Genomic DNA, 55,951 nt, shown 5'->3' with positions numbered 1-55,951 from the left:
AGGGTTGCGCAGCCAGCCGAGCAGCAAAGCGTGCTGGTCGATCTGCTGCTGATGCCTCTCGGTACTGGCGATCAGCAGCGCCTGCTGTAACCAGTTGACCAGAGTGACAGAAAGTCCTGGGCTGCGATTGCTGCCAGAAGGCTCTGTTGCCAGCTGACAGGCTGACACCATCTGGGCGATTGGCCGGTCAGTTGCTGCAAGCAGCTTAGGCAACAATCCGTCTGCTTGCTCCAGCAGCGCGCAGATCATGTCTTCTGGTTGTACGCTGGCGCCGCCGCGCTGCAGGCAGCGCTCTGCAGCGTGCTCCAGAGCCGCGTGCAACGTGGGGTCGAGCAGACGAATTAACTGGTGCAGGTCAATCGGGATCATGCAGACCGTCCTTGGTCGAAAGAGGGGAGAGTAACGCTCGGATCACCCGCCGGGTGGCCGAGCCAGGTTGTCCAGCCGAGTAGGCATGGGTTACGGCCGCCAAGGGTCAGCGCCCGTATTTCGTCGTGCTGCAGCTGCAGACAGATGTCGTATTGCAAAGGGCTGCGTAGTAAGAACGCCAGCAGGTCATTCAACGGGCGATAGTCCCTACCGGGCGGCAGAAAGCGGTGAAAGTCGTTCCAGTCCAGGTACCGCAGATGCACTCGAAAGCGGCCGCCGATATCCACAACCTGGCTGCCGAGCAGCAGTTCACCGTTAAGCGAGCTGTTCCCCTGGCCTAGCGTCGAGCGCTGCTCCACCGGAATGGCTAGTTGCCGGGGCAGGCATTGTTCTAGCTCGATTCGGACATGACGAAAATACTGGCGCAGGACCGCGGCGATGCTCTCTGCGGACTGGGTGCGACGACTGATCAGGCCGAGGCTCGGTAGCAACCGACGGGGTTTCAGATGCTGTCTGTCGGTCGCCCCATGCAGGCCTGCCAGCGCGAGCAGGCGTGTGGATAGTGGATCGCTGGCGCCGCTGCGAAAGCGACTGTAGTAACGGTACTTTTGCCATATCGGCAGCAGCAATCGTTGCAGGCGGTCGTTGAATAGGTCGAGCAGGGCGCGGACGTTGGCGCTGGCCTGATCATCTCCTAGCGCCAGTTCTACCTGATGGGTTGGTAGCGGCGAGCTGGCGCCGCTGCGAAAGCGACTGTAGTAACGGTACTTTTGCCATATCGGCAGCAGCAATCGTTGCAGGCGGTCGTTGAATAGGTCGAGCAGGGCGCGGACGTTGGCGCTGGCCTGATCATCTCCTAGCGCCAGTTCTACCTGATGGGTTGGTAGCGGCGAGCTGGCGCCGCTAAGGGCGATCAGGTTCAGCTGCAGGGTACATTGCAGTCCGTCGTCATTCTCGTCGATGTGCAGCTGCTCAATATCCCGGGTGGCAAATCCCAACCCCGGGTTGGCGCAGAATCGGATCCGGCGGTAGAGCGCCTCCGGCGTTTCGCTTGGGTAGGTGTTTTGCAATTGATCCAGCAGACACAGAAGCGCCTGATACAGGCTGTAATGCTGAATATCTCGTTGCAGGCGAATCAGAACAGGGGCTGCTGCCCCATGCGTGGCACCCATTGGAGGCGCTCCCCCTGCAGGCTGGTGATGGCTAGTTGGTGAAACGTATTGATGCCAGCGTGCTGGGCCATGAACTCGTTTAGCACCGAGCCGAATAGAAACAGCTCTCCGGTGCCGTTGCAGGCCTCTGCATCGGCCTCCAGTTCGGAGCGCACGCCGCGTACAGGCAGCCCGCGAAACAGACGGTCGGTCTGGTAGTGGTGCACCGAACGCAATGCGCCCAGCCGGCGCTGACTTATCTTGGCTGCACTTTGGTCATAGTGCCTTGGCAGGTCGTGGCAGCTCAGTGCTTCGCGTAGGGCGTTGATGTCCTCGAGTGTTTGGTAGTTGAGCGCCATGCTGCTGATCAGCTGCCAAAGTCCTTGTTTGTGCAGGGCCGGCGGATAACTTGGGGTAATGCGACCGATGTTGCGAAATTGGACAAACTCGGGTGTGCCGTCGCACGGGTGGCAGATATCGCCCTGAGCGAGTTTTCCGGGCCATTGCTGGTTGGTGCACGTAAGCTCAATAGAAAGAGTTTCCTGCTGATCCTGCTGCTGCAAACTGAAGCACAGGTAGGTCTCCAGGTGATCGCCGTGCAGTGCTGGCAGCTGCCGCAAACTGAAGTGCGGCGGTGCGTCGGGGTTGCCGAGCTGGTGGTCGTGCTCAAATGACTCAAACGGAACATAGTTTCGATACCCCAGGCCTCCAGGCTTCCACCCAGTCACCTTGTTTACTGAGAACACCCCGCATTGAGTTGCGGGCAGACCTGCTGGGCGCAGGAGATAGCGGTCTTGCCGGCCATCCAAACGGATGGGGCTGGCGTCATGGCTGAAGAGATTTACCACCGGCGTGCAGTACAACTGAATCATGTTGGCGTCGGGAGTCAGCTGGCGGCACTCCGTATGACGTAGGTCGAACTCGACTTGCAGGCCGCGTGCCTGTTTTAGTGCTGGCTCGCCCAGCTGCGCGAGCTGCTCAAGACCGGATAGCTCGACGAACAGAAACTTCTCTGCAAAGGCGAAATAGTCCTGCAGGTGCCGATAGCCGCTGAAGCCTTGATCGGTATCCGGCAGCAGCGTCTCGTCGTCGGAAAACCCGCAGGCCTGAAGTTGACTCGCGGGCAGGCTGCAGGCGGCCTTATCTGAAAGCGGCTGACCGACAGCGTCGAGTGGGGTCAAGGTAACCCCGTGCAGGTGGCGGCATAGATGGAGATAGAGCTGGCGACTCGAATGGGTATTACCCGCCAGATGCAGGCGTAGTTTCTGCAAGGCCAGGTCTGTCAGGCTGCCCTCGGTGGTCATCTGCAGGGTCAGTGTCAGTCGGCCTCCCGTCGAATTGCTTTGGTACTGGGAGGTCGTCAGCTCAAGGGGGAGCAGGGTTACCTCGCTGGTGGTTTGAAAACGGCACCGAATGCCGTCGATGGGGCGGGATTCGACAGCCGTCCCTCGACTGATCGGCAGTTTGCTCAGCGGCCGCCTCAGCGGCGCGAACTGCAGCATGGCGACCGCAGGCATGGGCCGCAGGCAATTCGGCCACAGCAGCTGCATCAACGAGTGGGTTAGCTCTGGCAGCTCGTCGTCGAGCTTTTGCCTCAGCCGTCCGGTGAGAAAGGCGACCCCCTCGAGCAAACGCTCCACATCCGGATCGGAGCTGGTGCCTGCGAGATAGGGAGCGAGGGCCGGGTTGTGTTCGGCGAAGCGTCGACCCTCATCGCGCAGGGCGCTCAGCTCGCTCTGAAAGTAATGATTGAAACTCATGTCAGCGCCTGGCTCCGGGACTATCGTGCTGCACGGTCACCTCGGCTTGGCCTTGACCATCAAGCTGCAGGTTGAAGGTGACCGGGTTTTGCAGTGCAGGCAGGTTGAGTTTGGCGCTGATGGTGAACGTCAGGCGCAGCGGATCGCTGGCGTCATGCTGGCAGGAGACGCGGACGCAGCGCAGGCGTGGCTCGTAGCGACTGATACTGCGCTCGATAGCTGCGCGCGCCTGCTGGCGCGTCTCATGTAGCGTTAAGCGCATATCGTTTAACTCAGGCAGGCCGTAGTCGGGCAGCATCTGCACGCTACCTGCACGAGTGCTAAGCATGCGCGCCAGCTGAGCCATCACCGATGCGCTCACCGCATCGGCTGCTGCCAAGCCGTTGCGCGACTGCGCGACACCGGTAACGCGTTCAAGCAGGGAGCCATATCTGCCATGAGTCATCAGTCTTTATCCAGCTTGCCAACCAGTGACAGGGTGAAGTCCGCGCCCATGTACTTGAAGTGCGGACGCACGCTCAGGCTGACTCGGTACCAGCCTGGCTGGCCGGCGACATCCTCGACGCCGATGGAAGCCGCGCGCAGTGGCCGACGACCGCGTACTTCAGCACTCGGATTGTCTTGATCGGCGACGTACTGACGAATCCAGCGGTTGAGCTCCAGTTCCAGATCGGTGCGTTCTTTCCAAGAGCCGATCTGCTCTCGCTGCAGAACCTTCAGGTAGTGCGCTAGGCGATTGATGATGAACAGGTAGGGCAGTTGTGTTCCCAGCCGAAAATTCAGCTCGGCCGCCTTGCCTTCTGTGCTGTTGCCGAATAAACGCGGTTTCTGGGCCGAGTTGGCAGAGAAGAACGCCGCGTTGTCGCTGCCCTTGCGCATGGTCAGGGCGATGAACCCTGCTTCGGCCAACTCATACTCGCGACGATCGGAAACCAGGACTTCTGTGGGGATCTTGGTTTCGATCTCGCCCATGCTGGAAAAGTGGTGCAGCGGCAGATCGTCGACTGCGCCGCCGCTCTGCGGGCCGACGATGTTCGGGCACCAGCGGTAACGGGCAAAGCTGTCGGTCAGGCGGCTGCCGAACGCGAAGGCAGTGTTGCCCCAGAGATAGTCTTCGTGGTTGTCGCTGACGGTTTCGCGATAGGCGAAGCTGCGAACCGGATTGTCTTCCGGATCGTAAGGTGTACGGAGCAGGAAGCGCGGCAGGGTCAGGCCGACATAGCGGGCGTCCTCACTCTCCCTGAAGCCCTGCCACTTGCTGAAACGGGGGCTATCGAAGTGATCCTGAAGGTCCTTCAGGTCGGGTAAGCCGTTGAAACTGTCGAGTCCAAAGAACGCCGGCCCTGCAGCGGCGATAAAGGGCGCATGGGCCATGCTGGCGACTCCGGCGACCTGTTGCAGCAGGCGAATATCCTGCGTGCCGGGGCCGAACTGGTAGTTGGCAATCATGGCTCCCACCGGCTGGCCACCAAACTGACCGTATTCCGCGGTGTACACATGCTTGTAGAGTCCTGACTGCACCAGCTCCGGGCTGTCTTCAAAGTCGTCCAGCAGGTCCTGCTTGGATGCGCTGATCAGCTCGATGCGGATGTTCTCGCGGAAGTCCGTGCGGTCTACCAGCAGTTTGAGGCCTCGCCAAGCCGACTCCAGTTGCTGGAAGTTGGGGTGGTGCAGGATGCTGTCGACCTGGCGACTCAGCTTGCTGTCGATTTCCGCAATCATTCGGTCGACAAGCGCTTTCTTGACCGGCTCCTGTTGGTTGTGTGGTTTCAACAGTTCGCTGATGAAAGCACTCACACCGCGCCGAGCGATAGCATAGGATTCATCCTCCGGCGTCAGGTGTGTTTCGGCAATAACGCGATCAAGCAAGCTACCGGTTGCGATTGGGGTGCTTGTACGAGCGGCGGTTTGGCTATGCATGAAAGGGGCTCCAGTTGGCTGTTCAGGGATTCAATGCGAGGCCGAGCTCGGTCAACACCTGGCCTCGTGCGTGGTCGTCGCGCAGTAGTGCCTCAATGGCCTGACGAAAAGCGGGGGTGTTGCCAAGGGGGCCTTTTAGCGCAACCAGCGCTTCACGCAGCTCCATCAGCTGACGCAGCTCTGGGACTTGCTCAACAACGCTCGCAGGGTTGAAGTCGCGCATCGAGTCGATGCTCAGCTCGACGGGGAGGTCGTTGTCGGCATCGTCTTCCTGTAGTTGATTCGGAACACTGAAAGTCAGGTTCAGGTTTTGTTTGGCCAGCACATCCTCGAAGTTGTTCTTGTCGATTGCGATGGGCTTGCGTTGTTCGATGCTGCGCTCGTCCTCGCGCTGGGTGAAGTCGCCGAGTACCACCAGCTTGAGCGGCAACTCAACCTCCTGCTGCTGATCACCGGTGTTCGGGGTAAAGGTAACGTTGATGCGCTCGCGGGGTGCCACCGTGCTTTCGTTGGCCATCAGTTTTCTCCGTGCTGGGCAGGCCGAGCGGCCTGGTCAAGGGTGTATTCCACGTTCAACCAGCGCAGCTGCTGCTGAAGGGTGTTGCGACGTTGACGTGCGCTATCGTCGCGCTGGTCGGCAAGGCTCTGTTGCAATAGGTCAAGGGTGTCGCTGAGCAGTTGCTGGTCCCACAGGGCGAGGGGCATGCTGTGCTGAAGCTGCTCTAGCGCTGGCTCCAGCAGCTCTCGCGCCTGGGTGTTTTTGCCATCCGCGAGTAGCAAGCGAGCAAGCTGCATTCGGCCAACGGCGCGTGCACGTTCCCCCTTGGCTGTTTGCAGTTGTTGCGCCAGCGCGCTGGCCGCCGCGCGAAAGCCGTCGTTACGCTGTAATGCCAGAAGGTCGCCCGTTTCGGGCTCTGAAGGGCGTTGGGAGGCAGGAGGCTCGACCGGTACTAGCCAGTGTTGGGTGGCCTGTGCCGCGAAAGGGGAGCCGTCATCAAAAGACAGCTTTTCCACACCAGGCAGGCGTTGTATCAGCGACTGGGTATGCCTGTGGATGGTGTCGGCTGCTGGCTGATCTTGCAGTGCTTCACAGCAGCGTGCGGCCAGATAATGGCCATCGAGCCAAAAGGGTGCTTTACGCAGACTGGCTTCGAGCTCTGTCAGTAGCACGGCGTATTCGGTGCGCTGCCAGAGTGTTTCACAGTGCTTGCGTCGCTCAGCAGGAGGGGGTTTTAGACATGTGTGCTGGTTTATGTCGTGCCGCGGCAATTGGTAGATACCTGCCCAAGTTAAGGCGCGGCTGAGTAGCACAGAGCAACTCCGGCGCTCGGGCTGGCTAAGCCACCAGTCAAGCAGTGGCGCAGCGGCTTCTTGCAGGTGACGCAACTGCTTCTGCGCCTCGCGGGCATTGCAGATTTGGCCAGTTTTGACCGGTTCTATCGTATTGGGCGCGACATTGATGGACGTTGGCTCAGGTGCGGCCGGCTGCTCGCTGACGATTGGCTGCAGCAGCGCCGCCAGTTGCTGCCAGTTACCGCCCACGTCGGCCGCGTAGGGTTTAAGTGCCGCTCCGAGCTGGTGGGCGGCTGTTTGTAACGGTGCCAGCGCGCCGGGGGAATCGGGCGAGGCGCTCAGTTCACGACTGAATGCGCTGTGTAGCCAGCGCAGCGCCGCCAGCTTGCCCCGATCGCGTTCAGGCAGGCAATGGTCCCAGGAGTGGGCAATGGTTTCGCTTAACTGCTCCAGGGCAACTGCAGACTGCGATACCTGCTGCAGCTGCCGCAGCGCGAATATTCGCCAGCAGGCAATGCGCAGGTCGGTATATTGGGTCAGCAGGTTTTCAGCATTGTCGGTTACATCCTGCCAGTCAGGTGCAGGGTGCTGCTGCGGTGACTCCAACTCGGAGAAGACCCGTTCGAGCCGGATGTAGGCGTCGCTGTCGCGAAGGTCGACCGGTTCTGCATTGCCCTGCGGGCAGACAGCGGCTGGTGACATGTGAGCATCCTCTGCATGGTGCGGGCGGACGTCCTGTCCGCCACCCGGGCCGATGTTGGCCTTGGCTGGCGCATGCTAAAGAGCGGGCCCTCAGGGAACAAATGCCGGAGTTGTGATTCAGATCGCGCATGCGCTGGCGATTGGAATGTTCTGCTGTTCTCTAAGGAAAATTAAATTTTATTTAAATCAGTTGCTTATATTTTCTTTCTAAGTTGATTTGTTGGGTGTGTTGTCGGTTTCGGGTAGGCAACGGAATCTGTGATCCAGATAGCATGAGCAGGCCAAGTGCAATGTAGTACCCCGCTGTTACCCGCGGCCTAGATCATCGGCGCATCATGAGTCCTCAAACACCCGCAAGGAGGAACAGTGATGTCCACCAAGAAGATTCTGCTGCTGGCTGGCGACTTTGCCGAAGACTACGAAACCATGGTGCCGTTTCAGGCGCTGAGCATGCTGGGCTATGAGGTGCACGCGGTGTGCCCGGACAAGGCTGCTGGCGATACCGTGAAGACGGCGATTCATGACTTTGAGGGTGACCAGACCTACACCGAGAAGCCGGGTCACCTGTTTGCCCTGACCCATGACTTTGCGGGTGTGAAGGTCGAGGATTATGTGGGGCTGGTGGTTCCGGGCGGTCGCGCGCCGGAGTATCTGCGTCTCAATGCCGATGTGATTGCGCTGGTGCAGGCGTTCAACGCCGCAGACAAGCCGATTGCGGCAGTGTGCCACGGTGCTCAGCTGCTGGCGGCGGCTGGTGTGCTGGAAGGGCGTGAGTGCAGTGCGTATCCTGCGTGTGGGCCGGATGTGCGTATGGCGGGCGGCACCTATATCGACATCGCTGCCGATCAGGCCCATGTTCAGGGTAATCTGGTGACCGCACCGGCCTGGCCGTCGCACCCGCGCTGGCTGGCGGCGTTTGTGAAGCTGCTGGGCGCCCGAATCGAACTCTGATTCATGCGGGGCTGACTGCGGTCAGCCCCTGCAGAGGAGAGCTGCATGTGTGAACTCTACGTCAAGGCGGACCCGATTCTGTACGAGTCGCGCTCGCGCTCGCTGCGTATCCGTGGTGTTGTGACTACCCTGCGTCTGGAGAACCAGTTCTGGGACATCCTGCAGGAGATTGCCGAGGTGGACGACATGACCACCAACCAGCTGATCACCAAGCTGTATGACGAGGTGATGGAGCTGCGCGGCGAAGTGGTGAATTTTGCTTCCTTCCTGCGCGTGAGCTGCACGCGCTATCTGGCCCAGCGTGAGGCGCGGGTTGTGCCGTTGGCGGTGGTGGGGCGCAGTACAGCTCAGGGCTGATTTCACCCGCAGCTGTACCGTTCGATGGAGGCAGGGCTTTGCTAGCATGGCTGCTTCCCTGATTCCCTTTGGAGCCGTTCGATGTCTATCGAAACCTGGCTGGCGTTCTTCGTTGCCTGCTGGATCATCAGCCTGTCGCCGGGTGCCGGTGCGATTGCGTCGATGTCCAGCGGTCTCAATTACGGTTTTGTCCGCGGTTACTGGACTGCGCTGGGCCTGCAGCTGGGGCTGGTGATTCAGATTGCTGTGGTGGCGGCCGGTGTCGGCGCGCTGCTGGCAACCTCTGCGCTGGCGTTCAGTGTGATCAAGTGGTTTGGCGTGCTCTATCTGCTGTATCTGGCGTTGCGCCAATGGCGGGCGCCGACCATGCAGGTGGACGAGACCCATGCTCCGCGGGCGCTCGGTCAGCCGCTGGCACTGGTGTTTCGTGGGCTGTTGATCAACGCCAGCAACCCTAAGGCTGTGGTGTTTATGCTGGCGGTGCTGCCGCAGTTTCTGGATGTCTCTCAACCGTTGCTGACCCAGTACCTGATCATGGGACTGACCATGATTACGGTCGATCTGATTGTCATGGCGGGCTATACCGGCCTGGCGGCGCGGGTGCTGCGCCTGCTGCGTTCGCCGCGCCAGCAGCGGTTGCTCAATCGCACTTTTGCCGGGCTGTTCGCTGCGGCGGCGGGGATGCTGACGCTGGTGCGTCGCACCGCCTGAGAGTGGCGCCGCTCAGTGGCCTTGTTGCCACTGGCTGCGGTAGTGCGACGGGCTCACGCCGGTGTGCTGACGGAAGCGGTTGCTGAAGTGTGCCGCAGAGCTGAAGCCGCAGGCGAGGGCGATCTGTAACAGGTTGGCGGTGCTGTTGCGCAGCAGGTGTTGGGCTTTTGCCAGACGCTGCTGCTGCACATAGCGGTGCGGCGGTAGGCCAAGACTTTGTTTGAACATCCGTGCGAAGTGGTATTCGCTCAGTTGGCACTGGGCGGCCAGATCGGCCAACTGCAGCGGTTGATCCAGATGGCTGTCGATGTACTCACGGATATGCCGCACCTGCGCTGGTGCGAGTCCGCCCTTGATCGTCGGGTCCTGCCAGCTGACCTGGGTGTAGTGTTTGAGGACGTGATTGAGCAACAGGTTGCTGGCGCTGCTGAGGGTCAGACTGTCGCTGCGGTCGTGCCAGTTGCTGGTCAGCAGAAAGTGGCGATAGAGCAGGGCGATCTGCGGGTCGTCAGCAAACAACTGTTCGTTGACGCTCAGCTCCAGCGGGCTGCGATCCCAGGTTTGTTCCGCCAGCTGGCGCAAGTGATCGTCGGTGAAGTACAGGTGGACGAACGACAGTGGCCCGCGGATGTTCCAGGTAGAGGCGTACTGGCGGGGCATCAGGCACAGCCGATCGGGGCCGCCACCGTTGTGCCAGCCGTCGGAGCCCTTGAAGTAAGACTGGTAGCCATCGGCGATGTACAGGCTGAGGGTGTGATGATCGGCGTTTTCGAGGTCGATCAGGTCCTGTTCGTTGTACCAGGATGCCAGCCCGATACCGTTGCCCAGCCGCGTGCTGTCCTGCAGTCGGGTGTTGTGCCGACGCAGGCTGTCGAATACCTGAAAGTGTTCGTCTGACATTGTTTCCCCGCATGCTGTGGCTCGCTCCACATGGTATGCGGGCGGCGGCGCTGCGCCAAGCGGGTAACGCGCCGCCGGGCAGAAATGCGCAGGATCGCGCAAGCGGGCAGCAAGGCTGTGCAAGCCGCTGCGCAGTACTCGGCCGATACTCGGTTGTCATTATTAGAGACTGCATCATGAACGCATTGCTTTACGCTGCCACTGTCCTGATCTGGGGGACCACCTGGATCGCCATCTCCATGCAGACCGGCACTGTCGCGCCGCTGGTGTCGGTGTTTTATCGCTTTGCTCTGGCCGCCGGCTTGCTGCTGCTGGCGCTCTCTTTGCTGGGCCGCTTGCGGCGGATTGGTGGGCGCGACCACCTGTTCTGCATGCTCCAGGGCGTTTGTGTGTTCGGGCTGAACTTTTACTGCTTCTACTCTGCTAATGCTTACATCAACAGCGGTCTGGAGTCGGTGCTGTTTTCGCTGGCAACCCTGTTTAACGCGGCCAACAGCGCGCTGTTCTTTGGTCTGCGTCCGGGGCGTCGGCTGCTTTGGGCCAACCTGCTCGGGCTGGTCGGGATCGTCTGCCTGTTCTGGCATGACTTGCGTTCGGCGCATCTCAGTGGGCTGGTGTTGACGGGAATCGGTCTCAGCTTGCTGGGCACCTATGGCTTCTCGCTCGGCAACATGATCAGTGTGCGCCATCAACGCCGGGGGCTGGATGTGCTCTCGACCAATGCCTACGCGATGGGCTACGGCGCCTTGGCGATGCTGCTGCTGGCGCTGGTGCGCGGTGATGCATTCACTGTCGACTGGAGCGTCGCCTATATCGGCTCCCTGCTGTACCTGGCGGTCATCGGTTCGATCATCGGCTTTGCTGCCTATTTTGCCCTGGTAGGGCGGATAGGGGCGGGGGCGGCGGCCTATGCCACCGTGCTGTTTCCGCTGATTGCGCTTGGCATGTCGACGCTGTTCGAGGGCTATGAGTGGAGCGGCATGGCGGTGGTCGGGCTGGTTCTCATCCTGTTCGGCAATCTGGTGATGTTCTATCGCCCGCGACCCAGCGCCGCAGCGGCGCCCGTTGGCGAGTGACTGTGCCATGCTTGCGCAAGGTAACAGACAAGAGCAGGCCCCATGGATTATCTGATTATTGCGATCGCGACGCTCAGCGGTCTGTATTTTCACTGGTGGTTGTTTGTGCGTATTCGCCGCTGGACGGATCGCGATCTTGCGTTGTCGATGGCGGGGGAGGATCAGGCTTGGCGCGCGTACATGCTGGCCAGTCTGGCAGAGGCCAAACAACAGAAGGTCCGGCGTAAGGACCTGGAAGGCTGGCTGCGCGCCGCGGCTGAGCGCTATGAGAGCAAGAATCCTGAGGAACTTGGCTAAACCGGACTACTCTGTTTAGAAGGTCAGAATTCATTCGCGCCAAGGAGTACAAAGATGGAGTTGCACCAGAAAGATCTCGGCACACTGTTTGAACAACTGGGTTTGCCCGCTGACGCGGCCGGCATCGACGCCTTCTTCGCCACCCATTCTCTGGAGCATGATGCTCGTCTGGTTGACGCGCCGTTCTGGACACCCGCGCAAGCGGCGTTTCTCAGTCAGCAGATGAATGAGGACGCGGAATGGGCGCCGCTGGTTGATGAGCTGAACGCACGGCTGCACGAGGCCTAGGTAACGCGTTATTCACGGCCTCGATACGGGCCCAATCGGCGGATTGGGCGAGGCAGCTGGAGACAGATTCTGGCATGATGGCGGTCTGCTGAATCACGCTTACTTCTGCCTGCCAGCGGTCGTGGAGCTGCTCCGCGGCCGCCGTTATTACGGACACCCGTCGCATGCCTTTTTACATCCTGCTCATTCTGGGCGGCCTCAGTGCCTTTGGTCCGCTCGCCATCGACATGTATCTGCCTGCCTTCCCGGCGATTGGGGCGGCGCTGGCGGCGGATACCGAGCAGGTACAGCTGAGTCTGTCGGTGTACTTTTTGGGCTTGGCCAGCGGTCAGTTGGTTTATGGCCCGTTGGCTGATCTCTACGGGCGCCGTGGGCCCTTGCTGTTCGGCATCGGCTTGTTCTGTCTCGCCTCGCTGGCATGTGCGTTCGCTCCCTCGCTGGAGTGGCTGCTGGCTGCGCGTTTTGCTCAGGCCTTGGGCGGCTGCGCTGGTATGGTGGTGAACCGCGCGGTGGTGCGTGATCTGTGTGCGCCGATTGATGCGGCCAAGGCGTTTTCCCAGCTGATGCTGATCATGGGGGTGGCGCCGATTCTGGCACCGATGCTGGGTAGCACGCTGCTGATCTTTGCCGGCTGGTCGAGTATTTTCCTGTTTCTTGCGGCGTTTTCCGCCATCTTTGCGCTGGCGGTGTATTTCTTCCTGCCCGAAACCCTGCCGCAGCACCTGACGCCACCGCCGCTGTCGACGTCGGTCGGGCGCTATCTGGAGTTGCTGCGTGAGCCGTTGTTCATGTTTCATGCGCTGACTGGCGGGGTAGCGATGGCGGGCATGTTTGCCTACATCGCGGGTTCGCCCTATGTGTTCATGGAACTGTTTCAGGTGCCGGCAGATGACTACGCATGGCTGTTTGGCAGTGTCGCCACCTGTTTCATTCTGACGGCGCAGCTGAACAGTCGAATGCTGCGGCGCTGGACTCAACTGCAGCTGATCCGCCGTATGACCGCGGTCTACATGCTGGCAACCTGCACGCTGCTGCTGGTTGCGTGGTTGCACGTAGATAGCCTGTGGCTGTTCATGCCGCCGCTGTTTGTCAGTGTAGGTGTCATCGCTCTGGTGCTGCCGAATGCGTCTGCCTGTGCGCTGGCGGGGCACGGTCATCAGGCCGGTGTGGCATCGGCACTGATGGGTACCATGCAGTTCATCATTGCCGGCATCACCTCGGCTCTGGTCGGGATCTTGCACAACGACAGCGCCGTGCCAATGGCTGGAGTGATGGCGGTTTGCGGTGTATTGACGGTGCTGATGGCGCTCATGGCGCACCGTGTGAGCGTCAGGCAAAGCGCAGCGTCCATCTAAGCGTTTCGCAGGAATCACTGGCGGAGACCTAGCACCTCCGGTAGCGCCATGTGCTCTGTTTACGCGTGCTGATTTCCCCTGTCGATCGCGCCTGTCATCCCTCGCTTGAACAGGGCGGCTGAATCATGTCCTTGCGATGTGGTCCCGCTGTGGGTGCACACCAGTCGAAACATAATGAAACATCTATCTAATTAACAATATTTATCATTTGCGTTTAGATTGCGCCCGCAGTTTGCCGTGCCTGCGTGAGTGGGCGCCGCAACTGAGCGCTCTCCGGGGAGGGGAGAATCTATTTCAGTAACAGGAACAGCCATGAAAACAACACCGTTCTTTGCGCGCCACCTGGTGGCTATCGCCGTAGCCGCTGCCACCCTGCCGGGCAGTGCGCTCGCTGACTCTGAAGCCATGTTGACCCTGCCGGCGATTGATGTGGTCGGTTACGGTGAGGATGACCTGTCGCGCCAGACCGGTGCCGTTGTGGTGATCAAGCGCGAGGAAATTGAGCGCCTGCAGCCTAGCTCGACCGAAGACGTCCTGCGCCGCATCCCGGGTATCAACGTCAAGACCGAGGAAGAGTCGGCGGTGGTCAGCAATATTGGTATTCGCGGTCTGTCTGCCAGCGAAGCCAAGTCACTGGTGCTGGAAGACGGTGTTCCGGTTGCTCCGGGGTTGTTCATCGGCAACGATCGCTACTACAACCCCCGTATTCAGCGTATGGAAGGTATCGAGGTGCTCAAGGGGTCATCGTCCCTGCGCTACGGTCCTTCGACTATCGGTGGTGTGATCAACTACAAGACCAAGACGCCTGAGGGCGTTGCAGTGTCCACCCGAATCGGCTCCTTCAACACCCGTGAGGCGACCCTCGAAGCCGGTGGCCGCAGCCCGTCCGGCGATGCCTATGCCGGCCTGGTCGCAACAAAGGCGCGGAGCGACGGCTTCCTAGATCGCGATTACGACATGACCGACCTGATGCTGAAGGCTGGCAGCGCCATCGGTGATAACCAGAACCTCGGCGTGAAATTCTCCTGGTACGAGAATGACGCGAATATCTCTTACCGCGGCATGTTCCTGCAGGACTATCGTGATGGTCGCACCTACAACCCGGCGCCAGACGATTACTTCCTGACTGACCGCCGCGCGTTTGATATTAACCATGAGTGGTTCATCTCTGACCGGGCGACTCTTCAGACCCTGGCCTACTGGAGCGAGATGACGCGTGACTACTGGCGTTACTCGGTAGACACGGCGGCCTCCAATGCGGCTGGTCGCTGGGTCTACACCGATTCGCTGACCGGCAACAACCGCAGCTTTGAGCGTTTTGGGCTGGAAACGCGGCTGATGCTGGATCACAACCTGTTCGGTTTGATCAACGAAGCCGAGTTTGGTGTGCGCTTGATGGAGGAGGAGTCGGACGACAAGCGTATTCGGGCCACGCGCGATCAGGATCGTACCGGCGTCAATGACCGTCACCGCGAGGATAGTGCAGAGAGCGTTGCGGCTTATGTGCAAAACCGTTTTGTTATCAGCGAGCGCCTGGCGATCACGCCCGGTCTGCGTGTTGAGTCCTATGAGCAGAAGCGCAAGGTGCTCACCGATAACGGCGCATCTGAAACCACCTCTAACACCGAGTGGCTGCCCGGCATCGGCTTTACTTATCAGTTGATGCCGGCTGCACAGCTGTACGGTGGTGCCTACCGCGCGTTCTCTCCTGCATCCAACGGCGTTGCGCTGGACGGTCTGGTAGACCAGAAGCTCGACGGTGAGCGTTCGGACAACTATGAGTTTGGTCTGCGTGGCAGCAACGGTGCTTACACCTACGACGTCACTGCCTTCTACATGAACTTTGATAATCAGGTGGTAACGGGCAACAGTGATCCGAACCTGTCACAGTCCAACGCGGGCAAGACGCTGCACTACGGTCTTGAAGCCGCGTTGAGCGTTGAGCTGGGTGCTGGCTTCAGCATCGATACCAACGTGACCTGGGTGCCTGAGTCCGAATTCCGCTCTGGTGATAACAAAGGTAACCGTCTGCCCTATGCGCCTGAGTACCTGGCCAACGCAGGCCTGACTTATACCGACGGCCGTTTCAGCAGTGCGCTGAATGTGCACTATCGGGGCGAGCAGTTTGGTGATGCCAGCAATCGCAAGGACATTCCGAGCGGTGCCGAGGGCGGTATCTGGGGAGGTCAGATTCGCTCCTATACCCTGTATGACCTGCTGGCTCAGTATCAGGTGAACGATCATCTGCGTGTGCAGGGTGCGGTGAAGAACCTGACCGACAAGCGCTACATTACCGGTTTGCGTCAGGGTATCTATGTCGGCCCAGAGCGTTCGTTTGAAGTGGGTATGAACTACCGCTTCTGAGTGCGGCCGGGCAGCCTAATATGGGCTGCCCGGCTACGCATGACTGATTTCTACGCCCAGGCCGGATGCGTTCTGGGCGCGCTTACACTGCCATGCGACTGCTGCGTATGTCCTTCCTGGAGCAGGGCAGAAAGTCGGATGTCGGCCCCCAGAACGTATCGCAGCTGTCCGCGTTCATCCAGAACCGGCGCCGACAGGGTGAAGCAGAATCCGTCGGTTGCCGCGGAGCGGTAGACGTCGCTGATAAACGGCGCAAGCGTATCGCGTACGTTCGAGAACCACGGGCGATTTGACCAGTTCTTGCCACGCGCACTGCTGCGGCTGCTGTCTTGCAGATCGGCACTCAGAATGTTCTCGCTAACCTGCACACCATCTGCACCAACCAGATACATCAGCTCAAACCGACCGTCCTGATCAATCCAGCGTTGCATGGCCTGCTCAGCGCCGACACCGCCGCGCGCCAGCTCGGCGCTGGCGGCCATCTCGGTTACCCGTTGGCGGATCACCTGATGCACACCCAATTGGAAGCCGCCAAGGCCTTCCAGCAGGCGGTCGCCTTCACTGCGTACCGCTTCACTGTGTTCGAGTACCGACGAGGCTTTCTGCATCATCGCGCTGGCCACCCCGGCCACACTTTGCACGTCCTGGCTGACTGATCGCACTGCGGCGCCGATCTGCTCTGCGCCGCTGGCAATGCTGGCGATACGCTGATCCAGTTGGCCCATGGCGGAAGTCGCTTCGCTGAGACTGCGATCCATGCTGATGATGCGCTCGCGACCGGTTGCAACGGCGGACTGCATTTGTGCGCTGGCGTTGTTCAGGCTCTGCATACCAGTGCGGAAGTTATCGATGATCTCGGCAACCTTGTCGGTTGCAGCGGTGGTCTTGCCGGCGAGCGTGCGTACCTCATCGGCAACCACGGCGAAGCCGCGCCCCTGTTCACCGGCCCGTGCGGCTTCAATAGCGGCATTGAGCGCGAGCAGGTTGGTCTGCTGGGAAATGTTGGCAATCATGCCAATGACTTGGGTGATCTCCTCGAGCTGTTTGCCAATCTCGCCGATCTGGGCGGTCAGCTCGCTCTCGCAGCCATTGATGGTGTCGACCTGACTGAGCACATTGCTGCTGTCCTGCTCGCATTGGCGCAGCTGCGTACTCACGTCACTGGAGAGCTGGGAAACTGCGGTTGCTCCCGGCACCAGTTCGGCGTCGAGCGTGGTGCTGACCTGTTCGGTGGCGCTGGCGATTTCCTCAGAGGACTGAGCCAGTTGCTCGCCGTGCGCGCGGCTGTCGGCGGCTATGCGTGCCAGTTCAGGCGCGTGTGCGGCGATGCCGACGGCGGCATGCAGACTCAGGGTGATGCGCTGTTGCAGGTCGCGGGCGAAGGCGTTCAGGTGGGCCAGCTGGCCGTGCTGCTGCGGTAGCTCCGCAGCGAGATTCAGGTCCTTGAAGAGTGCGTCTGTGCTGCTGCCCGACTCGCGGTTATAGCGGGCGATATTGAAGATCCCCATATGTGCTCCTTGCCGGCGGTTTGTGTCACTCTGCCATCATGCAGGTAGCTAGCAATAATTACGCCAGCGCCGCGAACAGGCGCTGAGGCAGGCGTGGCGCTGGAGCCAAGGGGTGGGGTGTGCGTTGTTGTAGTGCAGGACAGGGGGCAAGGTGCCTGTTCGGTGGGCAAAAAAAAACCGCAGCGAAAGCTGCGGTTTTTCTCAGCGGATCAGGATCACGCGTCGGTCCAGCGCTTGAGGATCAGCGTGGCGTTGGTGCCACCGAAACCAAAGCTGTTGGACATGATCAGATCAACTGCCTGATCCAGACGCTCACGCAGGATCGGCAGATCACCAGCGTTTTCGTCCAGCTCCTCAATGTTGGCCGAGGCGGTCAGGAAGTTGTCACGCAGCATCAGCATGCAGTAGATCGCTTCCTGTACGCCAGCAGCACCCAGCGAGTGACCCGACAGGCTCTTGGTGGAGCTGATCTTCGGTGCCTTGTCGCCAAACACTTCACGGATCGCCTTCAGCTCGGCAACGTCACCAACCGGAGTAGAGGTGCCGTGGGTGTTCAGGTAGTCAATGGCGCCATCAACGGTTGCCAGCGCTTGCTGCATGCAGCGTACCGCGCCTTCACCGCTCGGAGCGACCATGTCGTAACCATCGGAGGTGGCGCCGTAGCCAACCACTTCAGCGTAGATCTTGGCGCCGCGAGCCAGAGCGTGTTCCAGCTCTTCGACTACGACCATCCCGCCGCCGCCAGCGATGACGAATCCGTCACGGTTGGCATCGTAAGCACGCGAGGCCTTTTCTGGCGTCTCGTTGTACTGGGTGGAGAGGGCGCCCATGGCGTCGAACAGCATGGTCTGGGACCAGTGTTCCTCTTCACCACCGCCCGCGAAGACGATGTCCTGCTTGCCCAGCTGGATCAGCTCGGCAGCGTGGCCGATACAGTGTGCGCTGGTGGCACAGGCCGAGGAGATGGAGTAGTTGACGCCCTTGATCTTGAACGGGGTCGCCAGACAGGCGGAAACGGTGCTGCCCATGGTGCGTGGCACGCGATATGGCCCGATCTTCTTGACGCCTTTCTCGCGCAGAATGTCGATCGCTTCCATCTGGTTCAGAGTGGAGGCACCGCCACTGCCGGCAACCAGGCCGGTGCGCACGTTGCTGACCTGATCTTCGCCCAGACCTGCATCGGCAATCGCCTGCTGCATGGACAGGTAGGCGTAGGCGGCGGCATCACCCATGAAGCGCTTGACCTTGCGGTCGATAGCGGCATCAAGGTCGATGTCCACGGAGCCGGAAACGTGGCTGCGCAGACCCATTTCGGCGTACGAGGGATTGAAGCGGATGCCGGATTTGCCTTCTTTCAGGCTGGCAGAAACGGAGTCCAGGTCCTGGCCAAGGCAGGAAACAATGCCCATGCCGGTAATCACGACGCGACGCATAGTGATGATCCTCAGAAACTATCGGTAGAAGTGAACAGACCCACGCGCAGACCTTCCGCGCTGTAGATCTCGCGACCATCGACAGCCACGCTGCCATCGGCGATGCCGAGGGTCAGGGCGCGGTTCATGGTGCGCTTGATATGGATGGTGTAGGTTACCTTCTTGGCGGTAGGCAGGACCTGGCCGAAGAACTTCACCTCACCGGAGCCCAGTGCGCGACCGCGACCCTGGAAGCCCAGCCAGCCAAGGTGGAAGCCAACCAGCTGCCACATGGCATCGAGACCGAGGCAACCGGGCATGACCGGGTCACCTTCGAAGTGGCAGGCGAAGAACCACAGGTCAGGGGTGATATCCAGCTCGGCAACGATTTCGCCCTTGCCGTATTTACCGCCGGTCTCGCTGATGTGCGTGATACGGTCGATCATCAGCATGTTGGGGGCCGGAAGTTGTGCGTTTCCGGGGCCAAACATTTCGCCACGGCTGCACTTGAGCAGCTCTTCCCGGGTGTACGCATTCTGTCGTGTCATAGAGGCTCCTGCTCGTCCCCGTCCTCGGGGCACTATTGATTCGGCTTGTTCTGTGTCAGCAAGCATCCGAAAGGGCGCGCGGCCAGTCATGATAAATGAGCTGGAGGGCGTTGGCTGTGCCATTGGCATGACCTGAGTCAACCTTATGCACTCTGTACGCCTGCCTGCACTGCGCTTTCGGATGGCTGCTGAGCGGTTTTTGCTCGCGTAAGCTCAGACTCAGCGCCTGCCGAGAAAGTCACAACATCCACGTTTTGTGTGCGATGAGGCGTTGAGGATACCCGCGAAGGCGAGTCAGGACAAAGTTTCTGTGTCCGGACTCGCCAGCGCGAGTGCAGGGCGGATCAGGCCAGGACGCCGTGTTCGGCGTGGAACTGGTCGCGCAGTTCGCGCTTGAGGACCTTGCCGATGGCGCTGCGAGGCAGTTCATCGGCGATGATCACGCGGTTCAGCCGCTGGGTCTTGCCTACGCGCTCGTTGAACCAGGCTTGCACCTGTTCGGCGTCGACGTTGCGGCCGGCGAAGGGCACAACGTAGGCGACCGGGGTTTCGCCCCAACTGGTGGAGGCGACGCCAACAACGGTCACATCCTGCAGGTCAGGGTGCTTGCGCAGTTCAGCTTCGAGGTCGCTGGGGTAGATGTTGAAGCCGCCGCTGATGATCATGTCTTTACGGCGATCCATGAGGGTCAGGAAGCCCTCTTCATCGAAGCGACCAACATCGCCGGTGCGGATGAAACGCTTGCCGGTGCTGTCGTACCACTCGGCTTCAGCGGTTTTCTCCGGCTTGTTCAGGTAGCCGGCCATCATCGCGGGGGAGTGACCGACGACCTCACCGATCTCGCCGCGGGGCAGCTCAACGCCGTCTTCATCAATAACCCGCATGTCGTGGCCGTCCAGCGGCATACCGACGGTGGCCAGTTTGTCTGGGTAGGTATGTGCTGCGAGCATGCAGGAGCCGCCGCCTTCGGTCATGCCGTAGAACTCGATCAGACCACCGGGCCAGCGTTTGAGGATGTCGGCTTTGAGCTCAGCATGGAAGGGTGCGCTGGTGCTGAACTTCATGATGTAGCTGTCCAGATCGTAGCTGTCGAAATCCGGGCGAGCCATGATGCGTTGGTATTGCACGGGCACGAGCATGGTGTGGGTGATGCGATGCTGTTCAGCCAGCTTCAGGTAACGCTCGGCGTCGAACTTGGCCATCAGAACCACGGTGCCACCCAGACCGATGCTCGGCAGGAAGGAGACCAGGGTGGTGTTGGAGTACAGCGGGGTGGAGATCAGCGTGCGGCAGTCCGGACCATAGCCGAACGGCAGGCCGCGCTGAATATGCGACCAGCGCATGCCATGGGATTGAACAATGCCCTTGGGTTCGCCGGTGGTGCCGGAGGAGTAGATGACGTTGAACGTCATGTCCGGGGTGATGTCCACCGCGCTGGGCTTTGCGTCGGGCTCGGCCAGCCAGTCGTTGTAATGGGTTTCGACACCACTGTTGTCCATGCTGATCAGTGGCATGCGCAGGCGGTCACGAACATCGGTCATGGCCTTCTGCACGCTGGCGTCGGCGAAGAACAGCTTGGCCGCCGAGTCGGCCAACATGCCGAGCAGGCTTTCCGGGGTTGAGGACGGGGCCAGAGGGGCAACGGTTACGCCGGCGCGCAGCGCACCGACGAACAGCACCGCGTAGTTGATCGAATTAGCGCCACAGATGGCGATGGCGTCACCAGCACTCACACCGTCACGCTGCAGGGCAGCAGCGACCCGGTTAGCCTCGGCGTCCAGCTGGCGATAATTCAGTTGCTGGTCGCCTTCGATCAGTGCTGGGTGTTCTGCTCGGTCCTGAGCATGCAGGGCAACTAGGGCTGGAAGGGTGGTGTACGGCGATTCAAGGGTGACTGTCGACATGTTCCGGACGCTCGAGATTATTGGGTTTGTAGGAGCCGGTTGCCTGTGTCGAGATGAGACAACCATTCGTGACTGCCTAGTCTCGCGATTTGGTCAAGCTGAATCCAGCGTTCCAGAGCGCCTAATTGTTGATGGAATGTTGTTCGATCAGCCGGGTTGATGATCGGCTGAGCGGATCCAGGGAGCAAGGGCTTGCAGTAGCGCGTGGTGGTTGATTGGCTTGCTCAGGAAGTCCTGCATGCCAGCTGCCTCGCAATCACGGCGGTCTATATCGAAGGCGCTGGCGGTCAGTGCGATGCAGGCAGTCGCTATCCAGCTCTGTTCATTGCAGTGGGCGAGATAGCGACGGCAGACCTCAAGTCCGTCCATGTCGGGTAGTTGAATGTCCATCAAAATGGCCGCAAAGCGCTCTGGCTTGTCACACAGTTTCTCCAGCGCTATCTCACCCGTGTCCGCGATTTCGACACGAATGCCGGCCTGCTTGAGCATGCCTTCGATAACCAGTTGGTTGACCGGGTTGTCCTCTACCAACAACACCGGGCGGGGCGCTCCGCGTGGCGGCTGCAGTGCGGGCTTTGACTCTGTTGGCTGCTCAGATACCTTAGCGTGCAGCGGGATGCTGAAGACAAACGTAGAGCCGTCTCCCTCGCGGCTGCGAGCAGTCAGGTCGCCGCCCATCTTGCGCGCAAAGGTGCGCGCGATAGAGAGGCCCAGTCCCGTGCCGCCGAATCGTCGCGAGGTACTGCTGTCGGCCTGTTGAAAGGCATCAAACATGCTCTCCAGACGGTCAGGGGCGATGCCAATGCCAGTGTCGGACACTTCGCATTCCAGCCACAGCGTATCGGTGCTGGTCAGTTGCCAGCTGGCATTGATCTCGATTTGGCCGTGCTCGGTGAACTTGAGCGCGTTGCCGACCAGATTGACCAGAATCTGGCGAATTCTTGTGGGATCGCCGATCACTTCCTCGCATACCTCACGGCCTGTCAGGTTACAGGCTAGCCTCAAGCCTTTTTGCCGGGCCGTGTGCTCGAAGACGTTTATCGATGAGCTGATCAGCTGAGGCAGGTTGAACGGTATCTCTTCAAGATCAATCGCGCCGCGCTCAATGCGTGAAAAGTCGAGAATATCGTTGATGACCTTGAGCAGGTGGTCGGTTGACTCGCCGGCGATATGGACGTATTCGCTCTGCTCGCCGTTCAGTTCGGTGGTTTCCAGCAACTGCAGCATCCCCAGCACACCGTTCATCGGTGTGCGTAACTCGTGACTCATCATCGCCAGAAACTCGGACTTGGCCCGGTTGGCTGATTCGGCACCCTCGCGGGCGCTGACCAGATCCTTCATGGCCCGCTGTTGCTGATTTTCTGCTCGTTCCAGTGTGGCTGCGAGACTGTTGATGTTGTGCATCAGATGGCCAATCTCATGCTCGTCATCAACGTCCAGACGCGTGTTGAGCTGGCCCTGCTGTAGCTGCGAAACGGCCTGCCCCATCCGCTCCATGGGGTCGGCTAACGCTTTGGCCAGCCGTATGGCCAGGACGAGGGTGGCGATAAGCACCAGGGCAGCCATTAACAGTGTTTTGACGAGGATGCTTTGCTGGCGCTGGATAAAGGCTGCGTTACTCAGGCCGACGTGAACCTGGCCGAGGTACCGCAACTCATCGCTGTCGTTCAGTGCGGGAGCGTCGAGCAGGAACAGGTCGCTCTGCAGTGGAATACGCTGGCGCATGATGTCGGCAACGAAAACCTGCAGACCGTCGTGGTTACCGTCTGTGCGATCCAGTCGCAGTAGCGGACTACCCATCCGGTCATAGACCTGAACGTAGCGCACGTGCGGCACGTTCAGCGCACCTTTGACGAGACTCTCAAGCGTGCTCAGGTTGCCACTGATGACTCCGTATTCTGCTGCTGGGGCCAGCTGGTCAGCGATCAACTGGCCGGTCACCTGCAGCTCCCGGTTGACGTCGTCCAGGCGTGCCGTGGTGAAAAAGGTAAAACCGACCACGCCCATCAGCAGGGCTGGTAACGTCGCGATCAGGATCAGGCGACTGTAGATGGTTCCACGTTGCAGAAAACTCATTGCGCTTGCTCCAGCTCGGCCAAACGGCGGGCGAGGGTGGCGTCGTCCGGCAGCGGAATACCCAGGGAACGCGCCACCTGGGCATTGCTGAGAACGGAAAAGTAGTGCGGGTAGGAGCTGCCGCTGGTGGGCAGGCCCTGGTTGATCAGGTAGGCGACGCTGCGCGCCATGTCTTCCGGCGTGCTGTAGGTCGTGCTGAGGCTGCCGGCGTCGATAAAGGGCGCGCTTGGGCCGATCAAGACCTTATTGCGTGAGTAGCTGGTCAGCAGGATGGTCTTTAGATTATCGGCGTTGTAGATCTGCGAGTCGTCGGTGCCGAGCAGGATATCGCTATCAGTGATGACATCGACCACCTGGCGGGTCAGGTTGTCCTGCGATTGAACCGTGACACTGACCAGTTTGGCTCCGTTGGTCTCGATTGCCTGTTGCCATTGATCTCGCTGGCGTTGCGACCTCTCTGACAGCAGGATTCCCATGCTGCGCGCATGTGGCATCAACAGCTGAGCCAGGGAGACCTGGCGGGCCGGTTTAGGGTTGGCGAGCAATGCGTGGAATGGCGCGTTTGACGGGGCATAGTCATACAAACTTTCGCCAGTGACATAGGTGGCGAGGGTTGGCAGTTGGTCCTGGTGCCGCAGTCTCGCCTCAAGGCCGCTGCGGCCCATGGTGATAACCGCGTCGGTTCCCGCTGGTATCGCGTCAGCCGGTGACAGGGGGATTACATTGGCTGCGGGTAAAGCAGTGCCCAGCGCGTTGACAAAACTCTGCGTCAGCGCCGAACTGCCCGGGATGATCACAGCATACTGGCTGGCAAGCGCGGAGGGCGCGAGCAGCCAGCAGAGCAGCAGGGCTGCTAGCCTGCGTCTCACTGTTCTGCTCTCGCGTCTGCAAAGGGGCATGTCGACAATCCGTGTCTATTCAATCTCGGGTTCGCTCCGGGCGATCATTCAAAACCTGAGGTCAGCCGTCAGATAAAACTGGCTGGGGCTGTCGTACAGGTTCTCCGACCAGGTCAACGGTTCATCATCAAGTCGGTACTGCCAGTTGGCAGCCAGTTCCAGACTGTTTCCGCCACCCATTTCGAAGCGCTTGGCGATCCTACCGTCGATACGCTCGAAACGACGTTCGTTGAGCAGGTCTGATCCATAGTAGATGAGGCTGGTTTCGATACCACCTGCCCAATTGTGCAACCAGGCGGCGGAGCCGCTGTTGCGGGCCGTCAGGCGCTGATCTAGGCGGTTGCTGGCATAGAAGTCGACGTAGGCGTAGGTGAGGCGCAGACGGTCGCTGGGATTGATGCGCCAATCGGCTTGGGTCTCGACACCGCTAAAGTGGGCAAAGCTGCTGTTGTCCGGCTCGAAGTTCACGACCTGCAGTGGCTGGCTGATCATGTTGTCGATTTCGTCATAAAACGCTTTGATGTCGAGGCTCAAGCCGATCTTGTGAAATGATCCGTTGTAGCCCAGTTCCCAGGAGCGCATCTCCTCTTGCTGCAGGTCGCCCGGGCCAACCGCCAGTGCATAGTAGGTATCGCCGGTGGTTGGAGCGCCGGTAATGCCGCTTGGGTGGTAGGTCCAGTAGGCGTTGTTCTCATACATGTCAGGTGAACGCACCGCCTCGGAATACACCACGCGCAGGCTGTGGGCGGGCGCGACAAAGTAGTGAGCAGCCAGTCGTGGCGAGAATGAGAACCCGCTGAGCCGGTCCTGCTCTGCCATGGCGCCGGCGTGCAGCATCCAGCGCTCCCCCAAACGGTACTCTAGGTTGCCGAACAACTGCCCAACCGAGTTTTCAACCTTGCCGTTGAAAAAGGTCTCAGACTTGGTCTGGTCGTAGCGCAGGTTGAGACCGAATACGGTGCGTAGAGCGTCGGTGATCTGCAGGGTGTTCTGTACTTCGGCTTCGTAGCGGGTTTCGCGCAGATTTTCGTTGAGGTCAAAGCAGGTTGGCGGTGCGTTTCGTGCTGCGGTGTGTTGCGCAACGATATTGTCGACAAGCGGCAGGTAGGCCGGATCGAGATTGTCACGATTGACCAGCCAATTGCTGTAAAAAGTCTGATCACCCCAAACGCCACTTCGGTTGCGCAGAATGTAGTTCATACGGCGGGTGTACACGTTGCCGACCAGGTAGAGCTCGCGCATCTCGGGTGAGAACACAATAGGTGAGTCACACGCCCGCCACTGGCTCAGCCGCTCCATATGCTGGGCATAGGTTTTGATCTCGACCTGATGCTCCGGGCTAATGTCGTTCTTCCAGTTGAGCTGGATGAAGTAGTCACTGGCCGAAATGTCCGAGTCGGAGTTTAGCTGTTGCTCCATCAGACGGTCGAACGTGTAGCTGTCATCGGTTGGTTCGGCCATTACCGAGTAGTCGTTATCCCGTTGCTTGGTGCCTTCTTTGGCTCCGAGCTGCCAAGTCAGAGTCTGGGTAGCATTCAGGTCGGTTGTGCCGAGAAGGTTCAGGGCGTTGAGGCGACGACCATCGCGGTAGTCCTCACCGTCGTCATCGAAATCGAACCCGTCGTCCTGCTTGCCGGTCAGGCTCAGGCGCGCGTGCGAATTGCCGAAGCTGAATCCCTGGCGGGCGTATATGTCGCTGACGCCGCGGTTACCTCGAGTGACCTTAACGCGACTACCTTGGCTGAACTCTGGACGTGTAGACACGATGTTGATCACGCCCATTAGGGCGTTGGCGCCGTAGGCCGCCGTATTCGGGCCGCGGAATACCTCGATGCGTTCGATGTCCTCTACGGCCAAGGGGATGTCGGTCCAGTCCACTGTCGCCAGACCCGGGCGGTAGACCGAGCGGCCGTCGACCAGCACCTGCATGCGTCGGGCTTCGGTGATGTTGGTGCCATGATAGTTGACGTTAACGACGTTGCCGGAGTTGTAACCGACCATCATGCCCGGAACCAGGCGCATCAACTCGGGCACGTCGCGCGCACCGGAGGCGCGAATCAGTTGGCGGTCGAGGACCGTCATGCTGCCCGGTACTTCCGCAGGGCTCTGTTTCAGGCGCGTTGCGCTGAGCACCGTCGGCAGCTTCATGTCGCCGAGCAGCAGTTCGTCGTCAAGCTGCTGAGCCTGAAGCGGTAGAGTAAGGCCCAACAGGGCGATCGAAAGGGTCTGGCGTGAAACTGGCATAAATGATGGCACTTTGGTCTTGTTGGTTTGGCTCGCCCATATTACCCAGCAGCGCCCCTTTTTACACAGTCAAATCGCGCTATCTTGCGCGCTCGGCTTATACTGGCGCCAGATTCATTACCCAAGGATGTTGCATGAACGACCGCAAAACTCCCGTCTGTGTTCTGGGTGGCGGCAGTTTCGGCACCACGCTGGCCAATTTGATGGCAAGCGAGGGTGTGCCCGTGACGCTCTGGCTCCGCGATCCCGAGGTTGCCAAGCACATTGTTGAAAATCACGAAAATCCGCGTTATCTGCCAGGCTTCACGCTGGATGAACGGCTTCAGGTCACCACTGACATCGAAGCAGCAATCGCATCGGCCGAGTTGGTATTTCTGGCGATTCCCTCTGGTGCTTTCCGGAGTGTGTTGCAGGGTATCGGTCCGTCGTTAGCGGGCAAACAGGTGGTGAGCACGACCAAGGGCATCGAGCAGCCTGGATTTCTGATGATGAGCCAGATCGTCGAGCAAGAGGCGCCGGATGCTCGGGTCGCGGTACTTTCCGGGCCGAATCTGGCGAAGGAAATGGCCGCCGGCGAGCTGACCGCAACGGTAGTTGCCAGTGAAGATGAGCAACTCTGCCACGACGTTCAGGCGGTGCTTGGCGGGCCGAATCTGCGGGTCTACGCCAGCCAGGATCGCTACGGCGTTGAGTTGGGTGGCGCGCTGAAGAACGTCTACGCGATTATCGCCGGTATGGCGTCGGCCCTTGGCATGGGCGAAAACACCAAGGCCATGCTGATTACCCGTGCGCTGGCGGAGATGACCCGTTTTTCCGTGCACATGGGCGCAAACCCCTTGACCTTCCTCGGACTGGCCGGGGTTGGTGACTTGATCGTGACTTGCACCTCGCCGCAGTCGCGCAACTTCCAGGTTGGTCATGCGCTGGGTAAAGGGGAAACCCTTGAGGAGGGCGTTGCCCGCCTCGGTCAGGTCGCCGAAGGCGTCAATACCCTCAAGGTGCTGAAGCAGAAATCGGAAGAGGAAGGGGTCTACATGCCTCTGGTGGCCGGTCTGTACGCCATCGTCTTTGACAAGCTGCCGCTGCCGGCGGTGATCGGCAAGCTGATGTCTGCCGAACAAAAAAGTGATGTCGAATTTGCTGCGGTCATGTCTGCCGCGCCCATCAAGTCTTGAGGAGAGAGCGTGAATTCTTTCATCGATAACCTGTGCAGCGCCGATTTTTGGCTGCGGCTGGTTTACGTCGTCTTTTTTGCCATTGCCTGGCAGGTTGCGGAAGTGGCGCTGGCGGTGATCACCTTGATCCAGATTGGCTACCGTCTGTTTACCGGCTCACCGGATGCAGACTGCGCTGGTTGGGGTAACAGCTTTTCCCAATACGCTTGGCAGACTGGCCGCTACCTGACCGGCGTTACCGAGCAAAAGCCCTGGCCGTTCAGCGAGTGGCCGGCGGCGGATGCGCGCTGGGCACGGCAGGCCGAGGATGAGTCGGTTTGAGAGTCTGGGTAATGCGTCACGGCCAGGCGGCTGCGCAGGCTGCCTCTGATGCCCAGCGCCCATTGACCGCCGCCGGGCAGCAGGAGGCTCGGTTGATGGCGGACTTACTACGCCAGCAGCCGCTTGATGCCATTCTGGCCAGCCCGTACGTGCGTGCCCAGCAGACAGCGGCGCTGGTTTGCGCTGAGCTGGGGTTTGAGCGAGGCGTTTCTACTGCGCCTTGGCTGACGCCGGATGACGATCCTGCAGAGGTGTTGCGTTACCTCGCCGAACGTCAGGAGCAGAATTTGTTGCTGGTGAGTCATCAGCCGCTGGTCAGTCAGTTGCTGAGCCTGTTTTGCGAAGGGCATCGTCGCGCCCATCTTCCCATGCCGACGGCTGCTCTGGCTTGTGTTGAATCGGACTTCGTGGCCGCGGGGCTGGGCCAGTTGTTGCTGCTGAAAACGCCAGCTGATCTACACTCCTGACGCTGGCGCTTGTCGCTGGTGTCCGCCTGAGATAGTGTTCCCTCACGGGGCACGCGCTGCGCCCGCACTGTTGGTCTTCGATAACAATAATTACCCTAAAGGGGCACGGCATGGGCGCACTGACAACGCAACCAGAGACCGCGCTGGAGTCTTTTTTCCGGCAAGAATCGCTGCGTCCGCGCAGTAACTACCTTGTTCAGCCGCTCTCGAATGGCGAACTGGCCAAGTATTCATGGTCTGAGGTCGGGGAGCAGGCGCGTCGGATCGCTCATCACCTCGTGTCTCTGCAGCTGCCCACGGGCAGTCATGTTGGTCTGCTGTCGAAAAACTGCGCCCACTGGATCATCGCCGACCTTGCCATCTGGATGGCTGGGCATGTGTCGGTTCCGTTGCATCCCAATCTGAACGCTGACTCGATCCACAAGTTGATTGAGCATGCAGAATTGCGTGTGCTGTTTGTCGGTCCGGTGGAGGGGTGGTCGAAAACCGCGGGTGGCGTGCCAGCAAGCATGCACTGCATCAGTCTGCCAAATGGCCCGCAGGGCCAGGATCTGCTTGCCTGGGAACAACTGCTGGAGGATCACCCACCTCTGGAGAGCCCAGCCCAGCCAGCTCCGGATCAATTGGCTACCATCATCTTCACCTCCGGCACTACCGGCATGCCCAAGGGCGTAATGCTCAGTTTTGCGAGCATGTTTCTGGCGGCCACCAATTATCAGCGACTGTTTAATGTCTCGGCCAGCGACCGCATGCTCTCGTATCAGTCGTTGAGTCATATTGCCGAGCGGCAGTTTGTTGAGGTGTCCTCATTGCTGGGCGGGCAGCAGGTCTATTTCGTCGAGGCTGCCGACACCTTCGCGCGTGATGCCAGACGCGCTCAGCCAACCCTTTTCCTCGCGTCGCCGCGGGTCTGGCAGCAATGCATGGAAGCCTGTGAGCGGATCTGGTCACCCGGTTGGACTCAATTTTTGCTCAGTCTGCCGGTAGTGGGGCCTTGGCAGGGGCGCCGGATGCTCGCCCGCCTGGGCCTTGACCAAGTGCGTTATGCGGTCAGCGGCGCTGCAAGGCTGGCGCCCGCCGTACAGGACTGGTTTGCTCGCATTGGGCTGGTTGTGGTTGAGGCCTATGGCATGACCGAGAATTGCGGCTATTCGCACCTGGGCAGGCCCGGGCGCCCCAAGCAGGGCTACATCGGCTTGCCCAACCCCGGTGTCGAGTGTCGGCTTGGTGAGCACAGTGAGATTCTGGTGCGCAGCAAGACGTTAATGATGGGCTATTACAAAGACCCGGCACGTACCGCCGAAGTGATCGATGCTGATGGCTTCCTGCACACCGGTGATGTCGGCGAAATTGATCAGGAAGGGTTTCTGCGCCTGACCGGCCGAATCAAGGACATTTTCAAGACTTCTCGCGGACGCTACATAGTGCCATCGCCGATAGAGCAGGCCCTGATGGACCTGGCCGAGGTAGATGAGGCCTGCGTAGTGGGGCAGGATTTACCGCAACCTTTAGCGTTGGTGCGGCTGAGCGATGACCCGGGCGCTAGCCGCAGCGCTTGCCAGCGCGCGCTTGCAGAGGTGCTGGAGCGCATTAACAGCAAGTTGCCGAGCAGTGAGCGCTTGGGCTGCCTGGTTGTTGTCGACACACCTTGGGATGTGGCTGGCGGTTTTCGCACCGCGACGCAGAAGCTGCGCCGCAACGTGGTAGAGGCGACCTGGCAGGCGTATTTCCATGACTGGCTGGTGAGCGGGCAGAGCGTCGTCTGGCACCAGCCCGAGCAGCAACAGCAGGAGAGTGCATGAGCAGTATTTGGAAGACTCCGATTGACCTTGAACGCCTCAACGCGCCCGCGCCGACCATTAACAGCTTGCTTGATATTCGTATCGAGGCTTACGGCGACGACTGGCTGAGCGCGAGCATGCCGGTCGACGAACGTACCCATCAGCCCTATGGCATCCTGCACGGCGGTGCATCCGTGGTGCTGGCAGAAACCGTCGGCAGTATTGCCTCCTACCAATGTATCGATACCAGCCGATTTTATTGTGTTGGCCTGGATATCAACGCCAATCACCTGCGCGCAGTGCGCTCGGGCCGGGTGACCGCGGTCGCCAAGGCCGTGCACTTGGGCCGCACCACCCATGTCTGGGATATTCGTCTGCAGGATGACGCCGGCAATCAGACCTGCATTTCCCGCCTGACCATGGCGATCGTGCCGCTGAAAACGGACTGACCTCGTACACAACCACCGGGAATGCACCTGCATTCACGCGGCCGGGGGCGCTTGTCGAGCGGTGGCGAGGCCGTTAGATTGCCTGCTGCACTTTTCCGCCACGGTCCCGGAGGTTTCATGCCCTTAAGCAGTCACGAAGTACGCTTTTCCCTGCCGCACATTGAAATTGCTGGCAAGGTCTGGGGCGAACCCGGAGGTCTGCCTGTCATTGGCCTGCATGGCTGGCTGGACAACGCCGCGACCTTTGACCGTATCGCCCCGGCGCTGGAAGGCGTGTATCTGGTGGCGCTGGATCTGCCCGGGCACGGCCTGTCCGGCCACATGCCGGCGACCGGTTACAGCCTCTGGCAGCAAGCGGCTACCGTACTGCAGGTGGCGGAAGATCTGGGCTGGGAGCGTTTCGGGCTGCTTGGTCATTCGATGGGCGCGATCATCAGCGGTATTCTCGCCGGCAGCCTGCCGGACCGTATTACCGGCGCCGCCATGATCGACGGCCTCATGCCGTTTACTTCCGAGGCGGATGACGCGCCACGTCAGATGGCGCGATTCTTCAATTCCACGCTGCAGCTGGGCAGCAAGCGCAAACCTGTTTACGACAGCGTCGAGAAGGCCGTGTCGGCGCGGGTTCTGGGCGGCACGACACCGATCTCCCGTGACGCCGCAGCCGCCTTGGTCGAGCGTGGTTTGATGCCGCACGACGGGGGTTGGACCTGGCGCACCGATCCGCAGCTGATGCTGCCGTCACCGCTGCGATTTACCCAGCGCCATGCCAGCTCCTTCATTGAGAACATCACCGCGCCGACCTGCGTGGTGCTCGCCAATCAGGGTGTGATGCACAAGCATCCTGAGGTGCTGGCGCGAATCGACGCCTTCGAAAACCTGACCGTCCACCGGGTGGAAGGTGGCCATCACCTGCACCTGGAAGCCGCTGCAGACGACGTCGCGGACATTCTGAAAGACTTCTACACAAGCTTGAGCTGACCGCCAGGTCGCCACGCGCTATTCTCTGGACTAGTTCATTGTGCTGCCGACTCCTCGGCAGCCCGTTCTGCGCGCGTCGATGCATGTCGGTGTGCGACTAGGGAGACGCATGGCTTTATCGGTTCGTACTCTGCCGCTGCTGTTGGGTGGCTTCATGCTGGCGAGCGGCACCGCTGCTCAGGCAGCGCAGGCACTCGATCAGTTGGTTGTCAGCCCCTTTCCCCATTCCCGTGTTACCAGCGAAGCGCTGTCAGCGCAGGTCGATCACCCGGTAGTAATCGGCAGTGTGCGGCGCATCAACAATCAATTGCGCGCCGAACGCGAGATTCGCGTCAACGGCGAGTTGGCGCAGGTGACCTGGGAGATTACCGACGAATACACCCCCGAAGACGCATTCCGTCATGTGCTCGGCCAACTGGTCGAACAGCCGCACACACTACTTTATGCCTGTGACGGACGCGAATGCGGCAGCAGCAGCCTGTGGGCCAATCAGGTGCTGCATAACTCTCAGCTGTATGGGCCGGAGGAGGGCCAGCGGTATCTTGCCCTCAGACTCGATAGCGAGCCCCAGCGCTTCGTTTCCCTCTACTCGATCACCCGCGGTAATCGCCGTAGCTACCTGCACATAGAGCAGACGACCCCTGCGCAAGCGGTCGAGCAGGCGCTGTATCCAACGCCCTCGACGCTGCTGAAAGTGTTGCGCAGTGAAGAAAAGCTGACTCTGCCAGCGTTGGCTGACAATCCCGAGTTAACCGCAAGCTGGACGCGCCTGCTTGTGCGTATGATGCGGCTCGACTCGTTGCTGCGGGTGCAGCTTGATGGTGCTGATGCGCCGGCGTTGGTCGACGCATTGAAGGAGGCGGGAGTAGCTGCCCAGCGCATGACACTGGGCAGCCCTGAACCGGCTGCCGGCGTAGTTATCCGGCAGGTTCGCTGATTACATTCAGCGGCGTTTGCGGCTGGGCTGCAGTTCCAATCGGTCGGGAAGAGCCTGAATTGACAGCCAGTCGAACAGTTGAGTGCGGTAGCGCCCCTCGTTGAACATCTCGGCTTGATCGCGCACGTGGTCATCCAGCGGGTTGCCTGACTGGCCCAACGGGTTGATGCCCAGTGTGGCGTTCAGATCCGATAGGTCAATCAGGCGGCGCGTAGCGGGGCCAGCCTTGATTTTGTAGGTTGTATCGCCGCGGTCGAATGCCATGTTGTTCAGGGTTTCGTTGCCACCGCTGATCGCCACTGCCGGGCTGTTCAAGTAAGCACCGAAGGGCGTGCGCTCGGCCAGTGCGTGGGTGTGCTGCAGACTTGCCAGTCGCGACCAATGCCATTGCTCGGGGTCATCGCCGAGGTCGGCCACCAGTCCGGTAATCGCGTTCTGCCAGGCATGCTGGATAGCGGATTGACGGCCATCCAGACTGGGCTGCTGACGGTTGTCCCACCAGGGTGAGGTTGGCTTCCAATACAGGCTGGCCAGAGTCTTTTCAGCCATGAAGGTATTGCGGAAGAAGTTGTAGCGCGGGCCCAGTTCGTCAGCGAACAGGGCTTCCGACAACGCGTCCTGCCAGCGCTGGAAGATGCTGGCCGCGGCGCTGCTCTGGTCGTAGCGTCCGTCCCAGCTTGCCAGCAACCCGGCGGCCTTGGTCGCGGGCTCACGCAGTTCTTCCGGTAGCTGCTCGAAGTCAAACAGCGGCAGTGCGTCAGCGACCATGCTCAGGGCAACCGGGCGCTGGTCATCCAGTTGGAACGCCTTGAAGTCGGATAGATCGAATTGATCCTTGCTTGCCAGTAATTGCTCCAGACGCTGTGCGCGATCGGTCGGCGCATAGTAGCCGGGCAGCTTGCGTCGCGGGTTGCGTTCGGGGTACGGATTGTTCGTCGAGAAGATAATGCCTTCGCGCGGGTTGATGATGCGTGGATTGGTATCGAACGGTTGATAGCCAAGGAAGTCATCGCGCCCGGAGCCGCCGTTCAGCAGCGAGAAACCGTTGCTGCTCTGCGGCCAGCGCTTGAGTTTGCCGATCGCCCACATGGCGATGTTGTTGTCGGCATCGGCGTAAACCAGGTTTAACCCGGGGGCGCCGTGCAGTGCGGCGGCGGCTTCAAACTCGGCCATGCTCGTGGCGCGGGTGAAGCCATAGAAGGCCTGGGTCGAGTCGCTTTCCGGGTCCAGGAAACTCCAGAACAGGCTGACCGGCTGGCGTTCCATGCTACCCGGAAGATCATTGATGATCGGCCCGTGACGGCTGCTGCGGGTGCGAATAAGACGGTCTTCCTGGCCGCGGATCTTGATCACCTCTTCGTGCACCTGCAGTCGCTCCCAGCGGTCGACGGCCCAGACCTGCTCGGGATCATCCGGGTTGCTGCGCTCGCGATAGAAGTCGACGTCGTCGTTCATCAGCATGGTCAGCCCCCAGGCGTGGTGCCGGGTCTGGCCGAGCAGAGGGAAGGGGATGCCCGCCAGAAAATGGCCATAGACTTCGCTGTCAGGCGTGCGGATATGCGCCTCATACCACACGGCCGGTGCGGCAAAGCCGATGTGCGGATCATTGGCCAGCAGCGGTGCGCCGCTGGCGCTGTGTTCGGCGTTGACTACCCAGGCATTACTGCCGAGGAACTGGCCGGTAGGGAAGGTGCGTTCGACCTGGCTGATTTGCTCGAGCATCGGGGTCAGCAGCTCAATATAGGGCTGACCTGAAGAGCGCAGCGGCGGCAGCTGGTCAGGCCAGCTCGGTACCAGATCACGGTAATGACGTTCACTCAGAGTGCCGCGAATGCTGTCGACCAGCGCATCGGTCTTGAACGCCTCGGCAAAGGAATAGGCCATGTAGCCCATGGTGTTGGCGATATCTTCGGTGGTGAAGTAATCCGGCTTCGTCATCAGCAGGCGGTATTCCAGCGGCACACCACCATGATCGATGTACTGATTGATACCGTCCTGATAGGCGTGCATCAGGCGCACGTGCGGGCTGTCGGCCTCGGCTTCAAGGCGTTCGGCGTAGGCTCTTGCATGCCGGCTGATGCCGAGCGTGCGGAAGAAACGATCGGTCGCGAAGGACTCGGCACCGAACAGTTCGGACAGGCGTCCGCCACCAATGCGGCGCAGCAGGTCCATCTGGAACAGGCGGTCCTGAGCATGCACATAGCCCAGTGCGCGGTAAGCATCTTCCTCGTTACCGGCATCAATATGAGGAACACCCCAAGCGTCGTAAAAAACCTCGACCGGCGCTTTCAATCCGTCCAGTTTCAGCTCACCGTCTCGTTTCGCTTGTGCGGTATGGACTATCCAGAGCGCCGTCAGTGCGGCTATGGTCAGCAGCACGACAAGACAAAGCAGTAATTTGAGAGAGCGGTTGATGCGAGCGTTCACGATGAGCCTTGTGCAGCAAAAAAGGGTTTCGGCATCATGATCACGCCGATGGGCTGCGTCAATCGGGTTCACCCGGGTTTGTGAAGGAGCAACAGCAAGATGGCACAGAGAGTCGCCCTGGTTTTGGGCAGCGGAGGTGCGCGGGGGTACGCGCATATTGGCGTTATCGAAGAGATCGAGCGCCGGGGGTATGAAATTGCCTGTATTGCAGGATGCTCCATGGGCGCGGTGGTTGGCGGGATTCACGCCGCCGGCCGGCTGGCGGACTATCGCGACTGGGTATCCGGGCTGGATTATCTGGATGTGATCCGCCTACTCGATATCGGCTTTGGCAACCTCGGAGCCATTCGTGGTGAGCGGGTGTTTGGCCGCATTCGCGAAATGCTAGGCGAGATGGAGATCGAAGACCTGAATATTCCGTTTACCGCGGTAGCGACCGACCTGACCAACCAGCAGGAAGTCTGGTTCCAAAGTGGCTGCCTGCATCAGGCAATGCGCGCCTCGGCGGCTATTCCCAGCCTGTTCTCGCCGGTCAAGCAGGGCCATCGGGTGCTGGTTGACGGTGGGCTGCTGAATCCGTTGCCGATTGTTCCGGTGGTGTCGGCGCACTGTGACCTGATCATGGCGGTCAACCTCAACTCGATTGAAAGCACCCACTACCAGATGCCGGTGATCGAGCGCCCTGCACCGATTCGTCAGCAGTGGGACCAGTGGCTGTCGGCGATCAAGCCCTCATGGCTGGGGCGCCGTGCGGATGAAGCCGAGGAGGGCGACCTTGCGCTGCTGGCCGCCGAGGGCGAGGCATCGCTCGAACTGATCCACTCCCGGGAAGAAGACTTGAACGCGCCGGTTGAGGTGGAGCCGCCGCCGGGGCCGGCCAGCATGCTGGAGTTGGTCAACCTGTCCTTCGAGGCCATGCAGTCGTCGCTGACCCAATACAAGATTGCAGGTTATCCGCCAGACGTGATCTTCAACGTGCCCAAGCGCCTCTGCCGGTTCTTCGAGTTTTATCGTGCGCCAGAGCTGATCGAACTGGGGCGCATGGTGGCCAGCGATACGCTGGATCAGTTCGAACGGCGTAGCCACTGACACGCGGGAAAATAGGCTTGGGGCCTCGTCGCTGCTAGAATCCGCCGATTGATTTTGATGCCCAGTCGGTGGAGAGCAGCATGACCCAGACCATTCGTTTGACCGAGTACAGCCACGGCGCCGGCTGCGGCTGCAAGATTTCGCCCAAGGTGCTGGACGAGATGCTCTCGGTCGGCCAGCCCGGCCCCGCGTTCGAGCGGCTCTGGGTCGGGAACGACAGCCGTGACGACGCCGCCGTATTCGGCCTGGATGCAGAGCAGGGCATCGTCAGCACCACCGACTTCTTCATGCCGATTGTTGACGATCCGTTCGACTTTGGCCGTATCGCCGCCACCAACGCAATCAGTGATATCTATGCCATGGGCGGCACCCCCATGATGGCCATTGCCATTCTCGGCTGGCCGGTCAACCTGCTGCCTGCTGCTGTTGCTGGCGAAGTATTGGCAGGCGCCCGTCAGGTCTGTGCCGAAGCGGGTATGCCGCTGGCGGGTGGGCACTCTATTGACGCGCCGGAACCCATCTTCGGTCTGGCCGTCACCGGCCATGTACTGCGCAGCCAACTTAAGCGCAACGATCAGGCCAAAGCCGGCGCGCGACTGTTTCTGACCAAGCCGCTGGGTATTGGCATTCTCACCACGGCTGAAAAGCAGAAGAAGTTGCGCCCCGAAGACGCCGGCGTGGCCCGCGACCTGATGTGCCGATTGAACAGCCCGGGTCAGCGCTTTGCTGCGTTGGAAGGGGTGCAGGCGATGACCGACGTGACCGGCTTTGGCCTGCTGGGGCATCTGACCGAAATGGCCGAAGGCGCCAACCTCAAGGCGCAGCTGCAGTGTGCCGCCGTACCCAGGTTGCCTGCGGTCGACTACTACCTTGAGCAGGGCTGCGTGCCCGGTGGCACGCTGCGTAACTTCGATAGCTACGGCCACAAGATCGGCGCGCTCAGCGATGCGCAGAAGCACCTGCTTTGTGATCCGCAAACCAGCGGTGGTCTGCTGGTGGCGGTCGAGCCCGCAGGTGAAGCCGCATTTCTCGCACTCGCGCAGGAGCTGGGCCTCGAGCTGGCCTGCATCGGTGAACTGGTCGAGTACGATCAGGGGCCGCGGGTCGAGGTGCTCTGATGCGCGAGAACACCGAAGACTTCAGCGCCCTGTTCCTGGGCGACGTGCCGTTGATGGACGTGCGCGCGCCGATCGAGTTCGGCAAGGGCGCCTTCCCGCAGTCGGTCAATCTGCCGCTGATGGAGGATGTTGAGCGGCAGAAAGTCGGCACAATGTATAAGCAGCAGGGCCAAGAAGCCGCCATTGCGCTGGGTCACAGCCTGGTTGGCGGCAAAGTTAAAGCGGCGCGGGTCGAGGCCTGGCTGGAACACGTCAAAGCCCACCCAGAGGGCTATCTCTACTGCTTTCGCGGTGGTTTGCGCTCACAGCTGGTACAGCAATGGCTGGCTGAGGCAGGCGTGCAATATCCGCGGGTCATTGGTGGCTACAAGGCTATGCGTCGCTTCCTGATCGACACGCTGGATGCCGCTGCCGTCGAATGCTCACCGATTCTGGTGGCAGGCATGACCGGCACAGGCAAAACCGAAGTGATTACCGCGCTGGATAACAGCCTGGATCTGGAAGGCCGAGCCAACCACCGTGGTTCCAGCTTTGGCCGTCACGCCACGCCGCAACCTGCGCAGATCGATTTTGAGAACCTGCTGGCGATTGATGCACTCAAGCTGCGTGCCGCGGGCGTAAAGCAGATCGTGCTGGAAGATGAAGGCCGCATTGTTGGTAGCTGTTCGCTGCCGCTGACGCTCTACCGGGAGATGCAGGAAGCGCCGCTGGTGTGGCTCGAAGACAGCTTCGAGAATCGCGTTACTCGCATTCTCGGGGATTACGTTGTCGACATGCGCGCCGAATACAGCGCCCAGCATCCTGATGATCCGGAAGCGGCGTTCGCTGCGTTCGAGGCGTATCTGCTGGGCAGCCTGCAACGCATCTACAAGCGCTTGGGAGGCGACCGTCACAGCGAACTCAACGCGCTGATGGAAGCGGCGCTGGCCGAGCAGAAACGCAGTGGCGATGTGCATGGCCACCGCGGCTGGATCGAAGGTCTGCTGACTCACTACTACGACCCCATGTACGTCTATCAGCGCGAGAACAAGCGCTCTCGTGTGGTGTTCAGCGGCGAGCAGGCCGCTATCGTCGAGTGGCTCAAGGAGCAGCATCAGCGTCAGGCATGATGCATGAACAACAGCTCTGACTTTGGTCGAGCAGTGACACCATGCGTTGCTAATATCCCGAGTGTTCGGATGCCGGGGGCATCCACGTAGACTCAGGAGCAAAGAGCATGAGCATGGAGTTTTCCGGCAAGGTCGTCCTCATTACTGGCGCTGCGGCAGGGATTGGCAAGGCCACGGCTGAAGCCTTCGCGGCTGCGGGCGCCCGCGTTATCGCATCCGACATCGATGCGGAGCAAGGCGAAGCGACTGCCCAAGGCATTCGTGACGCTGGTGGTGACGCCACCTTCGTCGCCTGCAACGTAGCGGACGCCGAGCAGGTCAAGGCCATGATCGCCGGTATCGAGGCTGACTACGGCCGCCTGGATTGCGCTTTCAACAACGCTGGCATCGAAATCGAGCAGGGCAAGCTGGCCGACGGCGACGAAGGCGTGTTTGACCGCATCATGGACGTCAACGTCAAAGGTGTTTGGCAGTGCATGCGCTTCCAGATTCCGCTGATGCTGAAAAATGGCGGTGGTTCTATCGTCAACACTGCATCGGTGGCCGCCCTCGGCGCCGCGCCCAAGATGAGCATCTACGCCGCCAGCAAGCACGCCGTGCTGGGTCTGACCCGCTCGGTCGCCGTGGAATATGGCAAGCAGGGTATTCGCGTTAACGCGGTGTGCCCGGCGGTCATCGACACCGACATGTTCCGCCGCGCAGCCGCCATCGAGCCGCGCAAGGCCGAATTCGCCGCTGCCATGCACCCGGTTGGCCGCATTGGCCGCGCCGAAGAGATTGCTGCTGCGGTTCTCTACCTCTGCGGTGAGAACTCCGGCTTCACCACCGGTATCGCCCTGCCGGTAGACGGCGGAAGTACCTGTATTTGATGGTGCTTGTGTGATGACAAAACGGCGACCCTGATGGGGTCGCCGTTTTGGTTTGGGCGTGTCAAAAGCCGTTTAGCCAGTTGAATAGGGTGAGGCTTTCAGGCGATTATCCGAGCAGCGATCTGCTTGCCTGCAGCAAGCGGAGTTACTCGCCGATGGCTGCGGATGAGCGAGCTGATCTAGCGTGGCAATGGATGCAGAAAAGGATGTAATAGTTGCTGATGGTCATAGGAATGAAGTCATGAGCCAGGAACTTATCCCAGTCAAGTTACCCCCGAGTACTGTCCTTTCCGATGCAGAAAAGCAGGCGTTCGCCAGCAGAAAAAAGTCGCTGGTTTCCGAACTGCGCTTCCTGACAGGTATGCCGGAGGTGGTCTCCAGTCTCAATCAGGACACCGTCTACAAGCTGGTCATGACGCCAGAAGGCGCGCAGCTGTACCGAGACGCCCAAGGCAACATCAAAGGTGTTTTCTACAAGGACGGCAAGATCGTCGAACACGCCAAGTTTCAGGAAGTCGGCCCATCGATGATGAAAGCCGCGAAGGCGGTCGGCGCGCAGGTGCTACTAGTCAGCATCGCAATGCAGCTCAATCGTATCGAAGAGCAAGTCTCGAAGGTCTTCAAAGAGTTTCACGGTGATCGTCTGGCGGAAATTGAAGCGGGAAAATCGCTATTTAGTCAGGTTTGCGGCATGCAGGACCCAGCCAAGCGGGAGGCGCTGGCGTTGCATGCTATTGCGGAGCTGACCCGAGGTTTTGAGAAGACGGTGAGCGCGCTGGCCCGTCAGATTGCCGAACTCCCGGATCAAAAACTCTCCTTTTTCGATAACTGGGTCGGCAACAAATCCCGTGATGCTGAAGAGAAGCATCAAATGGCGATGGAGTCCTTCTCTGCGTGCCTGAATGCCTTGCAAACCATGGCACGTTGTCATCTGTTTCTCGACGAACGTGAGGTGGCGCTGCAACTGGTTGATGTTGGGCTCAGCAAAATCGAGAAGGCAGGGGTAGAGGTGGCGGCTGTCCGCGCGCGTCTGGCGCCCAAGGTAGACAACAGCTTTCCGGAGCAAAGCTGGAAGCAGTTTATCGAGTACCGCAAAACGTTTACTTCGTCTCTCATCGCGGACCTCATCAGCCCGCAGCACGATCTGATCGAGCTAGAAATCAGTCCAGCCGAAATCATGGGGAGCATGCATGCGTAACTGCGCAAAATGTGAAAGAGAACTAGAGGCTGGCGAAGTGAAGTACTGCCCGGCCTGCGCTTCCAGCAAGTCGCACAAAATCAAAAAAATCCTTGAGGTAGCAGGGCCGCTGGCATTGGCTGCCGCGGGCATCGCATTCAAGCTGCTACGCAAGAAGTAGATCGTTGCTAGCCAGAGTGGCTAGGAACGTTGCCAGCGACGCCAGTTGGAAACCACGGAAAAATATAAAAAGACAGGGAGCGGAAATGGCTAAATATTGTACTGAGTGCAGTGCGGAACTGGTTGGCGAGGCACCTCAATGCCGAAGCTGCGGCGCGGTACGTGGGGACGCTGTTTACACGAGTCGCGTTGCCGCTGCGGCGCTTGCCTTCTTCGCCGGTGCGTTCGGTATGCATCGGTTCTATCGTGGTCAGTGGTGGGGGATTTTCTATCTGCTGCTCTGCTGGACCGGGATCCCTTCACTGGTGGCGTTCGTTGAAGGTTTCGTGATTCTGTCCACCTCCCAGAAAGCTTGGAATGAGAAGTACAACAAAGGGCTTTCGCTTGGTATTGAGAAGGGCGGTGTTGTTATTGTCGTGCCGCTTATCTTCTTGACCATTTTCAGCATTGGCATGCTCGCGGCTATCGCTTTGCCTGCCTATCAGGACTACACCCGTCGCTCGCAGATCCTTGAGTCTCATCAGTTGGCAGAGCAGCTCAAACCCCTGGTAGAGGATTATCTGAAGCAGCATCAGGAATGGCCGGACACGTTCAGTCAGCTCGCCGCAGGAGGCATTGAGATCCCTGAGATGGTGGAGTCTGTAGAGATTAATACCGGCGCCATTATTGTTTGGCCGGCCTCCAGCATTGGCGTCTACGGTTACATGATGTACTCGCCCTTGCGCTATGGCGAGGGCGTTAAGTGGCGCTGCAATGAGTCGACCGTGGAGCAGAAGTACCTTCCCGGGGCCTGCCGCTAGGCTCGCTTCTATTCCTGTCGTGCCCGCTTATGCAAGGCTAACGGCAACCGATGATTAACAGGGCCCGGTGTGCGCGGGCCCGAGCGGTACCCTGACAACAACAAGAGAACCTTCCAGATGAGCGATTACCAATCCCGCAGTGACAAAGCCTACGCCAAGCAACTCATGCAGGCCGCCAACAAGGAAGCCACTGCGTTTCTGAACCTCAAGTCCTCCGCAGAGCGCAAAGACGGCGCGATCCCAGAGAAGTACCGCGAGCTGATGTCCATCGCCGTTGCGCTGTCTACCCAATGCTCTTACTGCATCGATGCCCACGTCGAGAACGCCGTAAAGGCGGGTGCCACCAAGGAAGAGCTGGCTGAAACTGTGTTCATTGCCTCTGCGCTGCGAGCCGGCGCTGCGGTTGGGCATGGGTTGTTGGCGATGAAGTTGTTCGAGGAGCATTCGGCCTGAGCTAACTAAACTGGAGCCAGAGCCTTCCTGCAGGCTTCGAGTATTAAGGCTTTACCTGCAGCGGGACAGGGATTACTTTCAATAGCAAGCGAAAACCGCCCCAGCGGAGCCCAAGGACGGCGCCCATGACCCATTTGCAACTACACCTCAGTCTTCGCGCACAACAGCCTGGCTATTGCGCTTTCAGAGCGGCAAATTGCTTGCTGTTGATGCTTTCTGCCCAGAGTGCTGATGCCTGGCCTTCAGCGAAGTCCGCGGGAGTTCCGCTGTTTTGTACCTCGGCGCGAGGGGCGTGACCTGTGCGCAAACGGATCGTGGTATCAATGGTTGTGGGGCTGCTGGTCTGGTTAGTTTTTTTATTCGGATTCTGTGACGCAGCGACTTGCAAGGCCGATGGTCGCGGCGTTCTTTTAGTTGTGGCTTCGGCACTGGTTTGGATGCTTGCGAGCTGCGTGCTGATGGTTGGCCTGCCCAAGATCTGCCTTTATCTATTCAGACTTCCAGAAGTTGTCCTGTGTTTTCCGTACTTCCTGTTGACTGCGTTCCTGTTTACGCAGTCGTACGTCAATATTGCAGGCTCCCGTTCCGGGCTCGTTCTGATTGCGGCGCTGGCATTGCCAGCAATCGCTGTAACGGTCGCTATGCAATTGGCAGACTTTGCCGGGGGCGAGGCGTTTAAAGCGGCTCTTATTGGATTGGCGATGCTGTGGTTTTTTGGCATATCCATGCTGCTCTTTGTACCCCAGGCCGTTTCGCTTCTGACGGAGCTAGGTATGTACAGTGTTTCGGCCGCATTCGGCTGGTACTTGCTGACCACCTTCAAGCACAGAGTGCTCAGCGCGTCGTGAGATTGGTTAACGCTCTGTAGCCGTTTTGGCAAACGGCTTTAGGGTGATTGAGCCAGCCTGCGTAGGCTGGCCGCAGCCGATGCAATGCCCGAGAGCGGTGAGTTCTCTGATGATGGGATTGATCAAAACCTCAGAGCAGTTTTGAAGTGGGTGCTCCGTCATCAGCGGCGGACTTTCAGGATTGTGGTCACACTTAAAGGGACTTTTATGACGCTGATATCGTACTTCGTCATCCTATTTGCGTTTTGTGTCGTGTTCTCGCTTGAGGTGATCGCGCCTGCCTCTGGTGCTTCCTGTGACAAGCGCTGGATGAGACTGGCTGGCGCGCTGAACATGGTGCAAATAGGTTTTACCCTGGGCGCCGGCGTGCTCTTTCACGAGTGGTTTATTGCGCATTCGCTGCTACCGTTGCCGGCTGAATGGCCTGCGGTAGTGGTGGGCGTGATCTGCTTTTTCACCGCCAGTTTTATCGCCTACTGGTGGCACCGCGCGATGCACAAATCGAATTTTCTTTGGCGTGTCTTCCATCAGTTACACCACAGCCCCTCGCGTATTGAAGCACTCACTTCGTTTTACATGCATCCGCTGGACGGCGTGGCGGCGACGTTCATCAGCAGTTTGTGCTCCTACCTGATCTACGGTGCTACTGCCGAAGCGGCGGCTTGGGCCATCCTGTTTGCCGCCTTGTATAACCTGTATATCCATGCGGACAAAAAGTCGCCGTACTGGCTGGGCTACATCGTCTCGCGCCCAGAGATGCATCGGGTGCACCACAAGCTCGGCTACCACGCCAGCAATTACGGCTTGCCCCTGTGGGATCTGCTGTTCGGCACCTGGGAGAACCCCCGCGAGCGCGTGACCCGCTGCGGCTTTGAGGGTGACAGGGAAACTCGTATTTACGACATGCTGAAAACCCGCGACGTCAACGTTGACTAGCGTCGCCTTGTCACGCCACTGACAGCTGGCGCATCCAGCCGCCAGCGGTATTGAAACGCCGGCTCGAACCGGTCACGCAAAGAGAAACTGAATGTACACAGACGAAGATTTGTACTCGGCGGTCAAGGCCGGCGTGCTGGAAGAGGCTGCGGTAGAGCGGTTCCGACGCTATGTTGCCAATCGTGCCGACACCCAGTCGGTCGATGAAGAAAACTTCCGGCTGATATCCGGCTTTAACGATATCTTCGTCAGTATTGCTGCCTTCATCCTGCTTGCCTCTGCCGGTTGGGTGTTCGGTGTTCAGTCTCCTGCGCTGGGGTTTTGTGTGGTGGCGCTGTTGTCATGGGGGCTGTCGGTGTTTTTTGTTAAGCGCCGTAAGCTGGCGCTACCTGCTGTGTTTCTGTTGGCGTCGTTTGTGCTGAGCACCGTGGCATTCTTGGTCTTTGCCCAAGTTGCCGCAGGCATCGAAAAGGACACCGCGATTATCGTCGCCACGGCCATCGGCGCAGTTGCCGCGTGGGCGCACTGGCACCAGTTTCATGTGCCGATCACGGTTGCGGCCGGTGTGGCCAGTCTGCTCGCGTTTCTGCTGGCGTTGCTGGTGCAGATCGAAGGCTTTCGCGAAGTCATCAATTACTTCCTCTGCGGCGCTGGGCTGGCGACCTTCCTGTTGGCGATGGCCTGGGACTCGCGCGATCTGGCGCGTAAGACCAGGCAGTCAGATGTCGCCTTTTGGCTGCATCTCTTGGCCGCACCGCTGATTGTCCACCCGATCTTCTCCGGGCTGGGTCTGTTTGATGGTAACGGCGGGCTTTACAGCATCGCCGCGGTGATCGCCCTGTATCTGCTGCTGGCGGTGGTGTCGATCACGGTGGACCGACGTGCGCTGATGGTTTCGTCGCTGATCTACGTGGTGTACGCCTTCCGCGAACTGTTCGAGACCTACGGCGCCGTCAGCTCTAGCCTGGCGATATCCGGCCTGTTTATCGGCTCCATGCTGTTGTTGCTGTCTGCCTTCTGGCACAGCAGTAGAACAGTCTTGCTGGCCGTGATGCCGGTGAAGCTCACCCGATACGTCCCACCGATCAGTTGATACTGCAATTCCTCCTATCGCCATCGCTGACTATGCTGAAAGCAGAGCGGAGGTGAACCATGAACAGGCAAATCGTGCGGCACGGTTTGGTGCTGATGCTGCTGGCGCTGGTGGCAGGGATGTTTGTACAGGCCATGCCAATCCCCCGACTCGGGCTGTCGGCCCACACCATCGGCATTCTGAGCGGTGTGCTGTTGATCGCACTGGGTGCGGTCTGGCGTTTGTTCACCCTCAAGCCGCTACAGCAACGGGTGATGTACTGGAGCTGGGTGTATTCCAGCTACGCCAACTGGCTCGCTTGCCTGATCGGCGCGGCCAGCGGAGCAGGGCGCATGACCCCACTTGCATCGGCGGGAGCAACCGGCGCAGCGCCGGTAGAAGCATTGGTGGCCGCCATGCTGATCAGCGTGGTTGTGACTGCGCTACTCGCAACAGGGCTCTCGATATACGGCTTGCGGTCGGCAACCGAAGCCGCTTGACCCGCAGTTCTAATGCCAATCAATCCGGCCGAGGCGTAAATCTCTGCTTTACCAAGCTGGTTGACGACGCTATTTTCAGTTCATAGGAAACCGCTATGTCACGAGAGCCCAAGGATGGCGCCCAATATCACCCGTATTCTAATTCCCCATACGCAACGTCAGCCGACGAGGCGCGTATGTGCCTGCGCGTCTGATGTTAGCGGGGGACGGGCGCGATGATTGAAACGGGAAAATAAAGCGGTCAAGCGAATACGTGGGTAGCGCAGGGAGTAGTGGTAACGCGTTGAATATAAATAACTTTTTAGAGGCTGATGGCAGAGGGCTGGTGTTGATATGAAGAAGTCACTGATATGCAATCATAAAGCCGTCGGTCCAATCAGCTGTTATACGCAAATGAAGTTTATGGAAAGTATCGAATTATGAGCGAAAAAGAAAAGTTAGTTCTTTTTTTAGGAAGCGCCGATAGAGAGGGTGTGACTGCAAAACTTCAAGCTGTTGGTTCGAAGTACAAACGAAAAATGCTTGAATCGAGCGAAGATAATTGGAAGACAATTATAAGATTGTTTGATGAGTTCGAGATAACGTCAGTTGTTGTAAAGCTTACAAATACGACTTTTTCAATTCTAAGCTCCAAGAACTATGAAGTTCTTGTTGATGAACTTCTCACCAGAATAGCAGAAAAACCTAACCTCTTTTTAGCTCATGAATCACTGATAACGGGTGAGCGTTCGAAAACTCATGAAGAGAGTCTTGGCAATCTAGATGAATATGACCCTGAACTTGAAGAAGAATATAAATTCTTGAGTATGCATTATTCAGATTTATTCGAACCGCCTGAGAAGATGATTCGTGAAAAAGTTGTTGGTCTCTTAGAACAGTACAATATTCATTTAACTCCCTATCAAAAGAATGTGGAGTTGAGCTTAATTGCCTCAGCATTTATTGATCAAAATGAGCATAATCTTATATTTCGAATGTATGTTCCTTCAAATCGGATGTGGGCGAATGAAGCTGAAAAACTATTACAACTATTCAGGGACTACCTACATAAAGTAGCTGGATTACAGGTTAGGCAAGACCAATATCGAACAAATCAAGGAGTAGTTTACGAATTCTTTGGAGAGGAAGGGTTAAACCCAAGTGTATTGCCTCAAAAATTCAATGAATTCTCGAGCTTCATGGATACTTGTTCTAGAGATCCTGGCAATGCGGCAGCACTATTGGAATCTACAAGTCTAAACAAAGCTGAAGTCTTTCAGTTAGTCGATAGATACGGAAAAGAAGCTAGACGTCTACATATAGACCTAAAACAAGAAAGGGAGATGAAGCTGCTAACTATCCGTCATCAGTTAGAGAGCGAGTTATCAGAGCATGTTAGAACCGATCACGATTGGCAAGTAATTGATAGGGTCGTTGATTCAACGCTACCCTCATTGAATAGCGTTAGCTCTGCTATTAGTGTTGATCAAAAGTCAGTGGTGACAACTAATCAGAATTTAACAGTAAATGTTAACCCGCAAATCATTGATACCGTTAATGGTGTCATTGCACAACAAATAATTGGTGACCAACATTTAGGTCCTGATGCGAAACAACTATTGGAAATAATCGACCAATATGCGGATCAGCGAAAGACTGAGTTAACATCTGCTCTTCATGAGTTAACAGACACCGGTGCCAAAGATGAAGATCGACTAGTGGCTAAGCATAAGTTAAAAGGTTTTCTGCTTTCTGTTGGTGGAAAAATTGGAGACGTAGCAACAGGTGTGCTTCAAGCTTTTATTGAGAGTCAGCTAGGGTTGTGAGTGAGCGTATAACAAGCAGCAGCAACGGACTGTCAAATCTGTCACTTAAATTGCTGGCGCAATTACGTGCCAGCTATGCCAGCCGCTGTGCTGGGCGTTAAATACCCGAGTTACGGAGAGTGAAGTGATAGGGATATATAGAGTAAGCCTTGCACTATCAGCTTTAATTTTGGTCTGCGGGGCTGCATTTTTCTTAGCACAACTAATCTCATTAACTCCTGATGTTGGGAATGGTGGGGCGTTTTTAGCAACCCTGAGCTTAGGTGTTGGGTTGGTCGCGCTAGTTTTTGCCACTCCTTTAGCGTGGCTTGCTGCAGGCGTATCTTTTGTGATGCAGAAGGATATGCCAAAGGGGCTTGTCTATCACTATTTGGTGCCAGTTGCTGTGGCAGCACCTGGCACGTTACTGTTAGTTGCAGCGGCATGGGCAAGCATTTAACAAAGTGGTGTTGTTCGCCGCTATCGCGGCTGGGACCTCCACTGCGCTGCGCTTCGTTCCGGCCCCAAACCACGGCGTTAGCAGTAATTAGACACAGGAGATTATTTTGACCTTCGATGTACAAATTGTAGATGTAATTGGATGGATTTTTGGAGCTGGAGGTATATTGATTGCCTTGTATCAAATACGTGAGGGTCAAAAGGTAAGGGATTTCGTCCGGTCTGAAGCTTGGGCTACTTACTCTAGAACAAACGATATTGTTGGTAAAATTCAGAAGAATCTAAAAATCTACCGAGAAAAACATAAAGAAAACATAGATCCAGATGTTCTTGAAACTCTAACTCGAAGTGATGCACTTGCTTTGGAGCTTTTTTATGATGCAATACGGCAAGTTAAATACGCAGAACCTAAATTTAATATTGCAACAATTGAGTATTGGAACGCGGTAGGGAAAATAAGCGATCCACATAAAACGGATTTTTACCATATTGTTGTTGGCGGTGAACCTTCCACTGCTAACAAGTCAAGGCAGCAGGACGCGCTAAAAGCGCGCGCCTCTGCTTAAGGCGTTATGTGTAATCGAGCTTCAAAGTATGAATCCTGAAAAAGTAAATGAAGCCACTATTGCAGTGAGTGAGCTCGCAGAGTTCATGGCCAGAATGGAAATGCCGAAATGGGCAGAACGCTATCGTAGTATTGAGCAAGAGTTATTAGCTGGAAACATTCAGGGTGCTGTCAATCTGGAGCAAAATATTTTTAAGGCAGGTATGGGTGGTTTATACGATCTCTACATTTCAGTAGGCAACGGTCACCCAACCACTGATCCAGACGCGGATAATGAGCTTCTAAATCAGCTAGCTGGCCGTGTTTCAAAAGCATTCTCTGCTTTGCGTAAGGTGCTTAAAGGCTATGCCAAATAAAACACATAACAAGTTGCTCAAGTACACTCCGGCCACAAAAAGCGTGGCCTCCGCGGGACAACCTACACTGCGTTTCGGTTGCCCCTTAGCAAGGCGTTAGCAGAACCAGGAAACTTATGATCGAATTAATACAGAATTTTCTAACAGCCATTATTAGCGGCTACGAGTCAGAAAAAAATAAACTATTTAACAATCACGTAATGCCATTAATGGACGAGATCAACAAAATACACCATGATTACATAGGTGCATTTATTAAAATCAGAAAGGACCTCAACAACAAAGAAGTACCTATATCTGAATTGTTGGATTTTCTAGAAGAAAGAAAGCATGACTTCATTACCCAAAGAAGCATGGCAAAGACAATCGCTGAAGAACTAAAAAAAGCCGAGCGCCGAATTGTTAGAAACAATGCCTGGGAAGCATTTGAAGGCTTCTGTGATGCAGTAATAGACTATTTAAGGGACTCCAACTCCATCAGCAACGCAAGTTGGTATACAGACTTCATTCGATTCATGAAAGTAAGTCGCGCAATCGGCATGGAAAACAAATTTTTTGAACACAATGCATTTGGAAATGACCCCAGAGTAGACATTATTGAGCACATTAATATTTTAGTTGACCGCAGGCTTCCTCAAAGATTAAAAGCAGTTCAGACTAAATATGCAGAGCTAAGAAGCTATCTTTTGTAACTGGCCGCACTGCTAACAATGCGCTCAACTGTCGCTCACTTCGTTCGCTGGACAGCCAAAAGCTGCGCTTTTGCCTGCCCGTTAGCTTAATCGTTAAGCGTTTAAAGACATGGAGTCTTCCTATTTATGAAAAAACTGGCGATTTTGCTCATGCTGCTTATGGTGCATTCCGTCCATGCTGAGCAGTTCGATGAAGATGAAGTGGTTTGGATTGAAGGTGAAGAGTAAGCGTCCGAACTACACCGCCTTGCATCTCAGACCTTAATCCCCTTTAACCGCTGATTGACGCGCTCACACTCAAAAACTGCGAAATTGCACCCCACTTGACCACCCATTTGCGTTGCAACTGACCAATCATTTGCATTCGAAGTGATCAGGACTCTCGGCTCTGTAGGGTAAGAGCGTGGCTAAAAGCAGACCGTAGGTTTGGCCAGTCAACGGGGCTCATTGAGCGCCGCTCTTTTCCTGTTCAAGCCGACAAACAGGGGGGCAATGAAACGGGAAATCGTAGGCTAAGGCGCGAAGTTTTCGTGGCTATCTATTCCATGCAGCGAATCGATCAGCGGGCAGCTAACCGTCCCGTGGCTCGCGCAACAGTCATCAACCAACTGCGCCAGGACCAACTCGATCCGCCGCAGATCCGCAAGTTTCCCCCGCACGTCTTCGAGCTTCTGCTCGGCGTGCACACGCGCATCATTGCAGTGCGTACCGTCATCGAGCCGCAACAGTCCGGCCACTTCATCGAGGCTGAAGCCCAGCCGTTGTGCGGACTTCACGAATTTCACCCGTGCAATATCCGCCTCGCCGTAGCGACGAATGCTGCCGTAGGGCTTGTCCGGTTCGGGCAACAGCCCTTTGCGTTGATAGAACCGAATGGTTTCCACGTTAACCCCGGCTGCCTTGGCAAAGACGCCAATGGTCAGGCTTTCCGCAGTGTTTTTCATACCGCTTGACTCCGTACCTGACTACGGAAATAACCTTAACCCATCGATCAAACATTCGAAAGGTTGAACCCATGTCTGAATCACAAAAGGGCCGTGGTGCACTCCTCGCTGGAGGTCTGGCGGCGATCCTTGCGTCCACCTGCTGCCTGGGCCCGCTGGTGCTAATTGCCCTGGGCTTCAGCGGCGCCTGGATCGGTAATCTCACCGTTCTGGAGCCCTACCGCCCGTTTTTCATCGGCGCGGCATTGTTGGCGCTGTTCTTCGCTTACCGGCGCATTTTCCGCCCGGCTCAAGCCTGCAAACCCGGTGAGACCTGCGCAATTCCGCAGGTAAGAACTACCTACAAGTTCATTTTCTGGCTCGTGATGGCACTCGTGCTGGTCGCGCTCGGTTTCCCCTACATCCTCCCGTTGTTTTACTGATCAGGCAGGAGTCTCCCATGAAAAAGCTGTTTGCCGCTCTCGCGCTCATTGCCGTGGTTTCCCCGGTGTGGGCCGCCATCCAAACCGTCACCCTGTCGGTACCGGGCATGACCTGCGCCGCCTGTCCGATCACGGTCAAGAAAGCGCTGACCCAGGTCGAGGGCGTGACCAAGACCGAGGTGAGTTTCGAGAAACGCGAAGCCATCGTGACCTTCGACGATGCCAAGACCAACTCCGAGGCCCTGACCAAGGCGACCGAGGATGCCGGCTATCCATCTACCATCAAGCAATAGGAGGAAATACCAATGAGAAATCCTCTCAATCTGTTCACGCGGATCGGTGACAAAGCCAGTTCCGTCGGTGTGCTAGTTTCAGCCCTAGGCTGCGCCGCGTGTTTTCCTGCTCTGGCTAGCTTAGGCGCCGCAATCGGTCTGGGCTTTTTGAGCCAGTGGGAAGGCCTGTTCATCACCACGCTACTGCCCTTGTTTGCGGCCCTGGCGCTGCTCGTCAATTCCCTTGGCTGGCTCAAACATCGGCAGTGGCAGCGAACTGCACTCGGCCTGATAGGCCCTGTCCTGGTCTTGGCTGCGGTGTTTTTGATGCGGGCTTATGGCTGGCGGAGCGGTTGGCTGCTCTATATCGGTCTGGCCCTCATGCTTGGGGGCTCGATCTGGGATCTCGTGTCGCCCGCCCACCCCCGTTGCGCCCCGGGTGCCTGCCCACCACAGCCAAAACAGTAATGCCGCAAAGAGACCCATTTGAGGAAGTAAACGCTATGACCACACTGCGAATCCACGGTATGACCTGCGCCTCCTGTGCCGACCGCGTCAGAGATGCTCTGGAGGGAATCTCCGGCGTGCACCGGGCGGACGTCTCCTACGCCGGTGGGAAGGCCGAAATGACGGCCGACGCGGCTGTCAGCCGTGAACAAATGCAAGCCGCCGTCGAGGCCCTTGGGTATCAAGCGTCGTTCGAAGTCGCCTCGCTACAACCGCGCCCCGGCCAGCTCGATAAGGCGCTGGGCTGGTTGCGCAGCGACACCGAGGTCGGCAAAAACGGCGACGCGCTACACATTGCAGTCATAGGCAGCGGCGGTGCGGCAATGGCGGCCGCCTTGAAGGCGGTGGAAGCCGGCGCCCGCGTCACTCTGATCGAGCGCGGCACCATCGGCGGCACTTGCGTCAACGTCGGCTGCGTGCCGTCGAAAATCATGATTCGCGCCGCGCATGTGGCTCATTTGCGCCGCGAGAGTCCGTTCGATGACGGAATGCCCGCCACGCCGCCGACCGTCCTGCGCGAGCGGCTGCTCGCGCAACAGCAAGGCCTTGTCGACGAACTGCGTCACGCCAAGTACGAAGGCATTCTGGAGAGCACACCAGCCATCACCGTGCTGCGTGGCACCGCTCGCTTCCAGGACGGCCACACGCTCAGCGTCGAACTGGTCGAGGGGGGCGGGCGCGAAGTCGCGTTCGACCGCTGCCTGATCGCTACCGGCGCCGGTGCGGCCGTGCCGCCGATTCGCGGGCTGCAAGACACCCCCTATTGGACCTCGGAGGAGGCACTGGCCAGCGCCAGTATTCCGCAACGGCTCGCCGTGATCGGCTCATCCGTGGTGGCCTTGGAGCTGGCGCAAGCCTTTGCCCGGCTGGGTAGCCGCGTCACCATCCTGGCGCGCAACTCGCTGTTCTTCCGCGAAGATCCGGCCATCGGCGAGGCGCTGACCGCAGCCTTCCGCATGGAGGGCATCGACGTGCTTGAGCAGACACAAGCCAGTCAGGTGACCCACGCCAACGGCGAATTCGTACTGACCACCAACCACGGTGAACTGCGCGCCGACCAACTGTTCGTCGCCACCGGCCGCACGCCCAACACCCAAAGCCTGAACCTGGAAGCGGCGGGTGTACTGTTGGATGAACGCGGCGCCATTCAGATCGATCAGGGCATGCGCAGTAGCGCAGTGGATATCTATGCAGCCGGCGACTGCACCAACCAGCCGCAGTTCGTCTACGTCGCGGCGGCGGCTGGCACCCGTGCGGCGATCAACATGACCGGCGGCGAAGCTACGCTTAATCTCGATGCCATGCCGGCGGTGGTGTTCACCGATCCGCAGGTGGCCACCGTCGGTTACAGCGAAGCGGAAGCACAGCGCGCAGGCCTCGAAACCGACAGTCGCACGCTGAGCCTGGACAACGTGCCGCGTGCGCTGGCCAACTTCGACACGCGAGGGTTCATCAAGCTGGTCGCCGAAGCGGGTTCTGGTCGGTTGCTCGGCGTGCAGGCGGTGGCCCCGGAAGCGGGCGAGCTGATTCAGACGGCGGTGCTGGCTATTCGCAACCGCATGACCGTGCAGGAGCTGGCCGACCAGTTGTTCCCCTACCTAACCATGGTCGAGGGCCTGAAGCTCGCGGCGCAGACTTTCACCAAGGACGTAAAGCAATTGTCCTGCTGCGCTGGATGAATGGAGAGCACCATGAAATTTGCCCGCTACATTACCGAGATCGCCGAACGTCTCACCCCGACCAACCGGCCCAAAGGTTTTGCGGAGTTCTTGGTCGCGCTACTGGGTGAACTTGCCAAGGGACGCCCGATTTCGCGAACTACGCTTGCCAGGACTCTTGGCTGGCCCGCTGAGCAAGTGGCGGCTGTGCTCGAACAAGCCACCAGTACCGAATACGACAACGATGGGAACATCATCGGCTATGTCCTCACCTTGCGCGAGACGTCGCATGTCTTGGAAATTGACAACCGCCGGCTGTATGCCTGGTGCGCGCTGGACACCCTGATGCTCCCGGCGTTAATCGGCCGTACAGCTCGCGTCTCGTCGCATTGTGCTGCAACTGGAGCACCCGTTTCGCTTACGGTTTCACCCAGCGAGATACAGGCTGTTGAACCTGCCGACGTGGCAGTGTCACTGGTATTGCCGCAGGAGGCGGCCGACGTTCGTCAGTCCTTCTGTTGCCATGTGCATTTCTTCGCATCTATCCCAGCGGCAGAAGATTGGGCCTCCAAGCATCAAGGATTGACTATCGTAAGCGTCCAAGAGGCGTTCGGCGTGGGCCAGGAGCTTAATCGACATCTGTTGCAGACCCTTCCAATGAGAACATCGTGATTGGATTTCGACTCAATGTCCTACGCAGTGGGCATCGGATTTCTCTTTCCGACTTTGATCCGGTGATCCCAGCCATCGCCAAAGTCATAGACCTAGCGGAATGTCCTTTTCCCGTTCAACGCTTTGATCAGAGTCTTGCGGGTCTCCGAGTTCACGGGAGGCCCCCATCCATCGGAGTCGGGAATACCGTAACTCTCACCAGCTATTTCAAACTCATGCAGATGGTCATCGTGCCAGCCCATTGCGATCTGGATCACCGCGTGCAATTTGCCTAATGTGATGTTCTCGGGCACCGCCACACGGCGCCAGATGGCAGGTTCGATCCACTTCAATTCAATGTGCAGTAGCAACAAATCAGGTTCGGGTTTTGGCAAGCGAACAGTTTTGACCATGGATCAGGCGGCCTCGCAGAGTTCCGTGGAGGCGAGAGAAACGTTCCAGGGCAGCAGTTCGTCGACCCGATTGATCGGGTGGTCGGCGATGCGCTCCAGCACGTGTGTCAAATAGGCTTGCGGGTTCAGGTCGTTGAGTTTGGCTGAACCCACCAGGCTGTAAATCGCAGCCGCTCGTTCGCCGCCGGCGTTGGAACCGACGAACAGATAATTTTTTCTGCCTAGCGCGACAGCACGTAGCGCGCGTTCGGCAGCGTTGTTGTCGATCTCAATTCGCCCGTCATCGCAATAGCGCACCAAGGCCTGCCACCGATTGAGGGCATAGAGAATCGCACCGCCCAATGCCGATTTTTTCGACAGTTGAGTCAGCGTCTGGTTGAGCCACGCGTGGAGTTGTTCCAGCAGCGGACTGGCTCGGCTTTGCCGAACCACTTTTCGCAGGTTGGGCGGTTGCCCTCGAATCTCGCTTTCGATGGCATACAGGGCCGCAATCCGTTGCAGCGCCTCGGCGGCAAGTGGTGAAGCCAGGTCTTTGTAGACATCGTAAAACTTGCGCCGGGCGTGAGCCCAACACGCCGCTTCCTCAATGGTGCCCGTGGCATATAGTTGAGCAAAACCGGCATAGCCGTCCGCCTGCAAGATCCCGCTGAAGCGCTTGAGATGCGCGCGGGGATGTTGCCCCTTGCGATCCGGCGAGTAGGCAAACCAGACCGCCGCCGGTGTCGCGTCCCCCGTAGGTCGGTCGTCCCGCACGTACGTCCACAGGCGCGCCGATTTGGTCTTGCCGTTGCCCGGCGCGAGCACGCCAATCGGCGTGTCGTCGGCATGGACTTTGTGTCCGCTCATGACGTGGTGCTCAAGGGCGTTGATCAGTGGTCGCAGCAACTGACTGCTCTGGCCAACCCAGTCGGCCAGGGTTGAGCGCTCCAGCTCCACGCCCTCACGGGCGTAGATCTCGGACTGCCGATACAACGGCAAATGATCGACAAACTTCGAGACCAGCACATGGGCCAACAACCCTGGGCCGGCAAGACCTCGGGCGATCGGGCGACTCGGTGCCGGCACCTGGGCGAAGTGCTCGCAGCAGCGGCAAACCCACTTCGGACGGACATGGCGAATGACTTTGAAACGTGCCGGAACGTACTCCAGCACTTCGGACACATCCTCACCTAAATGGCGAAGCGTCCCACCGCAGCCAGTGCATTGCGACTCGGGCTGATGAACGTGGGTTTCGCGAGGTAGGTGTTCAGGCAATGGTTTACGGCGCGAAACTGCGCGAGGTGCCGGCTCGACTGGAGGTGTCATTTCGGCTTGGCTGATTTGCAGCTCATCAAGGCTCAACTGGAGCTGGTCGATCATCGCTTCCAGTTGCTCGGAGCTGCGACCGAACTGCGTACGACGCAGCTTGGCGATCATCATCTTCAAGCGCTCAATCTCTGCGTGCTGGGCAGCGATCAGCGCCTTCAAGGCTTGAAGATCATTCGGCAGGGAGTCGGTCACGAGGGTCATGCCCGAATATTACTGGGGATTTTTTCAGCGCGGCAAGTCAGACCGCGAGGACGGGTGCTGTACGAATTGGCCGGCGCCAATCAATGCCCTCCAACAGCATCGACAACTGCGCGGTCGTCAGCGACACGCTGCCGCTGGTTGCTTGCGGCCAGACAAAGCGTCCTTGCTCCAACCGTTTGCAAAACAGGCACAAGCCGTCGCCATCCCACCACAACAGTTTGATCCGGTCACCACGCCGTCCGCGAAAGGCGAAGATCTGACCGGAGAAGGGATCGGCTTCCAGTTGAGTCTGCACCATGGCCGCCAAACCGTCGAAGCCACGACGCATGTCCGTGACGCCAGCGGCGATCCAGATACGGGTTCCAGCGGGAGGGGCAATCATCGCACTAACTGCTGCAAGACGAGTTGCAGCGTCTGCGGGTCTGGTGCTCCGGTGATACGCAACTTGGCTTTTCCTACCTCAACTGCGATCTCGGAATGACACTCTGCCTGTGGCTGGAAGACTGGCGGCAGATCCATTGGCGCCTCGATCACCTGGACTGGCAAAAACGAAGCACTCTGGCTGACCGGGCCGAATAGCCCTTCTTGGTATTGCTGCCGCCAGCGAAAGACCAGATTGGCATTGACGTCATGTTCGCGAGCGATCAATGACACGGAGGCGCCAGGCTGGAAGGTGGCCTCGACGACTTGGCGTTTAAAGTCCAGCGGAAAGTTGGGGCGGCGACCGGCTCGACGGGCTGGGGCAACTGTATCCAAGATAGTGTCCACTAAAAAATGGTGTCCACTATCTTGGCCAATTTGGAGGGCTGTCAGGAGAGGGTGCTGGCCGGACGGTTACGGTGAAGATCCGGTCATGATCGAAGCTATTCAGAATGCGAGGAAAACACTTGATGAACCGCCCCGGGTTTCGCGGAGGCTGTTTGGTTTAAGTCAAGCCGCCACCTT

The 55,951-nt window shown here is 58.6% G+C and carries 55 protein-coding genes and 1 pseudogene (1 of these 56 cut by a window edge); 35 read left to right on the top strand and 21 right to left on the bottom strand.

Features of this window, described 5'->3' with window-relative positions; all coding sequences use genetic code 11:
- The 7 genes in view from tssH to AAFM31_RS00250 are tightly spaced (at most 22 nt apart) and all read right to left on the bottom strand, a layout consistent with a single transcriptional unit that may run on beyond the window.
- Nucleotides 1–369: the beginning of a type VI secretion system ATPase TssH gene (gene tssH / locus AAFM31_RS00280; RefSeq protein WP_341705898.1), read on the bottom strand. 2,139 nt of this gene lie to the left of the window's left edge; the window shows 369 of its 2,508 coding nt (coding positions 1–369); its start codon is at nt 367–369; its stop codon lies beyond the left edge, outside the window.
- On the bottom strand, nt 366–1,541 hold the full coding sequence (gene tssG / locus AAFM31_RS00275; RefSeq protein WP_341705897.1) for a type VI secretion system baseplate subunit TssG: 1,176 nt from the start codon (nt 1,539–1,541) through the stop codon (nt 366–368). The genes tssH and tssG overlap by 4 nt, the downstream gene beginning before the upstream one ends.
- Nucleotides 1,505–3,280: a type VI secretion system baseplate subunit TssF gene (tssF, locus tag AAFM31_RS00270; protein ID WP_341705896.1), complete on the bottom strand. Its 1,776-nt coding sequence runs from the start codon at nt 3,278–3,280 to the stop codon at nt 1,505–1,507. The genes tssG and tssF overlap by 37 nt, the downstream gene beginning before the upstream one ends.
- A gap of 1 nt (nt 3,281) precedes the next feature.
- Nucleotides 3,282–3,725: a type VI secretion system baseplate subunit TssE gene (gene tssE, locus AAFM31_RS00265; RefSeq protein WP_341705895.1), complete on the bottom strand. Its 444-nt coding sequence runs from the start codon at nt 3,723–3,725 to the stop codon at nt 3,282–3,284.
- Nucleotides 3,725–5,200, bottom strand: coding sequence for a type VI secretion system contractile sheath large subunit (tssC, locus tag AAFM31_RS00260; protein ID WP_341705894.1), 1,476 nt, complete (start codon nt 5,198–5,200; stop codon nt 3,725–3,727). The genes tssE and tssC overlap by 1 nt, the downstream gene beginning before the upstream one ends.
- Nucleotides 5,201–5,222: 22 nt before the next feature.
- Entirely contained in the window at nt 5,223–5,717 is a 495-nt protein-coding gene (tssB, locus tag AAFM31_RS00255; protein ID WP_341705893.1) for a type VI secretion system contractile sheath small subunit, read from the bottom strand.
- Nucleotides 5,717–7,195 (bottom strand): TssA family type VI secretion system protein, encoded by a 1,479-nt coding sequence (locus tag AAFM31_RS00250; protein ID WP_341705892.1) that lies wholly within the window; start codon nt 7,193–7,195, stop codon nt 5,717–5,719. The genes tssB and AAFM31_RS00250 overlap by 1 nt, the downstream gene beginning before the upstream one ends.
- Nucleotides 7,196–7,564: 369 nt before the next feature.
- Here AAFM31_RS00250 and AAFM31_RS00245 point away from each other — a divergent pair, with 369 nt between their 5' ends.
- The 3 genes from AAFM31_RS00245 (at nt 7,565) to AAFM31_RS00235 (ending at nt 9,214) form a co-directional block, all read left to right on the top strand.
- Nucleotides 7,565–8,146: a DJ-1/PfpI family protein gene (locus AAFM31_RS00245; RefSeq protein WP_341705891.1), complete on the top strand. Its 582-nt coding sequence runs from the start codon at nt 7,565–7,567 to the stop codon at nt 8,144–8,146.
- 45 nt (nt 8,147–8,191) lie between these two features.
- Nucleotides 8,192–8,503 carry a ribbon-helix-helix domain-containing protein gene (locus AAFM31_RS00240; RefSeq protein WP_088275291.1) on the top strand — a complete coding sequence of 104 codons (312 nt, stop codon included), beginning with the start codon at nt 8,192–8,194 and terminating at the stop codon, nt 8,501–8,503.
- Between the two features lie 81 nt (nt 8,504–8,584).
- Nucleotides 8,585–9,214, top strand: coding sequence for a LysE family transporter (locus AAFM31_RS00235; protein WP_341705890.1), 630 nt, complete (start codon nt 8,585–8,587; stop codon nt 9,212–9,214).
- Nucleotides 9,215–9,226: 12 nt separating this feature from the next.
- Here AAFM31_RS00235 and AAFM31_RS00230 read toward each other — a convergent pair whose 3' ends face one another.
- Nucleotides 9,227–10,114 (bottom strand): AraC family transcriptional regulator, encoded by an 888-nt coding sequence (locus AAFM31_RS00230; RefSeq protein ID WP_341705889.1) that lies wholly within the window; start codon nt 10,112–10,114, stop codon nt 9,227–9,229.
- A 176-nt stretch (nt 10,115–10,290) separates the two neighbouring features.
- Here AAFM31_RS00230 and AAFM31_RS00225 point away from each other — a divergent pair, with 176 nt between their 5' ends.
- From AAFM31_RS00225 to AAFM31_RS00205, 5 genes are all read left to right on the top strand, one after another.
- Nucleotides 10,291–11,190, top strand: a complete 900-nt coding sequence (locus tag AAFM31_RS00225) for a DMT family transporter (protein WP_341705888.1) — start codon at nt 10,291–10,293, stop codon at nt 11,188–11,190.
- A 42-nt stretch (nt 11,191–11,232) separates the two neighbouring features.
- Nucleotides 11,233–11,487: a hypothetical protein gene (locus tag AAFM31_RS00220; RefSeq protein WP_341705887.1), complete on the top strand. Its 255-nt coding sequence runs from the start codon at nt 11,233–11,235 to the stop codon at nt 11,485–11,487.
- Nucleotides 11,488–11,541: 54 nt separating this feature from the next.
- Nucleotides 11,542–11,775: a DUF2789 domain-containing protein gene (locus AAFM31_RS00215; protein WP_341705886.1), complete on the top strand. Its 234-nt coding sequence runs from the start codon at nt 11,542–11,544 to the stop codon at nt 11,773–11,775.
- A gap of 164 nt (nt 11,776–11,939) precedes the next feature.
- A complete protein-coding gene (locus AAFM31_RS00210; RefSeq protein WP_341705885.1) occupies nt 11,940–13,130 on the top strand; it encodes a multidrug effflux MFS transporter in 1,191 nt (396 codons plus the stop codon).
- 312 nt (nt 13,131–13,442) lie between these two features.
- Complete coding sequence (locus tag AAFM31_RS00205; RefSeq protein ID WP_341705884.1) at nt 13,443–15,494, top strand: TonB-dependent siderophore receptor; 2,052 nt, start codon at nt 13,443–13,445, stop codon at nt 15,492–15,494.
- A gap of 50 nt (nt 15,495–15,544) precedes the next feature.
- Here AAFM31_RS00205 and AAFM31_RS00200 read toward each other — a convergent pair whose 3' ends face one another.
- From AAFM31_RS00200 to AAFM31_RS00170, 7 genes are all read right to left on the bottom strand, one after another.
- Nucleotides 15,545–17,002 (bottom strand): methyl-accepting chemotaxis protein, encoded by a 1,458-nt coding sequence (locus tag AAFM31_RS00200; RefSeq protein WP_341705883.1) that lies wholly within the window; start codon nt 17,000–17,002, stop codon nt 15,545–15,547.
- A 215-nt stretch (nt 17,003–17,217) separates the two neighbouring features.
- Nucleotides 17,218–18,435, bottom strand: a complete 1,218-nt coding sequence (fabB, locus tag AAFM31_RS00195; RefSeq protein ID WP_341705882.1) for a beta-ketoacyl-ACP synthase I — start codon at nt 18,433–18,435, stop codon at nt 17,218–17,220.
- An 11-nt stretch (nt 18,436–18,446) separates the two neighbouring features.
- Nucleotides 18,447–18,962, bottom strand: coding sequence for a 3-hydroxyacyl-[acyl-carrier-protein] dehydratase FabA (fabA, locus tag AAFM31_RS00190; protein ID WP_088275273.1), 516 nt, complete (start codon nt 18,960–18,962; stop codon nt 18,447–18,449).
- A 344-nt stretch (nt 18,963–19,306) separates the two neighbouring features.
- Nucleotides 19,307–20,866 carry a class I adenylate-forming enzyme family protein gene (locus AAFM31_RS00185; protein WP_341705881.1) on the bottom strand — a complete coding sequence of 520 codons (1,560 nt, stop codon included), beginning with the start codon at nt 20,864–20,866 and terminating at the stop codon, nt 19,307–19,309.
- Between the two features lie 147 nt (nt 20,867–21,013).
- A complete protein-coding gene (locus AAFM31_RS00180) occupies nt 21,014–22,942 on the bottom strand; it encodes an ATP-binding protein (RefSeq protein WP_341705880.1) in 1,929 nt (642 codons plus the stop codon).
- Nucleotides 22,939–23,811 carry a hypothetical protein gene (locus tag AAFM31_RS00175; protein WP_341705879.1) on the bottom strand — a complete coding sequence of 291 codons (873 nt, stop codon included), beginning with the start codon at nt 23,809–23,811 and terminating at the stop codon, nt 22,939–22,941. Before AAFM31_RS00175 ends, AAFM31_RS00180 begins: the two co-directional genes overlap by 4 nt.
- Before the next feature lie 78 nt (nt 23,812–23,889).
- Complete coding sequence (locus AAFM31_RS00170; RefSeq protein WP_341705878.1) at nt 23,890–26,085, bottom strand: TonB-dependent receptor; 2,196 nt, start codon at nt 26,083–26,085, stop codon at nt 23,890–23,892.
- 134 nt (nt 26,086–26,219) lie between these two features.
- Here AAFM31_RS00170 and AAFM31_RS00165 point away from each other — a divergent pair, with 134 nt between their 5' ends.
- The 7 genes from AAFM31_RS00165 to AAFM31_RS00135 all read left to right on the top strand — a co-directional run bounded on the left by AAFM31_RS00165 (nt 26,220) and on the right by AAFM31_RS00135 (nt 32,196).
- Nucleotides 26,220–27,260 carry an NAD(P)H-dependent glycerol-3-phosphate dehydrogenase gene (locus tag AAFM31_RS00165; RefSeq protein ID WP_341705877.1) on the top strand — a complete coding sequence of 347 codons (1,041 nt, stop codon included), beginning with the start codon at nt 26,220–26,222 and terminating at the stop codon, nt 27,258–27,260.
- 9 nt (nt 27,261–27,269) lie between these two features.
- Complete coding sequence (locus AAFM31_RS00160; protein ID WP_341705876.1) at nt 27,270–27,581, top strand: DUF4389 domain-containing protein; 312 nt, start codon at nt 27,270–27,272, stop codon at nt 27,579–27,581.
- Nucleotides 27,578–28,048: a phosphohistidine phosphatase SixA gene (gene sixA, locus AAFM31_RS00155; RefSeq protein ID WP_341705875.1), complete on the top strand. Its 471-nt coding sequence runs from the start codon at nt 27,578–27,580 to the stop codon at nt 28,046–28,048. Before AAFM31_RS00160 ends, sixA begins: the two co-directional genes overlap by 4 nt.
- Nucleotides 28,049–28,158: 110 nt before the next feature.
- Entirely contained in the window at nt 28,159–29,850 is a 1,692-nt protein-coding gene (locus AAFM31_RS00150; protein ID WP_341705874.1) for an AMP-binding protein, read from the top strand.
- Nucleotides 29,847–30,278: a hotdog fold thioesterase gene (locus tag AAFM31_RS00145; protein WP_341705873.1), complete on the top strand. Its 432-nt coding sequence runs from the start codon at nt 29,847–29,849 to the stop codon at nt 30,276–30,278. The genes AAFM31_RS00150 and AAFM31_RS00145 overlap by 4 nt, the downstream gene beginning before the upstream one ends.
- Before the next feature lie 117 nt (nt 30,279–30,395).
- The gene (locus AAFM31_RS00140; RefSeq protein WP_341705872.1) at nt 30,396–31,259 is read left to right on the top strand and encodes an alpha/beta hydrolase; all 864 of its coding nucleotides are present in this window, start codon (nt 30,396–30,398) and stop codon (nt 31,257–31,259) included.
- Between the two features lie 109 nt (nt 31,260–31,368).
- A complete protein-coding gene (locus AAFM31_RS00135; RefSeq protein ID WP_341705871.1) occupies nt 31,369–32,196 on the top strand; it encodes a DUF4892 domain-containing protein in 828 nt (275 codons plus the stop codon).
- 6 nt (nt 32,197–32,202) lie between these two features.
- Here the strand turns inward: AAFM31_RS00135 and AAFM31_RS00130 are convergent, their stop codons facing one another.
- Entirely contained in the window at nt 32,203–34,623 is a 2,421-nt protein-coding gene (locus AAFM31_RS00130; protein ID WP_341705870.1) for a penicillin acylase family protein, read from the bottom strand.
- A gap of 99 nt (nt 34,624–34,722) precedes the next feature.
- Here AAFM31_RS00130 and AAFM31_RS00125 point away from each other — a divergent pair, with 99 nt between their 5' ends.
- The 15 genes from AAFM31_RS00125 to AAFM31_RS00055 all read left to right on the top strand — a co-directional run bounded on the left by AAFM31_RS00125 (nt 34,723) and on the right by AAFM31_RS00055 (nt 48,630).
- The gene (locus tag AAFM31_RS00125) at nt 34,723–35,712 is read left to right on the top strand and encodes a patatin-like phospholipase family protein (RefSeq protein ID WP_341705869.1); all 990 of its coding nucleotides are present in this window, start codon (nt 34,723–34,725) and stop codon (nt 35,710–35,712) included.
- A gap of 80 nt (nt 35,713–35,792) precedes the next feature.
- Nucleotides 35,793–36,830: a selenide, water dikinase SelD gene (gene selD, locus AAFM31_RS00120; protein WP_341705868.1), complete on the top strand. Its 1,038-nt coding sequence runs from the start codon at nt 35,793–35,795 to the stop codon at nt 36,828–36,830.
- Nucleotides 36,830–37,939 carry a tRNA 2-selenouridine(34) synthase MnmH gene (gene mnmH / locus AAFM31_RS00115; RefSeq protein WP_341705867.1) on the top strand — a complete coding sequence of 370 codons (1,110 nt, stop codon included), beginning with the start codon at nt 36,830–36,832 and terminating at the stop codon, nt 37,937–37,939. The genes selD and mnmH overlap by 1 nt, the downstream gene beginning before the upstream one ends.
- Before the next feature lie 107 nt (nt 37,940–38,046).
- A complete protein-coding gene (locus AAFM31_RS00110) occupies nt 38,047–38,808 on the top strand; it encodes an SDR family oxidoreductase (RefSeq protein WP_341705866.1) in 762 nt (253 codons plus the stop codon).
- 241 nt (nt 38,809–39,049) lie between these two features.
- Complete coding sequence (locus AAFM31_RS00105; RefSeq protein WP_341705865.1) at nt 39,050–40,006, top strand: hypothetical protein; 957 nt, start codon at nt 39,050–39,052, stop codon at nt 40,004–40,006.
- Between the two features lie 245 nt (nt 40,007–40,251).
- Entirely contained in the window at nt 40,252–40,965 is a 714-nt protein-coding gene (locus AAFM31_RS00100; RefSeq protein ID WP_341705864.1) for an NINE protein, read from the top strand.
- Between the two features lie 117 nt (nt 40,966–41,082).
- Nucleotides 41,083–41,418, top strand: a complete 336-nt coding sequence (locus AAFM31_RS00095) for a carboxymuconolactone decarboxylase family protein (RefSeq protein ID WP_341705863.1) — start codon at nt 41,083–41,085, stop codon at nt 41,416–41,418.
- Nucleotides 41,419–41,717: 299 nt separating this feature from the next.
- Nucleotides 41,718–42,266, top strand: a complete 549-nt coding sequence (locus tag AAFM31_RS00090) for a hypothetical protein (protein ID WP_341705862.1) — start codon at nt 41,718–41,720, stop codon at nt 42,264–42,266.
- A gap of 84 nt (nt 42,267–42,350) precedes the next feature.
- On the top strand, nt 42,351–43,202 hold the full coding sequence (locus tag AAFM31_RS00085; protein ID WP_341705861.1) for a sterol desaturase family protein: 852 nt from the start codon (nt 42,351–42,353) through the stop codon (nt 43,200–43,202).
- A 91-nt stretch (nt 43,203–43,293) separates the two neighbouring features.
- Nucleotides 43,294–44,295, top strand: a complete 1,002-nt coding sequence (locus tag AAFM31_RS00080) for a hypothetical protein (protein ID WP_341705860.1) — start codon at nt 43,294–43,296, stop codon at nt 44,293–44,295.
- Nucleotides 44,296–44,354: 59 nt separating this feature from the next.
- Nucleotides 44,355–44,774 carry a hypothetical protein gene (locus tag AAFM31_RS00075; RefSeq protein ID WP_341705859.1) on the top strand — a complete coding sequence of 140 codons (420 nt, stop codon included), beginning with the start codon at nt 44,355–44,357 and terminating at the stop codon, nt 44,772–44,774.
- A gap of 419 nt (nt 44,775–45,193) precedes the next feature.
- Nucleotides 45,194–46,579 carry a hypothetical protein gene (locus AAFM31_RS00070; RefSeq protein ID WP_341705858.1) on the top strand — a complete coding sequence of 462 codons (1,386 nt, stop codon included), beginning with the start codon at nt 45,194–45,196 and terminating at the stop codon, nt 46,577–46,579.
- A gap of 545 nt (nt 46,580–47,124) precedes the next feature.
- Nucleotides 47,125–47,583, top strand: coding sequence for a hypothetical protein (locus AAFM31_RS00065; protein WP_341705857.1), 459 nt, complete (start codon nt 47,125–47,127; stop codon nt 47,581–47,583).
- A 28-nt stretch (nt 47,584–47,611) separates the two neighbouring features.
- The gene (locus tag AAFM31_RS00060; RefSeq protein ID WP_341705856.1) at nt 47,612–47,938 is read left to right on the top strand and encodes a hypothetical protein; all 327 of its coding nucleotides are present in this window, start codon (nt 47,612–47,614) and stop codon (nt 47,936–47,938) included.
- A 116-nt stretch (nt 47,939–48,054) separates the two neighbouring features.
- Nucleotides 48,055–48,630, top strand: a complete 576-nt coding sequence (locus AAFM31_RS00055; protein WP_341705855.1) for a hypothetical protein — start codon at nt 48,055–48,057, stop codon at nt 48,628–48,630.
- 512 nt (nt 48,631–49,142) lie between these two features.
- Here the strand turns inward: AAFM31_RS00055 and merR are convergent.
- A complete protein-coding gene (gene merR, locus AAFM31_RS00050) occupies nt 49,143–49,574 on the bottom strand; it encodes an Hg(II)-responsive transcriptional regulator (RefSeq protein ID WP_003425050.1) in 432 nt (143 codons plus the stop codon).
- 71 nt (nt 49,575–49,645) lie between these two features.
- Here merR and merT point away from each other — a divergent pair, with 71 nt between their 5' ends.
- The 5 genes from merT to merB are packed head-to-tail and all read left to right on the top strand — an operon-like array spanning nt 49,646 to nt 53,105.
- Nucleotides 49,646–49,996: a mercuric ion transporter MerT gene (gene merT / locus AAFM31_RS00045; protein WP_003425049.1), complete on the top strand. Its 351-nt coding sequence runs from the start codon at nt 49,646–49,648 to the stop codon at nt 49,994–49,996.
- Between the two features lie 17 nt (nt 49,997–50,013).
- Nucleotides 50,014–50,289: a mercury resistance system periplasmic binding protein MerP gene (gene merP / locus AAFM31_RS00040; protein ID WP_003425048.1), complete on the top strand. Its 276-nt coding sequence runs from the start codon at nt 50,014–50,016 to the stop codon at nt 50,287–50,289.
- 12 nt (nt 50,290–50,301) lie between these two features.
- Nucleotides 50,302–50,736, top strand: a complete 435-nt coding sequence (merC, locus tag AAFM31_RS00035; RefSeq protein WP_003425046.1) for an organomercurial transporter MerC — start codon at nt 50,302–50,304, stop codon at nt 50,734–50,736.
- 35 nt (nt 50,737–50,771) lie between these two features.
- Nucleotides 50,772–52,454, top strand: coding sequence for a mercury(II) reductase (gene merA / locus AAFM31_RS00030; RefSeq protein WP_003425044.1), 1,683 nt, complete (start codon nt 50,772–50,774; stop codon nt 52,452–52,454).
- A gap of 12 nt (nt 52,455–52,466) precedes the next feature.
- Nucleotides 52,467–53,105 (top strand): organomercurial lyase MerB, encoded by a 639-nt coding sequence (gene merB, locus AAFM31_RS00025; protein ID WP_003425042.1) that lies wholly within the window; start codon nt 52,467–52,469, stop codon nt 53,103–53,105.
- Between the two features lie 92 nt (nt 53,106–53,197).
- Here the strand turns inward: merB and AAFM31_RS00020 are convergent, their stop codons facing one another.
- The 4 genes and pseudogenes from AAFM31_RS00020 to AAFM31_RS17715 form a co-directional block, all read right to left on the bottom strand.
- Nucleotides 53,198–53,497, bottom strand: a complete 300-nt coding sequence (locus AAFM31_RS00020) for a plasmid pRiA4b ORF-3 family protein (protein ID WP_003425039.1) — start codon at nt 53,495–53,497, stop codon at nt 53,198–53,200.
- A gap of 3 nt (nt 53,498–53,500) precedes the next feature.
- Nucleotides 53,501–55,006, bottom strand: a complete 1,506-nt coding sequence (locus AAFM31_RS00015; RefSeq protein ID WP_317014264.1) for an IS66 family transposase — start codon at nt 55,004–55,006, stop codon at nt 53,501–53,503.
- A gap of 37 nt (nt 55,007–55,043) precedes the next feature.
- Complete coding sequence (tnpB, locus tag AAFM31_RS00010; RefSeq protein ID WP_003425037.1) at nt 55,044–55,388, bottom strand: IS66 family insertion sequence element accessory protein TnpB; 345 nt, start codon at nt 55,386–55,388, stop codon at nt 55,044–55,046.
- A 196-nt stretch (nt 55,389–55,584) separates the two neighbouring features.
- Nucleotides 55,585–55,681, bottom strand: a pseudogene (locus AAFM31_RS17715) (transposase); the annotation flags it as partial.
- Between the last annotated feature and the right edge of the window lie 270 nt (nt 55,682–55,951).

The organism is Halopseudomonas sp. (assembly GCF_038130085.1).
GTDB lineage: Bacteria > Pseudomonadota > Gammaproteobacteria > Pseudomonadales > Pseudomonadaceae > Halopseudomonas.
Note: the sequence above shows the minus strand (reverse complement) of the source record. Positions and strands in the feature narration are given on the sequence as shown.

Bases quoted from the DNA above. Each gene is read 5' to 3' on its own strand.
- AAFM31_RS00080 (WP_341705860.1), top strand. From the start codon at position 43,294: ATGTACACAGACGAAGATTTGTACTCGGCGGTCAAGGCCGGCGTGCTG.
- tssF (WP_341705896.1), bottom strand. From the start codon at position 3,280: ATGAGTTTCAATCATTACTTTCAGAGCGAGCTGAGCGCCCTGCGCGAT.
- AAFM31_RS00215 (WP_341705886.1), top strand. From the start codon at position 11,542: ATGGAGTTGCACCAGAAAGATCTCGGCACACTGTTTGAACAACTGGGT.
- AAFM31_RS00085 (WP_341705861.1), top strand. From the start codon at position 42,351: ATGCCCGAGAGCGGTGAGTTCTCTGATGATGGGATTGATCAAAACCTC.
- selD (WP_341705868.1), top strand. From the start codon at position 35,793: ATGACCCAGACCATTCGTTTGACCGAGTACAGCCACGGCGCCGGCTGC.
- tssC (WP_341705894.1), bottom strand. From the start codon at position 5,200: ATGCATAGCCAAACCGCCGCTCGTACAAGCACCCCAATCGCAACCGGT.
- AAFM31_RS00125 (WP_341705869.1), top strand. From the start codon at position 34,723: ATGGCACAGAGAGTCGCCCTGGTTTTGGGCAGCGGAGGTGCGCGGGGG.
- AAFM31_RS00220 (WP_341705887.1), top strand. From the start codon at position 11,233: ATGGATTATCTGATTATTGCGATCGCGACGCTCAGCGGTCTGTATTTT.
- merA (WP_003425044.1), top strand. From the start codon at position 50,772: ATGACCACACTGCGAATCCACGGTATGACCTGCGCCTCCTGTGCCGAC.
- merC (WP_003425046.1), top strand. From the start codon at position 50,302: ATGAGAAATCCTCTCAATCTGTTCACGCGGATCGGTGACAAAGCCAGT.
- AAFM31_RS00205 (WP_341705884.1), top strand. From the start codon at position 13,443: ATGAAAACAACACCGTTCTTTGCGCGCCACCTGGTGGCTATCGCCGTA.
- mnmH (WP_341705867.1), top strand. From the start codon at position 36,830: ATGCGCGAGAACACCGAAGACTTCAGCGCCCTGTTCCTGGGCGACGTG.
- AAFM31_RS00110 (WP_341705866.1), top strand. From the start codon at position 38,047: ATGAGCATGGAGTTTTCCGGCAAGGTCGTCCTCATTACTGGCGCTGCG.
- AAFM31_RS00140 (WP_341705872.1), top strand. From the start codon at position 30,396: ATGCCCTTAAGCAGTCACGAAGTACGCTTTTCCCTGCCGCACATTGAA.
- AAFM31_RS00170 (WP_341705878.1), bottom strand. From the start codon at position 26,085: ATGCCAGTTTCACGCCAGACCCTTTCGATCGCCCTGTTGGGCCTTACT.
- fabB (WP_341705882.1), bottom strand. From the start codon at position 18,435: ATGCGTCGCGTCGTGATTACCGGCATGGGCATTGTTTCCTGCCTTGGC.
- AAFM31_RS00100 (WP_341705864.1), top strand. From the start codon at position 40,252: ATGGCTAAATATTGTACTGAGTGCAGTGCGGAACTGGTTGGCGAGGCA.
- AAFM31_RS00105 (WP_341705865.1), top strand. From the start codon at position 39,050: ATGAGCCAGGAACTTATCCCAGTCAAGTTACCCCCGAGTACTGTCCTT.
- AAFM31_RS00020 (WP_003425039.1), bottom strand. From the start codon at position 53,497: ATGGTCAAAACTGTTCGCTTGCCAAAACCCGAACCTGATTTGTTGCTA.
- tnpB (WP_003425037.1), bottom strand. From the start codon at position 55,388: ATGATTGCCCCTCCCGCTGGAACCCGTATCTGGATCGCCGCTGGCGTC.
- tssE (WP_341705895.1), bottom strand. From the start codon at position 3,725: ATGACTCATGGCAGATATGGCTCCCTGCTTGAACGCGTTACCGGTGTC.
- AAFM31_RS00095 (WP_341705863.1), top strand. From the start codon at position 41,083: ATGAGCGATTACCAATCCCGCAGTGACAAAGCCTACGCCAAGCAACTC.
- merB (WP_003425042.1), top strand. From the start codon at position 52,467: ATGAAATTTGCCCGCTACATTACCGAGATCGCCGAACGTCTCACCCCG.
- AAFM31_RS00210 (WP_341705885.1), top strand. From the start codon at position 11,940: ATGCCTTTTTACATCCTGCTCATTCTGGGCGGCCTCAGTGCCTTTGGT.
- AAFM31_RS00235 (WP_341705890.1), top strand. From the start codon at position 8,585: ATGTCTATCGAAACCTGGCTGGCGTTCTTCGTTGCCTGCTGGATCATC.
- AAFM31_RS00135 (WP_341705871.1), top strand. From the start codon at position 31,369: ATGGCTTTATCGGTTCGTACTCTGCCGCTGCTGTTGGGTGGCTTCATG.
- AAFM31_RS00150 (WP_341705874.1), top strand. From the start codon at position 28,159: ATGGGCGCACTGACAACGCAACCAGAGACCGCGCTGGAGTCTTTTTTC.
- AAFM31_RS00250 (WP_341705892.1), bottom strand. From the start codon at position 7,195: ATGTCACCAGCCGCTGTCTGCCCGCAGGGCAATGCAGAACCGGTCGAC.
- tssB (WP_341705893.1), bottom strand. From the start codon at position 5,717: ATGGCCAACGAAAGCACGGTGGCACCCCGCGAGCGCATCAACGTTACC.
- tssG (WP_341705897.1), bottom strand. From the start codon at position 1,541: ATGGGTGCCACGCATGGGGCAGCAGCCCCTGTTCTGATTCGCCTGCAA.
- AAFM31_RS00240 (WP_088275291.1), top strand. From the start codon at position 8,192: ATGTGTGAACTCTACGTCAAGGCGGACCCGATTCTGTACGAGTCGCGC.
- merP (WP_003425048.1), top strand. From the start codon at position 50,014: ATGAAAAAGCTGTTTGCCGCTCTCGCGCTCATTGCCGTGGTTTCCCCG.
- AAFM31_RS00185 (WP_341705881.1), bottom strand. From the start codon at position 20,866: ATGTCGACAGTCACCCTTGAATCGCCGTACACCACCCTTCCAGCCCTA.
- AAFM31_RS00180 (WP_341705880.1), bottom strand. From the start codon at position 22,942: ATGAGTTTTCTGCAACGTGGAACCATCTACAGTCGCCTGATCCTGATC.
- AAFM31_RS00015 (WP_317014264.1), bottom strand. From the start codon at position 55,006: ATGACCCTCGTGACCGACTCCCTGCCGAATGATCTTCAAGCCTTGAAG.
- AAFM31_RS00055 (WP_341705855.1), top strand. From the start codon at position 48,055: ATGATCGAATTAATACAGAATTTTCTAACAGCCATTATTAGCGGCTAC.
- merR (WP_003425050.1), bottom strand. From the start codon at position 49,574: ATGAAAAACACTGCGGAAAGCCTGACCATTGGCGTCTTTGCCAAGGCA.
- AAFM31_RS00165 (WP_341705877.1), top strand. From the start codon at position 26,220: ATGAACGACCGCAAAACTCCCGTCTGTGTTCTGGGTGGCGGCAGTTTC.
- AAFM31_RS00245 (WP_341705891.1), top strand. From the start codon at position 7,565: ATGTCCACCAAGAAGATTCTGCTGCTGGCTGGCGACTTTGCCGAAGAC.
- AAFM31_RS00075 (WP_341705859.1), top strand. From the start codon at position 44,355: ATGAACAGGCAAATCGTGCGGCACGGTTTGGTGCTGATGCTGCTGGCG.
- AAFM31_RS00070 (WP_341705858.1), top strand. From the start codon at position 45,194: ATGAGCGAAAAAGAAAAGTTAGTTCTTTTTTTAGGAAGCGCCGATAGA.
- fabA (WP_088275273.1), bottom strand. From the start codon at position 18,962: ATGACACGACAGAATGCGTACACCCGGGAAGAGCTGCTCAAGTGCAGC.
- merT (WP_003425049.1), top strand. From the start codon at position 49,646: ATGTCTGAATCACAAAAGGGCCGTGGTGCACTCCTCGCTGGAGGTCTG.
- AAFM31_RS00145 (WP_341705873.1), top strand. From the start codon at position 29,847: ATGAGCAGTATTTGGAAGACTCCGATTGACCTTGAACGCCTCAACGCG.
- AAFM31_RS00230 (WP_341705889.1), bottom strand. From the start codon at position 10,114: ATGTCAGACGAACACTTTCAGGTATTCGACAGCCTGCGTCGGCACAAC.
- AAFM31_RS00225 (WP_341705888.1), top strand. From the start codon at position 10,291: ATGAACGCATTGCTTTACGCTGCCACTGTCCTGATCTGGGGGACCACC.
- AAFM31_RS00200 (WP_341705883.1), bottom strand. From the start codon at position 17,002: ATGGGGATCTTCAATATCGCCCGCTATAACCGCGAGTCGGGCAGCAGC.
- AAFM31_RS00060 (WP_341705856.1), top strand. From the start codon at position 47,612: ATGAATCCTGAAAAAGTAAATGAAGCCACTATTGCAGTGAGTGAGCTC.